The sequence below is a fragment of the Plantactinospora sp. KLBMP9567 genome, assembly GCF_033446045.1.
In the GTDB taxonomy this organism is placed as follows: Bacteria; Actinomycetota; Actinomycetes; order Mycobacteriales; family Micromonosporaceae; genus Plantactinospora.
Window position 1 is genome coordinate 1 of the sequence record NZ_JAWQRR010000049.1, and the last position, 55,594, is coordinate 55,594.

Sequence of the window (55,594 nt, forward strand, 5' to 3'; positions counted from 1 at the left end):
AGCCCGCGCGCGTTAGGGTGGGGCGGGGGGGGCCGGGCGGTCGACCGTAGCGCTCCGGTCGACCGCCGGACCGGCCAGCCGGATCGGCGGGTCCTGCGGTCATGCCGCCGGGGAGGGAGCGGCCGCCGTCGGCCCCGACTCGCCGCCCGCTGGCGCGGAAAAATGCTCAGTTCACACAGCCCCGGCTCGGCCGCCGGCCCCGGGTGGAGACGAACTGGTACGACAGCGAGGCGAAGGCCGGGTCCTTGGCGAGTTCGCGGAACCCCTCCAACTGGTTCGGGGAGAGTCCGGTGGCGAGCAGCCGGGGTTCGAGCTGGCGGGAGTTCGTCTCGTGCAGCGAGGCCCCGGTCGAGCCGCCCGGCCAGCTCTGCGAGTGGGTGATGGTGTCCACGTCGGTCAGCCCGGCCAGCACCATCTCGGTGTGTACGTCCTGCGCCCAGGCCAGGTCGGCGCCCCGGTCCTGGAGGATGCCGAGGGTCGCCTCCATCACCTGCTGGAAGAGCTTCGCCGCGTCGTCGGTCGGCGCGGCCAGCACCCGCAGCCCGGCGGTGCAGTCGAACTCCTCGACGACCAGGGCGCCGCCCGGGGCGAGCGCACCGATCAGCTCGGCGAGTACCCGTCGCCGCTCCGGCAGGTGCAGCAGGACCAGCCGGGCGTGGATGACGTCGAACGGGCCGCCCTCCGGCGCGCCGGTCCGGACGTCGTGCTGGCGTACGACGAGGTTGTGTTCCGGCTCCAGCCGGGACGGTTCGATGTCGGTCGCGATGACCAGCCCGGTGGGTCCGACGACCCGGGCCATGTGCCGGGCGATCGAACCGCCCCCGGCGCCCAGCTCCCAGCACCTCGCGCCGGGGATCAGCACCGGGGCGAGCCGCTCCGCCGTTATCGGATCGAGGAACGACTCCAGCGCCCGCATCTGCGCCTCGGCCTCCGGAGAGCGGTTGTCGAACGCGTAGCTGCTCTTGACAGGGGTGGCAGTCACGATCGGTACCTCCTTCGTGATGATCTGTGACGACAATCCGGGCACGCGTCATCGCGCGTCAGCACCGGAGGAACGTGGGGGTACCGGTGCCGACACGGAGGTCAGCGGTGCGACGAACGTCGGGATCCGACGGGTTCTCAGGGTGCGGGTGACGAAGAGGATGTGGTCGGGGCGGCCCTGGGGTCCGCCGAGGGGTCGGAATCAGACACGAGCGTGCCCGGGCCTCCCGTTGGCCCGGAGCGGGCGGAGTCGGGACCGGTCGGGACCGTGGACTCCTGGCCGGACGGGACCGGTCCGGTCCCTGCCGGCGTGGCCGCGCCCGCCACACTGAGTACCGCCTCCACCGGGGCGGGGTCGGCGCGCACGGCGGCCGTCGAGTCCGCGAAGACCAGCCGGCCGTAGTCCAGCACCGCGATCCGGTCGGCGACCTCGATCGCGTGCTGGAGCTGTTGTTCGACGAGCAGGATGCACAACCCGGCCCCGGCGAGCCGGGTCACGAGTTCCCGGACCCGGGCCGCCAGGTCCGGGGCGAGCCCCTCGCCCGGTTCGTCGAGGAGCAGCACCCGGGGCTGGGTGAGTAGGGCCCGGGCGATGGCAAGCATCTGCTGCTCCCCGCCGGAGAGCTGGTTGCCCCGGTGACCCAACCGCTCGGCCAGCCGGGGCAGCAGTTCCAGCACTCCCGGGACCGTCCAGTTCGGACCGGACCGCGACCGGCCACGGCGGCGCAGCGAGGCGGCCAGCGTCAGGTGCTCGGAGACGGTCAGCCGCGGAAACACCCGGCGCCCCTGCGGCACCAGGCCGACGCCGGCCCGGGCCACCCGGTGCGCCGGCTTGCCGGCCAGGTCCGCGCCGTCGACCGAGACGATTCCCCGGTACGGCCGCAGCAGGCCGGCGACGGCGTGCACCAGGGTGCTCTTGCCGGCGCCGTTGCGGCCGACCAGCGCCTGCACCGTACCGACCGGCACCTCGAGGTCGACGTCGTGCAGCACGGTACCGCCGTCGTAGCCGGCGCGGAGGCCCTGCACCCGCAGCATCACCGCACCGCCTCGGCGTACGCCCGCCGGACGGCGGGTGCGTGGCGGATCTCGTCCGGCTCGCCGCTGGCGACCAGCCGCCCGTCGTGCAGCACGGTGACCGTGTCCGCCAGCGCGTACACCAGGTCCAGCCGGTGCTCCACCAGCAGCACCGACACGTCCCGGGGCAGTTCCGCCAGCAGCTCGGCCAGCCGGTGCACCTCCACTCCGGAGAGTCCGGCGGCCGGCTCGTCGAGCAGCAGCAGGCGGGGACGGCCGGCCAACGCCATCGCGATCTCCAGTTGGCGCCGCTCCCCGTGCGACAGGTGTGCCGCCGTGGTCGACGCCGTGCCGGCGAGTCCGACCCGGTCGAGCAGGGCCAGGGCGGGCCCGCGCAGCCGCCGCCGGAACCGGTTCCGGGAGCGTACGTCCCAGAACCCGCCGGCCTGGTGCCAGCCGGCGACCACGACGTTCTCCAGTGCGGTCAGCGACGGCCAGACGGCCGGACGCTGGTGGATCCGGCCGATCCCGATCCGGGCCCGCCGGGCCGGGCCGAGCCGGGTGATGTCCTGGCCGGCGAAGCGGATCCGCCCGCCGTCGACCCGGGTCGCCCCGCCGATCAGGTCGAGCAGGGTGGTCTTGCCGGCGCCGTTCGGCCCGATCAGGGCATGCCGCTCGCCGTCGGCGACCCGGAGGTCCACCCGGTTCACCGCGATCAGCGAGCCGTACCGGCGGACCACCGCCTCGGCCGTGAGCAGTGGTGTCGTCGCGAGTGCCGTCATCGCGTCTCCCCGCTCGTCGGTGCGGCCCCGACGGGTTCGCCCCGGGACGGGCGGCCCTGGATTCCCGTCCCGGGGCGATCCCCCGGCCCGGTCCGGCCCCGCGAACGGGACCTGACCAGGTTGGCGAGTTCGGTCGAGAAACCGGCCACGCCACGGGGGAAGAGATAGGCGGTCAGCACGAAGAGACCGCCGAGCAGCAGCGGCGCGTACCCGGGCAGCAGGCCGGAGAGCCAGTCCCGTACCGCGATCACCAGGGCGGTACCGACGATCGCGCCGCCGATCGACGCCGCACCACCGATCACCACGCCGAGCAGCAGCAGTGCGGAGACGTCGAAGCCGAAGTCGGCCGGCGAGACGTACTGCTGTGCGGTGATCAGCAGCGAGCCGGCGACCCCCGCCACCGCCCCGGCCCCGACGAAGGTCACCGCCAGGTAGCCGGTGACCCGGTGTCCGGAGGCGCGGGTCCGCGCCTCGTCGTCCCGGCTGGCCCGCAACAGCAGCCCTGCCGGCGTACGCAACAGCATCACCATGGCCGCTATCACCACCCCGACGACGACCAGCGTGTACAGATAGCGTGCGCGGTCGCTGGCCAGCGGAGCCATGCCCCAGACGGGCTGGATCGCCGGGATTCCGGCGAGCCCGTCGGTCCCTCCGGTGACGGAGGTCCACCGACCGGCGGCGGTCACCGTCAGTTCACCGATGGCCAGGGTAATCATCAGGACGACCACGCCTCGGGCGTACACCACCAGCGGCACGGTGAGAAGGGCGAACAGCGCGCCGGCCGCCGCCCCGGTGAGCACCTGCACCACCCCGATCGACGAGACGTGCATCGCGACCAGGGCGCTGGCGTACGCACCGGCGGCGTACGGCCCGGTCTGGCCGAGCGTGGGCAGCCCGGCCAGCCCGGTCAGCAGCGCCACGCTCACCCCGACCAGCCCCAGCACCAGGGTGCGGGCGAAGAGCGAGGTGGTGTAGGCGTCCACGGACCAGGGCACCGCGACGGCGACGGCGAGCAGTCCGGCTCCCCCGGCCCGGGCCAGCCAGCGCCGGGCGGCCGGGGTCATGTCGTACCCCCTGGTCGGAGCCGCAGGAACCGACCGGGCAGCCCACGGGCCCGGACGGCGAGCACCAGAGCCATCGCCGCGAAGAGCAGGAACGGCGCGGCGGTCGGCGCCAGCGAGACGCCGAGACTCTGGATCTCGCCGACGGCGAGGGCGGCCACCAGCGTGCCCTGGACCGAGCCGAGGCCGCCGAGCACCACCACGACCAGCGAGAGCAGCAGCACGGTGTCGCCGGTGGTCGGCGCCGGACCGATGATCGGCGCGCCGAGCACCCCGGCGGCACCGGCCAGCGCGCCGGCCGCGGCGAGCACGCCGAGCCGGATCCGGGCCGGGTTCACCCCCAGACAGGCGACCATGTCGGCGTCGTCGACCGCCGCCCGAACCAGCATCCCGGCCCGGGTCTTGGTCACCGCCAGCCAGAGCAGCACCGCGATCACCGCGGCCACCCCGATGAAGACCAGCCGGTACGCCGCGTACCGGTGCCCGGCCACCTCCACCGAGCGGTCCAGCGCGGCGGGGATCCGCACCGGAAGGCTGTCCGGGCCGAACGCCGTGACCAGCAGGGCGCCCCCGGCCAGCGCCACTCCGAAGGTCAGCAGCGCCTGGGTCAGGTGGTCACGCCGGGCGACCGGCGCGAGCAGGCCCGCGAGCAGGCCTCCCGCACCGGCCGCCGCCAGCGTTCCCACGCCCAGGGCGAGCAGCAGGCTGCCCCAGCCGCCGTCCAGCAGCGCCGCGGCGAGGTACGCGCCGATCGCGTACAGCAGCCCGTGCGCCAGGTTGAGGATGTTGGCCACGCCGAAGCAGAACACCAACCCGGACGCCGCGACGAAGAGCAGCAACCCGTAGGCGACACCGTCCAGAGCCGGGATCAGGTACGGGTCGACCGGGCCGAGGACCCGCGCCGATTCGAGCATCATCCGCCCACGGTCGCCAGGTCACCGACGACGGTGTTGGAGAGTGCGCGCCCGTCCTGCCGGACCTGCCGCAGATACCACTTCTGCACCGGCGAGTGCGTCTCCTTGGAGAACTGCCAGGTGCCGCGCGGGCTGTCGATCTGGCCGAGTCCGGCGATCGCCTTGTTGATCTCCTCCGGGGTGGGGTTGTCGCCGGCCGCGCCGATCGCCTTGTCCAGCACCGCCGCCGCGTCGTAGGAGGCCATCGCGTAGGTGGTGGGCGAACCGTCGTGGTTCTCCTTCCAGGCCGCCACGAAGGAGCGGTTCTCGGCGTTGTCCAGGTCGGGCGAGTAGTTGAGTACGGAGTAGATGTTCCGGGCCGCCTCGCCCTGTGCGTTCAGCACGCCGCCCTCGGTGAGGAAGCCGGCGGCGTAGAGCGGCAGGTCCTTGATCTCCGACTGGGCGTACTGCTTCACGAAGTCGACGGCGGCGGTACCGGCGTAGAAGGTGAAGACCGCCTCGGCACCGGATGCCTTGATCTTCGCGAAGTACGGCAGGAAGTTGGTGGTCTGCGGGAACGGCGTCCAGAGGGTCTTGCCGTCCGGGTTGGCGAGCTTGCCGCCGATCTCCTTGAAGGTGTCGGTGAAGCCGCGCAGCTCGTCCCAGCCGCCCTGGTAGTTCGGGCCGATCGCGAAGACCTCGCCCTTGACGTTGTCCCGGACGTACTCGGCGATCGCCGCGCCCGGCTCGTCGGAGAGGTAGGAGGTGAACCAGGACCGGGAGACGTCCTTCAGCCCCGGGTTGCCGTTGGAGCCGACGAACGGGATCTTCGCCTCGGCGAGCACCGGGGCGACCCCGGCCACCGAGCCGCCGCCGACGATCCCGGTGAGCGCCTGCACCCGGTCCTGTTTGATCAGCTTCGTGGCGGCGGGTACGGCGGTCTGCGCGCCGTTACCCTCGTCGGCGACGATCAGGTCGACCTTGTGGCCGCCGAGCTTGCCGTCGTGCATCCGCAGGTAGAGCTCGAAGCCGTCGCGGATCTCCGTGCCGACCGCCTCGTAGGTGCCGGAGAGCGAGGCGAGCAGACCGATCTTTATCGTGCCCGGCGTGCCGCCGGCGCCGTCGCCGCTGTTGCAGGCGCTACCGGCCACGGTCAACCCGAGGGCGAGCAGCGCGCCGGTCAGGGCGCGACGCCGGCTCGTACCGGTGGGGAAAGGCATGACTTCTCCAGTCGAGGGGTGAGAAAGGTTGTGGGGAAGGTGTGGTCGTGGGGTGGTGGCCGCCGGGCTGGCGGAGCCGGCCGGAGGGTGGTGCCGGGACGACGACTTTCGCGGGAGGCCGGCCCGGGCCACCTGGCGGTGCGGCGGCACGGTGTGTCGGAACTGGCTCCGGCCATCGGGCGCCGCGCCGCCGTCAGCGTCCCTGCGCCACCGCGGCGCGGGCCGCCGGCGTCAGTACGTCTCCAATCCGGTTCGCCAGTTCCGTCATCTCGTAGGAGACCTTGCCGACGTCGCAGGTGGGCGCCGCGAGGACCAGCAGCGAGGCACCGTCGTTGAACGCCATCGAGAACATGAAGCCGCCCTCGAGCTGGGTGACGTTGGAGATCACCGCGCCCGCTTCGAAGAAGCCCGCGGCGCCCCGGAGCAGGCTGACCAGGCCGCTGCCGGTGGCCGCGAGCTGGTCGGCCCGGTCCGGTGGCAGGTTCCGGGTGGACGCCACCATCAGGCCGTCGCTGGAGATGGCGATGGCGTGGCTGACCTCCGGGGCCCGCTCGACGAAACTGTCCAGCATCCAGCCGAGATCTCGTTGGTTCACGTAGTACTCCCTGTCGCGTCGCTTGTCGCCGAGGCGTTCACCAGCTTGGGACGGCGGGCGGCCACGCCCCGGGCGTAGGCGGCCATCGCGTTGGCCACTTCGGCCGGGTCGCGGTGCTCCGAGACCGGCTGCTGTTCGGGTGGCGGGGCGACGCCGCCCGGCACGAGGTGCCGCTGCGGCTGACGGATCGGGAGCCCGGACGGGGTGGTCCCGGAGATGTCCGGGTTGGCCAGCCCGGTGGCGGCCCGCCACCCCTCGTCGCCCCGGGTCTGCCAGCCCGTCGTGGCGTAGCCACCGTTGGATCCACCGGTCCCGTTGGACGCACCGACCGGCGGGCCGACCGGTTCGGGACTGACCCCCACTGGGCTGCTCGCGCCGTTGCCCGCGCCGTTGCCCGTGGACGCCCCGACCGGAGTGCCCGACCGGTCGGTACGGAACCAGTTGTTGACCTGCTCGAAGATGACCAGCTCCTGGGTCGGGTCGTCGCCCCGGTCGGCCCGCTGGGCCGCCGGCCGGAAGACCGACCCGGACGGCAGCGCCCGCTCCGAGGTCGGCCGCCGGGCCGGGCCGTTCGGGGTGACGGTCGACGAGGAGACCGGTACGGCGGTGCCGCGTGCCCGGCCCTCCGGCATCGCCGACAGCCGGCCCGGCGCCAGCAGTTGGGTCTCCGGCGGGACGGGGCGGATCAGCGTCGCCGGCAGCGAGATCTCGGCGATGGTGCCGAGCTTGGGACCCGGCCGTAGTTCGACAGCCACCCCGAGCCGACCGGCGAGTTGGCCGACCACGACCAGACCCATCGCCCGGACCGCCGCCACGTCGGTGGCCGGCGGCCGGGCCAGCAGGTCGTTGAGCTGTGCCAGCCGTTGCAGCGAGAGCCCCACACCCTCGTCGCTGACCTGCACGATGACCCGGTCGCCGAGGCTGCGCGCGGTCACCCATGCCTCGGTCTCCGGCGGCGAGTACGCGGTCGCGTTGTCCATCAGCTCGGCGAGCAGGTGCACCACCTCGTCGACCTTGTCGGCCGCGACCGCCACGTCCGGGTCGACGACGCCGATCCGGACCCGGGTGTAGTGCTCGATCTGCGACAGCGCCGCCTGCACGACCTTCTGCATCGGTACGTCCTCGTGGCGTACCCGCCCGACGCCCACACCGCCGAGCACGAGGAGGCTGGCGTTGATCCGTCCCATCCGGGTCGCCAGGCTGTCCAGGGTGTAGAGCTGCTGTAGCCGTTCCGGGTCGGTCTCGTCCTGCTCGACCTTGTCCACCTGGGCCAGTACCGCGTCCACCAGCCGCTGCTCGCGGCGGCTGAGGTGGACGAAGATGTCCGCGGTGTTGGCCCGCATGACCGCCTGCTCGGCGGCGGTCCGCACGGCCGCCTGGTGTACGGCGGCGAACGCCTGGCCGACCTCGCCGATCTCGTCACCGCTGGACGCCTCCAGGGTGGAGGCGGACGCCCGGGCGAGGGCCTCCGGATGGATGCCGGCGCTGTCCAGGCTGCGCAGTTCGGCGACCATCGCCGGCAGTTCGGTGTACGCCACCGCGTGCGCCGCGTCCCGCAGTCGGCGCAGCCGTCGGGTGATCTGCCGGGCGACCGCCCAGGTGACCAGTACGGTCAGCAGCAGCGCGACCGCCATCGCGGCGCCCTCGGCGACGGCCCGCCAGCGTTGCTCCACCCGCGCCGCGTCCACCTCGGCCAGCACGGCGGAGTCGACCCGCTGCTGCACCTCGAACAGCCGGGCGGCCCAGCCCTGGGTGGCGCCGATCCAGGCGTTGGTCTCGACCTCCAGCGGGGCGCCGATCTCGGCCCGGGAGACCTGGTCCTGGAGGCGTTGCAGGGTGAGCGCCTCCTTGCCGCTGCCGGCCTGCTCCCACCAGACCTGCCACTGGCCGGGGGCGAGACCGAGGAAGGCCAGGCTGGATTCGGTGAAGCCGGTCCGGGCGGCGGTGATGTCCTGCTGCATCGCCGGGGTGAGCTGGCCGGCGGCGATCGCCCGTAGCACCGTCACCTGTTGCTGGCCGAGCGCCTCCGCGGTCTTCGACAGCGCGGCGGCGGCCCGGATCCCGTCGGCGACCTCGGCGGAGATCACGCCCTGGGCGATCGACTCCCGGTACGCGAGCAGGTCGGCGATGACGATCCGGTAGCTGAACGTGGTGGCGGAGACGGCCGCGTGTGCGGCGGTACGCACCTGGGTCCGCAGCGGCGACAGGTCGGCCAGCGCGTTGTCGATCCGGGCCAGTACGCTGCCCGGCCCGGCGGCCGGCTCGGGGGCGAGCGCCCGTTGCCGCTGGTAACGCGCGACGATCTCGTCGGTGGCGGCCGCCTGCCGGGCGTAGGTGTCCTGCTGCCGGGGCGTGGCGGCGGTCAGCAGGTCGGCCGCGGCCGCCCGTTCCCGCTGGAGCTGGTAGGCCAGCCGGCCGGCCTCGGCGCCCAGTTGGGCAAGTACGCCGAGGTCGCTGGCCTGCTCGGCCTGCCGGGCGCTGTCTGCCAGCGCCAGTCCGGCGAACCCGACGACCGCCACCAACGGCGCGGCCACGATGATGCGCATCCGAGAGGCGATCTTCCAGCCGCGTCGGCGTACGGGCTGGGGTCGGGCCGCGTGGGATCGGGTGGTCGAGGCCAAGACTGACTCCCACGGCTCGTCATCGAGGAGATCTGCATCTTGCAGTTAGCAAGTCCCATTGCGCCGGACCGGCGGGGCCGGGCAACAGGGTTAACCGTGGTACAAACAGCTCGTACCACTATCTGTACCCGCCGATGAACAGGCAGTTACTTCCGCAGGCAGCGATACCCGGGAGGCTGGTCGACGCGCTCGCCGACCCGCGTCTGCTGGTGCACGACAGTCAGGTGAGAGCGGTTCAGTGCCGGCGGCGCAGTGCGCCGACCCGACCTCGCCGGTGGGACTCGGCGAAGGGCCGGCGGGCCTCGCCGGGCGGCCGGCGCGACTCGGCCACCGGCTGCCGGGACTCCTCCGCCGACCGCGGGTCGTCCGGGTCGCCGGCGTCGTCGTCGTGCAACCGGTGCACCTGCGCCGCAAGGCGGTGCGCCTCCTCGGTGAGCCGGTGCACCTCCTCCGGCCGCCGGTCGGACTCCGCCGGGAAGTGCACCCGCAACATCTGGTCGATCAGGCCCCGCAGCTCGTCGATCGCGTCCACCACGGACTGTCGTTCCCCGACGGTGGACTCGACGGTGGACTCGGGGTCGGCCCCGGTCGGGTCCACCCGTCCGGCTGCGGCGCCGCGCGGCCCGCGCCGTCCGTCCGCGGCGATCTGCTCGACCGCCACCTGCGGCCAGAGCGCGGTGAGCAGACCCCCGGTCCCGAGTACGTCGTCACAACGCACCGCCAGCTCCTGGCTGCCGTACCGGCGGCCCGCCTCCACCGCCGCCACCGTCTCCCGGCTGAACCGTACGCGGTCGGCGAGGGCGCGCTGGGTCAGCCCCTTGCGGGTACGCCAGCGGCGCAGTTCGCGCTGGAACTGTCGGGTGGCCATCGACTCAGCGGTACCTGACGACGCAGCGTCCATTTGCTCACCTTCGTTGGTCAGCGATCCGATCACTCGCACCAGATCATGAGACGCGCAGCACAGATCATGACCCGGCATTTGCCGGGGCCAATTCTTACCTCCGCAGCGACGGGTGTGAAGCCTTACGCGCCACCTATCGTTGACGGTAAGTGAAAAACCTCGCACGCCGATCTACTTGACGGTACGAAAACGATCTACGAAGGAACGGACCACCACCGGTTGCCCGGATTCATCCCTTCCGCCGTGAGCGGCGAATGGCGACACTCCGCAATCATCGGTCGGAGACCGGAGACACCGGCCATCCGTCGATGTGACGATGTCGATCGATCCCTTGCGGCTCATTGACAGAGCGTGATCCGAGTCGGCCGACTCCGGCGCGCCCGGTCCGGCGTACCCGGATGCCCTGACCCGGCCCCGCCGTCAGCCGGGCCGGTATCGGCGGGCCGGGACTCGGGACGCGAATTGGCCGGTCGGCACGGGATCGGCTAGGCGGCACGGGCGGTAAGCGCGTCCGGTGGATCTTCCTGCCGTTCCCTCGGCGCACTGCCGATATCGACGACCGCGGGCAGCACCCGGTGCGCACGGAACGCGACATTGGGCTTGTAGGTACTTACGTGACCCGGCACCAGACGCAGGCCGGGAATTGCCTCCGCGAGCCGTACGAGCGCGATCCGGGCCTCGAGGCGGGCCAGTGCGGCACCGATGCAGAAATGCGGACCGTAACCGAAGGAGAGATGATCCTTGACGTCGTCCCGGTCCGGATCGAACCGATCCGGACCGGTGAACGTCGCCGGGTCGCGGTTCGCGGCGCCGATGAGCAGCAGGCACCGTTGGCCGGCCGGGATGGTGACGCCGCCGATGGTGACCGGTCGCAGGGTCACCCGCAGCCAGCCGTCGATGGCGGGACCGAACCGGAGCGCCTCTTCCAGGAAGGCCGGGACGCCGGCCGGGTCGTCGGCGATGCGTTCCCACCGTCCCGGCACGGACAGCGCCTGTTCCAGGCCGTGGGCGAGGAGTCCGGCGGTGGTCTCGTGGCCGGCGACGAGCAGGTTGAACGCCATGGAGGCGACCTCGCCGACGGTGAGGATCTCGTCGTCGCCGTCGCGGTAGCGCAGTGCCCGGGAGACGAAGTCGTCGCCGTCGAGGTCGCCGTCGGCGCGCTGGCCGACGAGGTCCTGGCAGTAGTGCCAGAAGTCGAGCAGGCCCTGGGCGAGGCGTACCTGTTCGGCGGGGTCGGGTTGGCCCCAGACGAGGGCGATCTGCCCGTCGGCCCACTGCCGGATCCGGGCCACGTCCCGATCGGGTACGCCGAGGATGTCCAGCACCACCAGCAGGGGCAGCAGGGCGGTGAACTCTCCGATCAGGTCGACGACCTCGCCCCGGCGGGCGGTGACGGCGTCGACGAGTTCGTCGACCCGGCGCCGCACGATCGGCCCGTACTGGGCGGCGACCCGGGGGCCGGTGTTGGCGAAGGTGGCCCGCAGCGCCCGCCTGGTGCGGGTGTGCACCGGAGAGTCGGCCGCGGCCGTCGTCGCTGGTACGTCGAGCCGCATCACGATCGCCAGCGCCTCGGGACACATCTCGTAGACCGGGGCCAGGGTGAGGGCGTTGCCGAAACTGTCCGCGTCCCCGAACGCCTGCCGGACGTGCTCGTGCCGGCTGATCAACCACATGCCCAGGTCCTCGGCGTAGTGCACGCTCTCCGGGCGGTCCAGCAGATCCCGCCACACCGTGGCCGGGTCGGTCAGATAGGTACCAGCGAACGGGCTGAGTTCCATGGCCGCCTCCTGGCCCACGCTCGGGCGCTGTCGTAGGGTTCCGATGGCAGGGCCCCGGCGGCAATAGTTGGCCCACCGGGAATGAGTTACCCCGTAACTCCCAACGACATCTGGAATCTCACGATGCGCTGCGGCCGACGGTAAGTCAAGGTATCGGCTTGTGCCATTGTATTGGCGCTCCGGCGCGACGACGGCCACACCCGGCCGGAGGCCGGCAAGATGCCAGATTGCAAGTTGCCACCTGCACTTTGCTGCCTGGTCACGCCCACTGGTCGACCGTCACGCCGCGTCACCGACCCCGATCCGGTCACGTCGCGCGTCGCGGTCTCCGCGTCCGGGCCTGGTAGGCTGCAACCGCCCCCAGCGGACCGGATAATTGCGGTGAAAGGGTGCCGGTTGAGCGATCGTTTGGGTAGATCATCGCCAATACTAAATGTTCTCCTGATGTGTAACCACTCACCTCGATGACCCGCCGGGTCCACGTTGGCCAGACGACGAACCTTTCTCGACCTTCCCTTGCGGTCCATCCTGACCAGCGCCGCTCCTGAGTTCGACCCGGTCGAGCCGGGCCCCTGTTCGTCGCGAGCCGACGGCAGGGGCCCGGCCGGGTCCGGGGGTTCACGCGTGTGAGGATGATCGACATGCGGGCGGTGGTGTTCGAGGAGTTCGGCGGGCGGCCGGAGCTGCGTACCGTGCCCGATCCGGTGCCGAGCCCTGCGGGCGTGGTGATCGAGGTCGGGGCGACCGGGCTGTGCCGCAGCGACTGGCACGGCTGGCAGGGGCACGATCCGGACATCCGCCTGCCGCACGTGCCGGGGCACGAGTTCGCCGGTGTGATCGCGGCGGTCGGTCCGGCGGTGCACGGCTGGCGGCCCGGCGACCGGGTCACCGCCCCGTTCGTCTGCGCCTGCGGCACCTGCCCCGCCTGCCTCGCCGGGGACCAGCAGGTCTGCGAGCGGCAGACCCAGCCCGGCTTCACCCACTGGGGCTCGTACGCCGACCTCGTCGCGGTCGAGCACGCCGACGTGAACCTGGTCCGGCTCCCCGACGAGCTGAGCTTCGCCGCTGCCGCCGCGCTCGGCTGCCGGTTCGGCACCGCGTTCCGGGCGGTGGTCGCGCAGGGCCGGGTGGCCGCCGGCGAGTGGGTGGCGGTACACGGCTGCGGCGGCGTGGGACTCTCCGCGGTGATGATCGCGGTGGCCTGCGGCGCCCGGGTGGTGGCGGTCGACGTCAGCCCGGCCGCGCTGGAGCTGGCCCGCCGGTTCGGTGCCACCGCCTGCCTGGACGCCGGCACGCTGAACCTCTTTCCACCTGAACCGCCCCCGACTTCCACCTGCGGCCACGACGGACCGCAAGGGGAGATGGAAAAAGGTTCATTGCCCGGCCCGCAGGCGGTGGCCGGGGCGGTCCGCGAACTGACCGGCGGGGGCGCGCACCTGTCGCTGGACGCGCTGGGCAGCGCGCCGACCTGTGCCGGGTCGATCGAGAGCCTGCGACGCCGGGGCCGGCACGTGCAGGTCGGGCTGCTGCCGGCCGCGAAGGGGCACCCGGCGGTGCCGATGGAGCGGGTCATCGGGTACGAGTTGGAACTGCGCGGCAGCCACGGGATGGCCGCGCACGCGTACCCGGAACTGCTGGCGCTGGTCGGCGCCGGGGTGCTCCGACCGGCGGAACTGGTCACCCAGACCATCGGGCTGGCCGAGGCACCGGCGGCGCTGGCCACCCTGGACCGGCCGGCGGTCGGCGGCATCCGGCTGATCCAACCGAATCGGGACTGAACCGCCCGACGCTACCGGCGGGTCGCTATCGACGTTCGTCAAGGCCCGTTCCGGATGCTTTCATTGGTGCCATGGCGAACCCGGTGATCTTGACGGTCGACGACGACCCGGCGGTGTCGCGCGCGGTGGCCCGGGACGTACGGCGGCGCTACGGCGACCGGTACCGGGTGGTCCGCGCCTCCTCCGGCGAGGAGGCGCTGACCGCGCTGCGCGAGATCAAACTCCGGGGCGACCAGGTCGCGGTGCTGCTGGCCGACTACCGGATGCCGCAGATGAACGGCATCGAGTTCCTCGAAGCCGCCATGGACCTCTTTCCGACCGCCCGCCGGGTGCTGCTGACCGCCTACGCGGACACCAACGCGGCGATCGACGCGATCAACGTCGTCGACCTCGACCACTACCTGCTCAAGCCCTGGCATCCGCCGGAGGAGAAGCTCTATCCGGTGCTGGACAGCCTGCTGGAGGCCTGGGCAGCGACCCCGGAAGCCGCCCCGGACGAGGTACGGGTGATCGGCCACCGCTGGTCCGCGCCGTCGTTCGAGATCCGCGACTTCCTCGCCCGCAACCTGGTGCCGTACCGCTGGCTGCTGGCCGACGAGCCGGAGGGCGGGCGGCTGCTGACCGCCGCCGGAGCCGACCCGGCCGACGTGCCGGTGGTGATCACCGTGGACGGCAGCGCGCTGGTGAAGCCGACCGAGGCCGAACTGGCGGACCGGTGCGGGCTCTCCACCACCCCGGCCGCCGACTTCTACGACCTGGTGGTGGTCGGCGGTGGCCCGGCCGGGCTCGGCGCGGCGGTCTACGGCGCCTCCGAGGGATTGCGGACGGTGCTGGTCGAGCGGCAGGCGACCGGCGGCCAGGCCGGGCAGAGCAGCCGGATCGAGAACTACCTCGGCTTCCCGGACGGAGTCTCCGGATCGCAGCTCGCCGACCGGGCCCGCCGGCAGGCGCTGAAGTTCGGCGCCGAACTACTGACCGCCCGGGACGTGATCGGGCTGGAGGCGGCCGGGGCGACCCGGCTGCTCCGGTTCAGCGACGGCTCGTCGATCGCCGCCCACACGGTGGTGCTGGCCACCGGGGTCTCCTACCGGCAGCTCTCCGCACCCGGGCTGGCCGATCTGACCGGCCGGGGCGTCTTCTACGGCTCGGCGTCGACCGAGGCGCCGAACTGCGCCGGTCAGGAGGTCTACATCGTCGGCGGTGCGAACTCGGCCGGGCAGGCGGCGGTCTACTTCGCCCGGCACGCCCGCCGGGTGCACCTGCTGGTACGCGGCCCCGACCTGCACCGCTCGATGTCGCACTACCTGATCGAGCAGATCGAACGGATCGGCAACATCGAGGTGCACCCGCACTCCGAGGTGGTCGGCGGCGAGGGCACCGACCATCTGGAGCAGCTCGTCATCTGCGACAACCGGGTCGGGCAGCAGCGCACCGTGAAAGCCTCCTGGCTCTTCGTCTTCATCGGCGCCGAGCCGCGTACCGACTGGCTGGCCGACGTGGTGGCCCGCGACGCCCGGGGATACGTACTGACCGGGCTGGATCTGAGCAGCGACGGCCGGCGGCCGGCCGGGTGGTCGCTGCCCCGCGACCCGTACCCGCTGGAGTCGAGCCTGCCCGGGGTATTCGCCGCCGGGGACGTCCGGGCCGACTCGATCAAGCGGGTCGCCTCGGCCGTCGGCGAGGGTGCGATGGTGGTCTCACTGGCCCACCAGTACCTGGCGGCGCAGTGAAGCATTGTCGAGTGGAAGACGGCTCACGAACACGGATCGGGTGACGAGATGGGCGGATCGGACGAACGGCTGGCGATCGAGGAACTGCGTACGCTCTTCCTGTTCGAGTCGCTGGACGAGGAGAAGCTCGGCTACATCCACGAGCACGGCCGGGTGCAGCGGCTGCCGGCCGGGGCCGACATCTTCGTCGAGGGCGCCGAGGCGAACTGCTTCTACGTGCTGCTCGACGGCACCGTCTCGCTGATCCGGATGGTGCAGGGCGACCGGGTCGAGATCACCCGCACCGACCAGCGCGGCGTGTACGGCGGGGCGACCCAGCCGTACCTGAACGAGCAGCGGGTGCAGACCTACCTGAACGGGATGCGGGCGATCACCGAGGTGACGCTCTTCACGTTGCCGGCCGAGGTGATCAGCACGGCGATGCGGCGCTGGTTCCCGATGGCCATGCACCTGCTGGACGGGCTCTTCATCGGCATGCGGGCCACCCAGACCGTCGTCGGCGAGCGGGAACGGCTGCTGGCCCTCGGCTCGCTGTCGGCCGGGTTGACCCACGAGCTGAACAATCCGGCCGCCGCCGCCGTCCGGGCCAGCTCGGTGCTCCGGGACCGGGTCGCCGGGATGCGGCACAAGCTGGCCATGATCGCCGACGGCCGCCTCGACGGGGAGCGGCTGCAACGCCTGGTCGAACTCCAGGAGAAGGCGGTCAAGCAGGCCGTCACCGCGCCCGCCCTCTCCCCGCTGGAGACCAGCGACGCCGAGGACGCCCTGGCCGACTGGCTGGACGAGCACGACGTCACCGGCGGCTGGGACATCGCCCCGACGCTGACCGCCGGAGGCATCGACGTGCCGTGGCTGGAGCAGGTCAGCGCCGCGGTACGCCCGGACGACCTGGAACCGGCGATCCGGTGGCTGACCTACACCGTCGAGACCGAACTGCTGCTCGGCGAGATCGACGACGCGCTGAGCCGGATCACCGGGCTGGTCGGGGCGGCGAAGCAGTACTCGCAACTGGACCGGGCCCCGCACCGGACGGTCGACGTGCACGACCTGCTCGACGCCACGCTGGCGATGTTCAGCGCCAAGGTCAAGCCCGGTGTCCAGGTGGTGAAGGAGTACGACCGCAGCCTGCCGGCGATCCCGGTCTACGCCGCCGAACTCAACCAGGTGTGGACCAACCTGGTCGACAACGCGCTCTACGCGATCGGCGAGGAGGGTGTGCTGACCGTACGCACCGGGCGGGACGACGGCTCGATCGTGGTGGAGATCGTCGACACCGGACCGGGCATCCCGGCCGACGTCCGGTCCAGGATCTTCGAGCCGTTCTTCACCACCAAGCCGATCGGGGACGGCACGGGGCTGGGGCTGGACATCTCGTACCGGATCGTGGTCAACAAGCACCACGGGGACATCCGGGTCGAGTCCGAGCCGGGGCGTACCACTTTCCGGGTCTGCCTGCCGATCTCCGGGCCCGAGCCCGGCGCGGCGGAGGCCGCGCTCTCCTGATCCGGCGGCCGGCACCGCCCCCGGTTCCGGCGGGCGGACCGCACGGTCGCGCGGGCGGGTCAGCTCGTCGAGGGGAGCCGGCGGCGGTCAGCTCGTCGAGCGGAGCCGGCGGCCGGAGCCGTCGGCGCGGATGGCCTCGACCAGGTCCTCCCGGGCCCGGGCCACCCGGGACCGGATGGTGCCGACCGGGCAGTCACAGACCTCGGCCGCCTCGGCGTAGCTCAGCCCGGCCACCTGGGTGGCGACGAACGCCTCCCGGCGGTCCGGCGGCAGGTCCGCCAGCAGCCGGGCCAGTTCCACGGCGCCCTCGAAGCCGGTGCTGCCCCGGGCCAGCTCGGCATCGGCGGCGAGTTGCCAGTCCGACAGCGATGCGACCCGGGGACGGCGCATGGCGGTCCGGACGTGGTCGACGCAGGCCCGCCGGGCGATCGAGAGCAACCACGTCTTCGCCGACGACCTGGCCGCGAAGCGGGGCAGTGCGCGCATCGCCCGCAGGTAGGTCTCCTGGGCCAGATCCTCCGCCTCGCCGGCACCCACCAGGTGGGAGACGAACCGCTGCACGTCGTGCTGGGTCGCCCGGATGAAGGCCGCTGCCGCCGAGCGGTCGCCGGCCTTGGCGGCCAGCGCAAGCCTGGTGATCTCGTCGCTCTCGACGCCGGAGGGAGGCATGCCCCAAAGCTACCGGTACCGGCGGCCACCTCGAATACCCCCGGTGGGCATCTGATCGCCGAACGGGTCGATCATGCTGGTGAACCCCGGTCGAGCAGGCTCGGCTGCAGAATGCTTACCCCCGGGGGAACCGGCGGACCGTCAGGCCCGACTATGAGTGTGTGCGGTGCGAACAGTATCGAGAAGCCCTGTCGGCCCGGCTGGACGGCGAGGAGGCTCCGGTAGAGCGGGCCGGGGTGGACCGCCACCTCGCCGGCTGCGCGGAGTGCCGGAGCTGGCTGGAGAGCGCGACGGCGCTGAACAGGCTCGCCCGGACCAGTGTCGTACCGCCGCCGATGGAGATCGACGACCGGCTCCTCGCGGCCGCTCCCGGACCGGGGCGGGCCGCCCGGCTGGCCGGTACGCTCCGGGTCGCGCTCGGGGTGGTTGGCGTCGCCCAGTTCCTGCTCGGCGCGGCCCAGATCGCCGGCATCGGCGCGACCGGGCATCCGCACGGCCTCGAGGTCGTACTCGGCGGCGGCCCCGACCACCTGTGGCACGAGTCGGCAGCCTGGAACGTCGCGCTCGGCGCCGGATTCACCTGGATCGCACTTCGCCGTACCCGGCCGCTGGGCCTGGTGCCCACGCTGACCGCGTTCGTCGCCGTGCTGACCCTGCTCTCGGTCAACGACGCGATCGCCGGCCGGGTCGACCCGAACCGGATCCTCAGTCACGGGCTGATCCTGGCCGGCTATCTGATCATTCTCGGCCTGTCCCGCCCGACGATGGAATCGGGCGAGCCGCCGTCCCGACACGGGCAGCGGACCGGGCCGGGCTGGCGGGCGACGTTCGAGGAGGAGCCGGCACCGGCACCGCCGCGCCTACGGCTGGTCCGGGCCCGGCCCGGGACGACCCAGGCCCACACCCACCACCGGGCGGCCTGACCGCACCGGGCGATGCCCGCGCCGCTCAACCGCGTGAGCTGCGTCCACCGTGTGCCGGATTCGGCGTGTGCGGACGCTTGCCCAGTTGCCGCCAGTCGGACTCGGCGACCTGGATGTCGTAGTGCTTCGCCGCCGCGAGGATGTTCGCGAACGCCTGGTCCCGCTCGGCGTCGCTGACGTCGTGCGTCTGGTCGAACCGGGCGATGGCGTTGCGCACGTGCGACGCGTCGGTGAGCGGCTCCTTGCGCTTGCCGGGAAAGGCGAACGCACTGTCCGGCAGTTCCCGCGACTGCTTGCTGCTGATCACCCCGTGCTGGTCGACGGGCTTCCAGGTGGTCTTCATGGCTTCCTCCTGACCGGGGCTTCTCCGCACCCCGGCTCTCCTACCCCTGCCCCGGACCGATAACCGGCCGATCAGTCCAGCCGCGCTCGGCACTTGGGCTGACAGAGTTTGGATTCTGTCAGTTGACAGTCCATACTTGGTGAAGCGCCGGCACCCGGCCCGCCCACCGGCCAGCCTGGAGTCGCCGCATCCCGACGCCGCCGGAACCCGGCAGCCGGCCCGCCCGAAGCAGCGACCGGCAGACACGAACAGGAGCAGAACATGGAGAACCGGACACTCGGCAGCAACGGACCCACGGTCTCCGCCCTCGGCCTCGGCACGATGGGGATGTCCGACCTCTACGGGCCCGCCGACGACGCGGAGAGCGTCGCGACGATCCACGCGGCCCTGGACGCGGGGGTCACGTTGCTGGACACCGGCGACTTCTACGGCGCCGGGCACAACGAGATGCTGCTCGGGCGCGCGCTGCGCGAGCGCGCCCGCGACCAGGTCGCGATCAGTGTCAAGTTCGGCGCGCTGCGCGACCCGGAGGGCGGCTGGAACGGCATCGACGGTCGCCCCGAGGCGGTACAGAACTTCCTCGCGTACACCCTGCGCCGGCTCGACACCGACTACGTGGACGTGTACCGGCTCTCCCGGCTCGACCCGGCGGTGCCGATCGAGGAGACCGTGGGCGCGATCGCCGAGCAGGTGTCCGCCGGCCGGGTACGCCACATCGGCCTCTCCGAGGTCGGCGCGGCGACGATCCGCCGGGCGCAGGCCGTACACCCGATCGCCGACCTGCAGATCGAGTACTCGCTGCTGTCCCGGACCGTCGAGGCGGAGATCCTGCCCACCTGTCGCGAGCTGGGCATCGGCGTGACGGCGTACGGGGTGCTGTCCCGAGGGCTGCTCAGCGGGCACTGGACCGCCGACCGCCAGCTCTCCCCCGGCGACTTCCGCTCGTTCAGCCCCCGCTTCACCGGCGACAACCTCCAGGCGAACCTGCTGTTGGTGGACGCGCTGCGCGAGGTCGCGCAGGCTCGCGGGGCGACCGTGTCGCAGGTGGCGATCGCCTGGGTGCTCAGCCGGGGCAACGACATCGTGCCGCTGGTCGGGGCCAGGCGCCGGGACCGGCTGGCCGAGTCGCTCGGTGCGCTCGACCTGAAGCTCGACGCCGACGACCTGGCCGCCATCGAGCGGGCGGTACCGGTCGACTCCGCCGCCGGCGCCCGCTACGCCGCCCCCCTGATGGAGCACCTGGACAGCGAACGGTGAAATAGTGCCCATGGCCGACTCGACGCTGACCCCGGAACGGATCCTCGAAGCGGCGGAGGAGGTCCTCCGCCGCTTCGGCCCAGCCAAGGCGACCGTGGTGGACGTCGCCCGGGCACTGGGGGTGAGCCACGGCAGCGTCTACCGGCATTTCGCCAGCAAGACGGCGTTGCGCGAGGCGGTCGCCGACCGGTGGCTGGACCGGGTGCACGCGGACCTGCCGGCGGTGACCGCCAGTACCGCGCCGGCGCCCGAGCGGCTGCGGTCCTGGCTGCACACGCTGCACGGCGCGAAGCGCGTGACGGCGCTCGACGACCCTGAACTCTTCGCCACCTACATCGTGCTGGTCGGCGAGGCCAGTACGGTGATCGCCGCATCGCTGGACGGGTTGGTCGCGCAGCTCTCCCGGATCATCGCGGACGGGGTCGCCGACGGCGACTTCGCCGTCGGCGACGTGCCGCGAGCAGCCCGGGCGGTGCTGCACGCGACCGCACGGTTCCACGATCCGACGCACAGCGCCCAGTGGGCCGACCCGGAGATCGAGCAGCAGCTCGACGCCGTCTGCGACCTGCTGCTCGACGGCCTCCGGCCGCGCTGAACCGCCGCCCGGCCCGGCGTCCTCCGCCCCGGCACCGAACCTGGTAGGCACACTGTCGAGCTGCCCCGTCCATGCGCCCAGCAAGGAGCACGGCGGGCCTCGAGCCACCAGACACCCACCACGGGCCGAACCGGGTCACCGCCGGGCGACGGCGGGACGGATGCCCGCCGAGCGACGCGCAGCGGTCCCCATTCACCCGACCAGCCGAGCGACCTCGGCTCACCTGAAACGGTGCATTGACTTTATTAGTTAACTTTCCTAATGTTTCAGCAACTCAGCAACATCGATCCCGATCCCGCTTCGCCCGGTGCCGGCGCCGAACCTCGCTGCCGCCGCGCCGGTGCCGCAGCGACCCCCACCCCCACCAGGCCGGATCGAGTCGCTGAGGCGCCTGCGACAGAAGGGAACGTCGATGTCACCCACCCTGAGCGCCGAGCGGGTCCGCCCGCCGGGACGCCGCCCCGGCATCCGGTCCAGGTTGTTCACCGGAGCACTCGCGCTCGCCACCGCCGCGACCGGCACGGCCGTCGCGCTCGCACCGCTCTCCTCCGCCGAGGCCGTCGTGCTGCCCAACAACTTCAAGAGCGTCGGCTACCTGCCGAGCTGGGCCGGCGACGTCAACGCCATCCAGTACAACAAGCTGACCCACATCAACTACGCGTTCGTACTACCGAACGCGAACGGCACACTGCGGGCCGTGGAGAACCCGAGCAAGCTCTCCTCACTGGTGTCGCGGGCGCACAGCGGCAACGTCAAGGTGTCGATCGCGATCGGCGGCTGGAACAACGGGGACGACTCGGCCTTCGAGGCGCTCGCGTCCAACGCCTCCAGCCGGACCACGTTCGTGAACAGCGTGATCAGCTTCGTGACGCAGTACAACCTGGACGGTGTCGACATGGACTGGGAGTACCCGGACCCCGGCACCTCGGCAAACAACTTCACTGCACTGATGCAGCAGCTCAGTGGGCAGCTCCGCAGCCGCGGCAAGCTGCTCACCGCGGCGGTGGTCTCCGAGGGCGGTACCGTCAACGGGGTGCAACCGGCCGTCTTCGGCTACGTCGACTGGCTGAACATCATGGCGTACGACGGCGGCAGCCCGCACGCCAACTACGACTGGTCGATCAACGCGGTGAACGGCTGGAAGTCGCGCGGCCTGCCGGCCAGCAAGGCCGTGCTCGGCGTACCGTTCTACAGCCGGCCCGGCTACTACACCTACTCCGCACTGGTCGCGATGGACCCGGCCAACGCCAACCGGGACTGCACCACGGCCGGCGGGGCGCAGCAGTGCTACAACGGCATCCCGACGGTGAAGCGCAAGACCCAGTGGGCGTTGGCCAATGCCGGCGGGATGATGAACTGGGAGTTGTCCCAGGACACCAACAACGCGACCTCGCTGGTCAGTGCGATCTATGACACGGTGATGGGCGGCGGCACCCCGCCGCCGAGCGGCCGGACCGGCCAGATCACCGGCATCGGCGGCAAGTGCGTCGACGTCGCGGCGGCCTCCACCGCGAACGGCACGGCGATCCAGCTCTACGCCTGCAACGGCAGCGACGCCCAGCGCTGGACGGTCGGCACCGACGGCACTCTGCGGGCGCTCGGCAAGTGCGCCGACATCACCGCCGCCGCGACCACCAACGGCGCGAAGGTGCAGCTCTACGACTGCAACGGCACCGGCGCGCAGGTGTGGCAGGCGCAGAGTAACGGCACCCTGCGCAACCCGGCCTCGAACAAGTGCCTGGACGCCACCGACAACAGCTCGGCCGACGGCACCCGGCTACAGATCTGGGACTGCTTCGGCGGCGCCAACCAGGTCTGGCGACTTCCGGCCTGATCCCGGCACCGCATCCGGCCCGGTCGCCACAAGCGGCCGGGCCGGATGGTGTCCAGCCGGTCCTGTCCCGCGCCGCCGCAGGTTCACCGCCAGACGCTCACCACCAGACGCTCACCGCCCGACGCTCACCGCCAGACGTTCACCGCCCGACGCTCACCGCCAGACGTTCACCGCCAGCCGGCCGGTGCTGCCCAGGTCGATCCCGCCCCGCGGCGCGACGAGTTGGGCCGGTGAGCCGGGTGCGGGCGTTATCTCCAGGTAGCTCGCGTTCGTGGCCGGCTCGGTGGACTCGGTGACGGTGTTCCGCCAGAGCACCCGGGCCCTCGCCGTCTCGCCGGGCTGCAGCACCACCGGCCGGGGTGGCACGTCGTAGCTGTCCGGGCTGCTCACCGGCGCCGACCCGTTGCCGACCGTGACATCGAGCGCCCGCCGCTCCTGGTCCAGCACCCGCACCGCCGGATAACCGTCGAGCCGGTACGGAGCCGTGCCGCAGTTGCGCAGTTCGATCCCGAGTGCCCGCAGGCCGAGCGCCGGCTCCACCTCACCGGCGGTGATCAGGAAGCCGTCGGGGCACTCGACGGCGGTCGGCGCCGGATCGGCGGTCAGGGTCGGCTCCGGTATCGGCGGCCTGCTCGGCGTGCCGCACGCGGCGAGCAGCGCGGCCGTGCCGAGCAGTGTGCCGAGCCGGCGCATCCGCCCGGGGTGGGACGGCGGGATGCCGATCGTCATGCGTTGCCTTCCTGACCCCTGAGGGGTCTCGTCGAGTGCGCCGCCCGCTCCTTTCACGGTGCGGGCAGGCTGCTGAGCAGGAACGATATCAATCCCGATATCGCGGATGGCCGGGTGCGTGCACGCGGCACCGATCAGCCGAAGGTGTAGCCGGTCAGGTACTCCGGAACGACGATCCGGCTCCTCGGCGCCGCTCTCCGGATCGCCGTGAGCATCGCCTCGAACCGCGGCCGGTCGGCCGGCGCGATCGGCGGCGGATTCCGCAACTCGGTCTCGAAGTTGTCCCAGTGCACCGGCACCACGATCTCCGGATAGTCCAGCGCCGCGAGCAGCCGGGGCAGGTACTCGTGGGTGGAGGTGCTGGCGGCCATCGCGATCATCGCGATGTCGGGCCGCAGCCCGGTCACGTTGCGTTCCACGAAGTCGCTGGCGCCCATGAAGAAGACCGCCGGACCGTCCTTGACGGTCACCTGGAAGGCGAGGGTGTCGCCCTCCGGCAGGTCGGCGACGGTGGCGGGCTTCGGCGGCCGGCTCAGTCGCACTCCGGGGATGCCGATCGAGTACGCCGCGTTCCGGCTGTGCAGCGAGGCGACCACCTCGACGGTGTAGTCGGCGAAGTCGAGCACCTCACCGCCCTTCACCAGCCCCAGTTGCCCGGACGGGATACCGGAGGCCAGGCCGAGCTGGTACGTCGTCATGGTGCCGAGCACCCGCGCCCCGGTCGTGGTCGCGATGTGCGGTACGTCGTTGAAGTGGTCCCAGTGCGAGTGGGTGACCAGTACCGTCTCGGGCCGGCCCACGTGTTCGTCGACGGCGGCGGTGGCCACGGTCAGCGGGGTGGCCAGGTCCGCCCCGCCCTCGAAGAGCCCGGTCCTGTACCGGCTCAGGTACGGGTCGACCAGTACCGTCCGGGTGCCGATGTCGATCCGCCAGCCGGCCGTACCGAACCAGCGGAACGTCGCACCGGCACCCCGCGATCTGGTACGGCCGGCCGGAGCCGGGCGTGGCGCGGCGACGGCGGCTGTCCCGAGTCCCGGCGAGGCGGTGGCGGCGAGCCCGGTCGCGGCGGCACCGACGGCGGCGGTCCGGAGCAGGCCCCGGCGGTCGAGTCGAGTTTCGGGCATGAGTTTCCCCTCCGATCGGGCCCGACCGGGTGTGTGCGCCTGAGCAGCGCCGGCACGCCCCGGTCCGGCGGTCGAGTGCGGAAACCCAATCACCGGCCGGCCCTCGCCGTCCAAGACCATCGGGGCGATCTGCCGATATCCTTTTTGATATCAGCACTGGTAGCGGCGGTACGGAGCGCCGTCGCCGGCTCGGACGGTCGTCGGAGGGACACACCGATCCGGCCCGCCCGGCCGGCCCCGGAACGGGTTGCTCGGCGATCCCTCCGGACCGGCCCGCCGCGACCGGGGTCGCACCGGCGGGATCCCGATCCCCATTCCCGGATGTTGATGTGCATGATTGCGGTTGGCTGACGCCGGACGAGGGCTCCGGCCACGGGGAAGGGACGACATGACATCCGCGAGAACAGAGCCGGGGGCCGTGCTGCGCGAGCAGGGCCTGATCCGCAATCCGGTGTTGCCGGGCTTCCACCCGGATCCCTGCATCCTGCGGGTCGGTTCCGACTACTACATCGCGACCTCGACCTTCGAGTGGTATCCAGGGGTACGCCTGCACCACTCCACCGACCTGGTGCACTGGCGGCCGCTCGGCGGCATCCTCACCGAGCGCCGGCTGCTCGACCTCGGCGGTGCCGGCGACTCGGCCGGGGTCTGGGCGCCCGACCTGAGCTATCGGGACGGTGTGTTCTATCTCGTCTTCACCGACGTGTCGAGCTTCGCCGGGGGCTACTGGGACTCGCAGAACTACCTGACCACCGCCACGGACCTGGCCGGGCCGTGGTCCGACCCGGTGGCGCTGCACGCGCGCGGCTTCGACCCGTCGATGTTCCACGACGAGGACGGCAGCAGTTGGCTGCTCTCCATGGCCGCCGACTGGCGCCCGGGGCGGAACCGGTTCGCCGGCATCCAGCTCCAGCGGTACGACCGGGCGGCCGGCCGGCTCGTCGGCGAGGAGCGAATGATCTTCGAGGGTACCGCCGCCGGGCTGACCGAGGCGCCGCGCGTCTATCGCAAGGACGGCTGGTACTACCTGGTCACCGCCGAGGGCGGCACCAGTTGGACGCATCAGGTCACCGTCGCCCGGTCACGGGCGCTGACCGGCCCTTACCAGGTGGCGCCCGGTGGACCGCTGCTCACCTCCGCCGGGCGCCCGGACCTGGAGTTGCAGAAGGCCGGGCACGGCAGCCTGGTGTGCACGCCGGACGGGCAGTGGTTCATGGCTCACCTGGTGGCCCGGCCGTACTCCCCGCTGGGCCGGTGCGTGCTCGGGCGGGAGACCGCAATCCAGTCGGTGACCTGGGACGAGGCCGGTTGGCCACGCATCGACGGTGGCGTTCCGGCCGAGACCGTTCCGGCACCGGTCGGAACGACGGCAGCAGGCCAGCGGCCGGAGGGGACCGCCGGGGACCGGTCCGAGGGGTACGTGGCGCGCGACGACTTCGACGCTCCGGTGCTGGGAGCCGACTGGTCGACCCTGCGCCGCCCGGCCACCCCCGACTGGGTACGGCTCGACGCCCGCCCGTCGCATCTGCGCGTCTACGGCGGGCAGTCCCCGGTGGGCCGGCAGCGCCCGAGCATCGTCGCCCGCCGGGTGACCGCCAAACACTGCGTGCTCGACGCCACCATGGAGTTCCGGCCGCGCACCTTCCGGCAGCTCGCCGGCATCACGGCGTACTACAACAGCGGCAACTGGCACTACCTCTACCTGAGCGTGGACGACGATGGCCGTCGGGTGCTGGACGTGCTCTCCTGCGACACCGGTCGGCTGGTCGAGCACCCCGGCTGCCGCGTCGACGCGACCGGAGCCGACCGGGTACGGCTGCGCGTGCAGCTCGACGGCCCGCTCGTCACGTTCGGCTACTCGTTCGTCTCCACATCGGAGGGAGCCGAGCCCGGCGACGAGTGGCAGGGACTCCCCGTCGCACTGGACGCGACGATCCTCTCCGACGAGTACACGTCGAGGAGCACCGGCGAGGGCGAGCCGGAGGCGTGGGGTTTCACCGGCGCCTTCGTCGGGCTCTGGGTGCAGGATCTGGGTGCCGACGGGGCGTACGCCGACTTCGACGTGGCGACGTACCGGACGGTCGAGCCTGGCTGATCCGCGCATCCGGCCCGCGCGCCGTCCGTCCACGATGGTCAGAGACCCCACAGAGGGAGCTACCGGACTTCCTATAGGATCCCACGGGACACACGGATGTGACCTTCCGGAAGAAGGATTCATGGCGGACCAGGGACGGCCGGCTTCTCCCGGCGTCGACACCTCGAAACCGAGCATCGCGCGCGCCTACGACGTGGTGCTCGGCGGTAAGGACAACTTCGCGATCGACCGCGCGGTGGTCGGCGAGATGCTGAAGATCGTGCCGCAGCTTCCGGAGGTGGCGGCCTACAACCGGCAGATCCTCAGCCGAGGGGTCCGCTATCTGGTGGAAGAGGCCGGGATCCGGCAGTTCATGGATCTGGGTTCCGGGCTGCCGACCCGGGAGAACACCCATCAGGTGGCACAGCGGTCGGCGCCCGACGCCCGGGTCGTCTACGTCGACAACGATCCGATCGTGCTGGCCCACGGCCGGGCCCTGCTGGTGGAGAACGAGAACACCACCGTGGTCACGGCCGACCTGCGGGACCCCAAGTCCGTGCTGGCCGACCCCGAGGTGCGCCGTCTCATCGACTTCTCCCAGCCGGTCGGCGTGCTGCTCGTCGGCATCCTGCACCACCTGCACGACAGCGAGGACCCGAAGGGCGTCGCCCAGGCGTACATGGACGCGGTGCCCTCCGGCAGTCACCTCTTCATGACCAGCTTCTGCGCGTCCTTCCCGGAAGCGGCCGAGCTTGAGGAGACGTACCTCAGCGTGCTCGGCACCGGCCGGTTCCGGACGCTGGAGGAGCTTCAGGGGTTCTTCGGCGATCTTGAGATGGTCGAGCCGGGTCTGGTGCCGCTGCCGGAATGGCGGCCGGAGACTCCCGTCGACCACGATCTCACGGTGGCCGAGCTGCTGATGGCCGGTGGCATCGGCCGGAAGCGCTGATCCTCGGCGGAAACGCCGGCCGGGACGGGTGACCGGCGCACCTCCGGTGCGGTCAGCGCGTCGACAGGCCCTGGACGAAGCCGCGCCACGCCGCCGACCCGAACACCAGCGCCGGTCCCTGCGGGTCCTTGCTGTCCCGTACGCCGACCACCCCGGGCAGGTTGCGGGCCACCTCCACGCAGTTGCCGCCATTGTTGCCGCTGCGAGTGCTCTTGCGCCAGACGGCGCCGGTCAGCTCCATGACGTCGCTACCTTCTTGATCAGCTCTAGTGACTGGTCCACCGGGAGCGCGTAGCCCCGGATCTGCTCCCATCTTCCGACGAGGGTAGCAATCTCGTCGGCCCCGTCGACGATTCGCGCGGCGAGCTGGTTGTCCGCGTGACCCACCCGCCGGTTGTCCGGCAGGTCGGCCAGCGTGAACGGCCCGCCGTAGCCGGGATACATGCCGACCCGGGTCGGCACCACCTGGAGCTGGGGCCGGAACGCCCGGCTGGCGGCCCCGCCGGCCGCCCGGTCGCGACATGCCGGACGCGTGCCGAGCTGAATGGGCCGTGCCCGGCACGGTGACGGCAGCGGCCGAACTCTGCTGCCTGATAGGAGTACGGACCGGCTCACCGCCCGGGGCGGCCCGACTCATGGTGTTGCGCCGGTACGCGAGCTTCCGGGGACTGCCCGATTCCTCGATTGGATCCCACCAGACTGAAGCACCTTCCACCTGAACCGACATCAACTCCGGCCATGACGGACCGCACGGGGAGGTCGAAGGGGTTCACTGGTGAACGGCTCGCACGAACGACCCACCTGCCCCGGGTCCTGCCCGGGACAGGTGGGTCGGGTCGAGACGCCGGCGGTCGCGATCGACACGGTTCGGATGAACAGTCCGGAACCGGTGCGCGGCGCCTCGCGCTGCGGTCAGCTCGCGACGCAGCTCGGCGTCAGACCGGCGCCAGTGCCGGTGCCCTGGAAGCCGAACTCCGTCGACTGGCCGGCGGCGATCCGTCCGTTGTAGCTCACGTTGGTGAACTGGACGGCACCGCTGCTGCCGCTGCGCTGGGTGTTCCAGGCGTTGGTGATCGTGGTGCCGGACGGCAGGGTGGCGTCGACCGTCCAGCCGGTGGTGCCGGCGGAGCCGGCGGTGACCCGTACCGTCGCGACGAAGCCGCCGTTCCAGGAGTTCAGCGAGACCGATGCGGTGCAGCCGGCCGGCGGGTTCGTCGGCGGGGTGCTGGGACCGCCGGTCGGCGGGGTGCTGGGGGTGGCTGTGGGGGTCGGGGTGGTGCCGCCGTCGGTGAGGCTGCCGGGCACCGCCAGCAGGGCGTTGTACCAGGTGGTGGCCATCTTGCTGTAGCCGGTCGCGTTGGGGTGCACGCCGTCGGCCAGGTCGGCGGCGGTCAGCGCGGCGTACATGTCGACCAGGTGGACCTGCCGGCCGGCGTTCGCCCGGGTCTGCACGATCTGCGGGATGGCCGCGTTGAAGCTGCGCACCTGGGCGTCGGTGCTCGCGGACCCGGCCGGGACGATGGTGGCGACGAACAGCTTCGCCTCCGGCGCGGTGGTGGTGATCCGGTCGATCAGCGCGGCCAGCCGGTTCGGGGCGTTGGGCAGGTCGCGGTTCTGGAAGATGTCGTTGGTGCCGATGTGCAGCAGGATGGTGCGCGGCTGGTAGGTGTCGAGCCAGTTGACGATGTTGGCGTCGATCTGGTCGATCCGCCAGCCGGAATGGCCCTCGTGGTCACGGTCGCCCAGGCTCGCCGGGCCGTTGGCCTGGGAACCGACGAAGTCGACGGTGTAACCACCGGCGACCACCTTCTGCCAGAGGTCGATCCGGTATCCGCCCGGCACGTTGAAGCCGTCGGTTATCGAGTCGCCGAGTGGCAGTACCGGGACCCCGGCAGCCGCCTCCACCCGATGGCCGGTGTGCAGCAGGATCGCCACGGTCGCCAGTACGGCCGCCAGCAGCGCACCGGCACACCGGCGCATGGTCGCCGACATGGGTACCCACCTCCAATGCATCCATCACCTTCGATCAGATCCATTGAATGTGCCGACGTGCGCACCCCGACGGTCGGGCGCACGCCGCAGCGGCGAACGCGCCGTCAGGTGCGCCGAACGGGCGAGCGGCGGGTCACGGCCGCTGCCGACGCCCCTGCGCCGTGTCAGCCGAGCCGGAAGTCGACCACCCGGATCGGGGACGGCGTGGTGCCGCTGGAGGCGCGCTGGTAGAGGATCGACAGCACCCCGTCGCTCTCCACCCGGGTCCGGTCCACGATCACCTCGCCGAAGGCGTTCAACCCGGCGCCGTCGAAGCGTACGGTCCAGTCGGTGTAGCCGCTGGCCCGGCTGGCGGTGACGATCCGGCCGTACGGCAGCACGACATAGGCGTTGTCGGCGGCGTCGAGCACGATCTGGGAACGGCCGGTCGCGTTCAACGGCACCGGGATCTCCGTCTTGCGCCAGGTCCCGAACGAGTCGCGGAACAGGTGGAAGGCCCGGCCGTTGGCCCGGCGTGCCGAGGCGTACGAGGTGACGCACGAGGTGAACCGGCCGGGTACGTAGCTGATGATCACGTGCGGGTTGCCGGTCGAGTCGACGTCCTGGCTCTCCTGGTTGATCAGCCCGTAGTTCGGCGGCAGCGGGTCGACCACCAGCCCCGGACTGGTGATCGACACCAGGTTGCCGGAGTTTGTGGTCCCGACGGCCGCTCCGGCATTGTTGCGCCAGGTCCGTCCCTGGTCATCGCTGTAGACGTACCCGGTGTCGTGGTTGGTCAGGCCACCGCTGTTGCAGGTGACCGCAGAGTTGCCCTCCCGCCAGGTGAACGCGGCGTGCAGCCGGCCACCCGGACCGTAGGTCAGCCCGTGCAGGTACATGTTCCGGGTGGTGCTGGTGGCGCCGTTCGCGCTGTACGAGCCGGTCGCCGACTGCCAGCGGCCGAGCCGGCGCCAGGTGGAGCCGTCGTACTCGGCGAGTTCGTTGGTGCCGTCGCCGGAGCGCCCGGTCCGGTAGCTGAACTGGAGCCGGTTGCCGGGCGCGACCCGGAACTGCGGGTACGTCATCGCGCCCAACCCGACCCCGTCCAGGCTGCGCTGCACCGCACCGAACCGGCTGGCCAGCCAGCTCCGGGAGCCCGGCGCGGAGACCAGCCCGGCCTCGGACTTGACGTAGTAGATCTCGCTGTCGTGGGTGTCCATCGCGACGTGCAGCCGGCCGTCGCCCGCCGAGATGCCGAGCGCGATGGAGTTGTGCGAGTCGTCGGTGGTCAGCCGGTGCGGCAACTGGAGGGTCTGCCACGCGCCGGACGGCAGTTGCCGGCGGGCGAGGACGGCGTTGCGGGTCGAGGTGTACCAGGCCGCGTACTGGTAGCCGGCGTGGCTGACGATGCCGTCGCCGTACGAGTTGTTGTTGACCAGTCCGTCGTAGGAGACGAAGTAGAGCGCGGTCGGGTCGAGCTGGGTGTCGCCGAGCCGGGTCACGCCCGGGGCCGCCGCGACCGCCGGCCCCGGCGGGACCACCGCCGCGACGGCGACCCCGAGGACGAGTGACGCCGCCAACGCGGCCCGGCGGGACGACGGGACGGGCATGGCTTCTCCTCGCGCCGGGCGCCACCGGGCGCTCCCAGATGAATGGATTCAACTTACATCCGCATCCATCGATCTGAAAGCCACCGGTCACGCCACCCGGCGCGAGGGTTGGCCGGCGTCAGCGGCGGCCGGCCGAGGTCTCCTCCCGGACCACGAACCGGATCGACCTGGCCTCGGTGATGCAGGCGCGCAGCGGTGCGGCCAGCTCACGGTGTCCGGGGCTGCGCTCCCACGCCTCGAAGTGGGCCAGCGACTCCCACTCGCTGGTGATCAGCCACTGCTCGGAATCGCTCGACGCCTCGCAGACCTGGTCCACCAGATGCCCCGGCACGCCTTCGGCGACCTGGTAACGGATCTGCTCGTACGCCTTCAGAAAGTCCTCGGTGCGCTCGCGCGGCACCCGGATCAGGAACAACACCCTGGCCTTCGACATCCCGGTCCTCCTCTGCAAGCTCCCCCGGCCTACACCGGACCGCGCCGGACCACCACGGCGCTGTTGAAACCGTCAAATCCGCGCGCCCCGACCAGCGCCACGTCCACCCGCCGCGATCCGGACTCCCGGACGAAGTCCAGCTCGCAACCGGGCGCCGGACGGTCCAGCCCGGCGGTCGGCGGCAGCATCCGGTGCCGGATGCCGAGCAGCGCGGTCGCCACGTCCAGCGCCGATCCGCCCTGGTGTGCCCGGCCGGTCAGCGGCTTCTGCGTGGTCACCGGCGGCGGCCGCGTCCCGAACACCGCCCGCAGCGCCTCGGCCTCGCTGCGGTCGTAGCGGGGCACGCCGAGCGCGTCCGGAAAGACGACGTCGACCTCGGCCGGCGCCACCCCGGCCCGGTCGAGGGCGAGCCGGATCGCCCGGGCGTACTGCACCGGGTCTCCGGCGGCGAGCCGGTCGGTGTGCCGGGCGTCGTGACTGGCACCCCAGCCGGCCACCTCGGCATAGCCGGGCACCCCCCGGGCCCGGGCGTGCGCCAGGTCCTCCACCACGAAGATCGCTCCGCCCTCCCCCGGTACGTAGCCGCTGGCCGCCACGTCGAACGGCCGGTACGCCAACGCCGGCTCCGGGCAGGTGCTCAGCAGTCCGCTCCGCATCTGGCAGGTCAGCGCGTACGGGCTCAGCGGGCACTCGGTGCCGCCGGCCAGCACCACCGGAGTGCCACGCCGGACCATCCGTACCGCGTGCGCCAGGCTGTCCAGCCCACCGGCCGACTCGGCGGCCAGCACCCCGCACGGGCCCTTGAACTGGTGCCGGATCGAGAGCTGACCGACGCTCGCCGCGTAGAACCAGGCGATCGACTGGTACGCCCCGACGGTCCGGGCCGGGCCGCGCCAGAGCCGTTGCAGCTCCCGCTGCCCGAAGAGGTTGCCGCCGGAGGAACTGGCCAGGGTCACCGCGTACCCGTAGGGATCGTCGGCCGTCTCCGGCAGTCCGGCGTCGGCGAGCGCGAGCCGGGCCGCCGCGAACCCCAGGTGCGTCCACCGGTCGGTCTGCACCAACTGCCGGTTGTCGGCGTAGTGCAGCGCGTCGAAGTCGGTCACCTCGCCGGCCAGCCGGCTGGGATAGCGCTCCGGGTCGAAGAGGGTGATCGGGCGGATCCGGTTCTGCCCGGCCAGCACACACTTCCAGTGCGCGTCGGCGCCGATCCCGCTCGGCGCCACCACGCCGATCCCGGTGACCACCGCCCGCCGCCGCTCCCCGCCCCCGTCCACCCGATCGGTCACCGATCCGCTCCGATCCGCCCGGCAAGTCGTCGGCCCGGCGTTGTCCGCTCCGCCGGTCACCACTGCGGCGCCATCCACCGCGCGGGTCGTCGATCCGGCGCCATCCGCCCCGCCGGTCACCGGTCCGGCCCGTCGAAGCGGGTGAAGACCATCGCCGACTGGAATCCGCCGAAGCCGCTGCCGACGGAGAGCGCCACCCGCACCGGCAGTTCCCGGGCGGTGTTCGGCGTGTAGTCCAGGTCGCACTCGGCGTCCCGGTTGGCCCAGTTCGCGGTCGGCGGCACCACGCCGTGCTCGATCGCCAGCGCGCAGGCCGCCATCTCGATCGCGCCGATCGCCCCGAGCGAGTGCCCGACCATCGACTTGATCGAGCTGATCGGCACCCGGTACGCCGCGGCACCCAGCGCACGTTTGAAGGCGGCCGTCTCGTGCCGGTCGTTCTGCCGGGTGCCCGAGCCGTGCGCGCTGACGTACGACACGTCCGCCGAATCGCACCGGGCCTGCGCCATCGCGTCGTTGATGGCCAGCGCCATCTCGACGCCGTCCGGACGCAGCCCGGTCATGTGGTAGCCGTTGCTCCGGTTGGCGTATCCGGCGGCCTCGCAGTAGACCCGCGCCCCGCGCCGTTGGGCGTGCTCCGCCTCCTCCAGGACCAGCACGGCGGCGCCCTCGGCGAGTACGAACCCGTGCCGGTCCCGGTCGAACGGCCGCGAGGCGTGCGCCGGATCGTCGTTGTCCGGCGTGGTCGCCTTGATCGCGTCGAACGAGGCGACCGTGACCGGGGAGATCGGACTGTCCGAAGCGCCGGCCAGCACCACGTCCGCCTCGCCGTCCTCGATGAGCTGCTGGCCGTAGCCGATCGCGTCGATCCCGGAGGTGCAGCCGGTGGAGACCACCTGGGCCGGACCGTGCGTACCGTGCCGGCAGGCGACGTCGGCGGCGAGGCTGCTCGGCATCAGCGCCTGGTAGAGGAACGGGCCGGCCCGGTTCGGGTCCACCAGCCAGTCCGCACCGGAGTCGCTGACCTGCACGTACTCTCGCTCCAGCAGCATGGTGCCGCCTACCGCCGAGCCGAGCACCACTCCGGTGCGCTCCCGCGTCGCGTCGGTCAGCTCCAGCCCACTGTCCGCCAGCGCCTCGATCGACGCGGCCAGCGCGAACTGGACGTACCGGTCGGCGCGCTGTCGCTCCGCGACGCCGAGGCCGGCCCGGACCGGATCGAAGTCGCACTCGGCGGCCACCTGGGAGCGGAACGGCGACGGGTCGAAGAAGCTGATCCGGCGGGTCGCCGTGCGCCCGGTGGTGATGGTCGCCCAGAACTCGTCCCGGGTCGCCCCGCCCGGCGCGACCACTCCGATCCCGGTCACCACGCTGCGGCGCCGGGTCACGGCCCGGCCTCCGGGCCGGCGGCCACCGCGCCCGCCGCCGCCCGGTCCGCGCCGTCGGGCCGTGCTACCCGTTCCGCGCCACTCGGGTGTAGCACCCGGTCCGCGCCGTCCGGCCGTACCACCCGGTCCGCGCCGTCCGGCCGTGCCGCCGGGACACCGGCCCCGGGCCGACCGGCCGCCGGGTCGGTGCTGGACGGTTCGGTGTCGACGTGTCCGAGTTCCGGGCGCGGGGCCAGCGGACCGAGCTGGAAGACCACCTCGGCGGGTTCGTCGGCCACGTTGCGCAGCCGGTGCCGGACGTTCACCGCCACGTACAGCGCCTCCCCGGTGCCGACCGGCACCGGCTCGTCGTCCAGGTCCACCACGATCGCGCCCCGAGCGACGTAGAGGAACTCCTCGCTGTACGGGTGGTAGTGCTCGGCGATCCGCTCGCCGGGGGCGAGGTTCGCCACCCCGAGGAAGCCCGAGCCGCTGCCCACAGTGCGGGGGCCGAGCAGTACCCGGATTTCGCCACCTCGGCGGCGGTCCGGGGCGATGTCGCGGGCGGCCACCAACCGGCGGCCCGGCTCACTCATCGCCGGCCCCGGCGGTCGACGCGGCCGGTGCCGGCGCGGTCGCCTCCAGCTCGGCGGCGATCCGCTCGATCCGGTCCCGGATGATGTCCAACTGGACCCGGCTGTTCGCGTTGATCCGGTCGGTCATCTGGGCGGTGGTCACCGGCGCCGTCGGACGCATCTCGAAATCCTGGGTCCAGGTCATCCGGGTGCCGCCCGGCACCTCGGCGTAGCGCCAGTGGATCCGCATGTACTCGAACGGTCCAGTCTCGACCCGGTGTGCGTGCACCTCCCGGCGCACCGGATCGGCGGTACGCTCGCTGACCCAGCTCCAGGTGACCCCGTTCTCGTCGGGATACATGGTCAACCGGAACCGTAGGGTGTCGCCGCGCCGCTCGATGATCTCCACCGACTGGTACTCGGTGAACAGCCCGGTCCAGCCCGCGACGTCGTTGGTCAGCTCCCACACGAGCGGCAACGGGGCCGCGATCAGCACATCGTTCTCGGTGTGGCCCGGCCGGCCCGCCCCGGACGCGGGAGCCGCTGCCGGCTCGTACTGGTGGGCCACCAGCTCGGCGACCTCCGCGATGCTGAGCCGCCCGGCCTCCTCGGGAAGCTGGACCCGGTAGCGGTCCGCCACCACCGCCTGCAGTTCGAGCAGCGCCAGCGAGTCCATGCCGAGTTCCTCCAGCGAGGCGCTCGGCGCGGCGGCCGCGGCGTCGGCGTCCAGCCCGCAGTGCCGGACCAGGATCGCGGTGATCTCCGCCGCCGTCACCGGCCCCGGAACCGGCTCCCGCTGGGTCGGCCCGGGTGATGTCGGTTCCTCGTGCCTCACACTCATCTGCTCCTCCTCGGATGGTTGGCGGTCGTGGGTAGGGCGCTCCGCGCGACGGCAGGGGCGGCCGAAACGGCAGCGGCGGCGGCTTCGGGAACGGCAGGGGCAGGAACGGGTGAGGCTTCAGGAACCGCAGAGGCTTCAGGAACGTTGGGGGCTTCGGGGAGGGCGGAACCGGACCGGATCGGATCGGACGGCGATTCGGCGGTGCCGAGCAGCCGGTCGACCAGACCGGTCGAGTACCTCCCCTTCCGGAAGCCCGCGTCATCGAGTACCCGGCGCAGGAACGGGATGGTGGTGCGTACGCCGGGCCCCTCGATGTCGAACTCGTGCAGCGCCCGTTCCATCCGGCCGAGCGCCAGATCCCGGTCCGGTGCCCAGACCACCACCTTGGCGAGCAGTGAGTCGTAGTACGGCCCCACCAGGTAGCCGGGGTAGCCGTGCGTGTCCACCCGGGTGAACGGTCCGCTCGGCGGGACGAACCTGCTCAACCGACCGGGGGTTGGCGCAAACCCCCGGTCGGGGTCCTCGACGTTGACCCGGCACTCCACCGCGACCCCGGAGATCCGGACGTCCTCCTGGCGGAGCCGCAGCGGCACCCCGGCCGCGATGTGCAACTGCTCGTGCACCAGGTCGACCCCGCTGATCATCTCGGTGACCGGATGTTCGACCTGGATCCGGCAGTTGACCTCGATGAACGAGAACCGTTCGGCGTCGTCGACCAAAAACTCGAAGGTCCCGGCCCCGGTGTACCCGGCGCGCAGCGCGCCGCCCAGCGCGGACTCGGCGAGTGCGTCGAGGGTACTGGCCGACAGTGCGGGCGCCGGGCCCTCCTCGACCAGCTTCTGGTGCCGCCGCTGCACCGAACAGTCCCGGGTGCCCAGGTGTACGCCGTTGCCATACCCGTCACAGAGCACCTGCACCTCGACGTGCCGGGCCTGGACGAGATACCGCTCGAGGTAGACCCGGTCGTCGCCGAAGACCGCCTGCGCGGCGATCCTGGTCCGCTCGTACGCCGCGCCGAACTCGTCGGCCGACCAGACCACCGTCATCCCGCGTCCACCGCCTCCGGCGGCACACTTGATGATCACGGGATAGCCGATCTCGTCGGCGACATCGCGCGCCCTCGCCGCCGTCTCGACGGTCGCCAGGCTGCCCGGTGGCAGCGGCAGCCCGGCCTCCCACATCAGCGCCCGGGCTCGCGCCTTGTCGCCGAGTGCGAGCATCACCTCCGGCGACGGTCCGATGAAGACGAGCCCGTTGTCGGCGCAGATCTCGGCGAAGTCGGCGTCCTCGGAGAGGAACCCGTAACCCGGGTGCACGGCCTGTGCTCCGGTCCGGCGGGCCGCCTCGACGATGGCGGCGGCGTTGCGGTAGCTCTGCCGGGCCTCCGGCGGCCCGATGCAGACCGCCTCGTCGGCCAGCCGGACGACGGCCGACTCCCGGTCCGCGACCGAGTACACCGCCACGGTGCGTACGCCCAGCTCACGGCAGGCTCGGGCCACCCGGAGCGCGATCTCGCCGCGATTGGCGATCAGGATTTTCTCGAACATCGCCGCACCGTCCTGGAAGTCACGCGGGTAGCAGGGCGATCAGTGGCTGCCCGAACTCGACCGGCTCGCCGTCCCGGACGAGCACCTCGGCGACCCGGCCGGCCTGGTCGGCGACCACCTCGTTCATCAGCTTCATCGCCTCGACGATGCAGACCACCTGACCGGGCTCCACCTTGTCCCCGACCTCGACGAACGGAGCACCGCCGGGTTCGGCGGCCCGGTAGCAGGTGCCGACCATCGGCGCGACGACGGTCCGGCGGCCGTCACCGTCGGCCACCCCATCGACGCCGCCGGTCGACGCGGTACGGGTGGCGGCGTCCGCCGGGGCGTGGCCGGGTGCGCCGGCCGGTCCCGGCGAACCGGGTACGCCGTGCCACTCGATCTCCAGCACGGTGTCGCCGCTACGCAGGTGGATCCGGCGTACGGGTCCGGCCGTCTCGGCCAGCAACCGGCCCGCCTGCCGGCGCAGTGCGGCAAGTTCCGTGCCCCGGTCGAGCGGCACGGCCGGTTCCGTCCGCCGGTCAGCGGGCACTGGCGGTTCCGCCCCCCGGTCGGCCGGCACGGACGGTTCCGTGCCCCGGTCGGACTGCGCGGTGGCGTCGCCCGGGTCCCGCGCGCCGTCCGGGGGGTCCGGGCGTACCGGCCGGCTGTCCGGGACGTCCGGCCCTGGCACGCGTCCGTCGCCGGTGCACCGCTCTCCCGCTGCCGGTCGCGCCGGTCCGGCCGGGCCCGGCTGTTCGGGGATCGCCGCGGCGGTCACTCCGGCCCCGCTTCCGACGGCAGCACGCTGGCCGCCGCACCGTACCGGCGGAAACGCCGCCGACGGCGCCGGACCAACTCTGCGGCGGGTACCTCGAGCAGCGGCGCCAGGTTCTCCAGCAACGCCCGGCGGAGCAGTCGGGCCGCGCCGGCGGGATTCCGGTGCGCACCCCCGGACGGCTCGGCGACGATCTCGTCGGCGACCCCGAGCCGCAGCAGATCGGGTGCGGTCAGCCGGAGCGCGTCGGCGGCCTGCGGCACGGCCGCCCGGTCGTGCCAGAGGATCGCGGCACAGCCCTCCGGGCTGATCACCGAGTAGACCGCGTTGCGCAGCATCAGTACCCGGTCCGCCACGGCCAACGCGAGCGCCCCGCCGCTGCCGCCCTCGCCGATGATGACCGCGACGACCGGGATCGGCAGCCCGGTCATCGCGAGGATGCTCTCGGCGATCGCGGCGGCCTGGCCCTGTTGCTCGGCCTCCACCCCCGGGTAGGCGCCCGGCGTGTCGATCAGCGTCACCACCGGTAGTCCCAGGCGGGCGGCGAGTCGCATCACCCGCATCGCCTTGCGGTAGCCGGCCGGGCTGGCCATCCCGAAGTTGCGGGCCCGCAGCTCCCTCGGCTGGTGCCCCTTCTGGTGCCCGACCACGGCGACGTACCGGTCGCCGAGCCGGGCCAGCCCGGCGACGACCGCCGCGCAGTCGACGCCGAGCCGGTCACCGTGCAGCTCGACGAACCCGTCGAAGGCGGTGGCCAGGTAGTCCAGCGTGGTCGGCCGGCCGGTGTGCCGGGCGGACCGGACGATCCGCCAGGCATCGGTCCAGTCGTCCGGGCCGGCGTCCCCGCGCCACGTCCCGGCGGCCGGGTCGGCCGCGGCGCCCGACAGGCCGTTCGGCGGCGGCAGCGCTCCGGTCGCACGGTCCGGAGTCGACGCCGTCCGGGCCGGACGGCCCGGGGCCGAGGCGGCAGCGGCGAGCAGCCAGCGCAGCCTGGCCCGCAGCGCCCGCCGCTCCACCACCATGTCGACCTGGCCGTGCCGGAGCAGGAAGTCGGTGGTCTGGAAGTCGGCCGGCAGCGTCTGCCGGATGGTCTCCCGGATCACCCGGGGACCGGCGAAACCCAGTCGGGAACCGGTCTCGGCGAGCACGATGTCGGTGCAGGTCGCGAAGGACGCGGCCACTCCGCCGTAGGTGGGATCGGTGACCAGGCTGACGGTCAGCAGTCCCGCCTCGCGCAGCGCGGCGATCGCCTGGCTGATGGTGGCCATCTGCATGAGCGCCAGCACGCCCTCCTGCATCCGGGCGCCACCGGACGCGGTGACCAGCAACAGCGGCAGGCGGTTGGTCAGGGCGTGCTCGGCGGCCCGGGTGATCAGCTCCCCGGTGACCGAGCCGAGACTGCCGCCGAGGAACCGGAAGTCCATCACGGCCAGTACCAGGCCGTACCCACCGAGCGTGGCGGTACCGCAGAGCACCGCCTCGGCCAGGCCGGTCTCCGCCCGGGCGGCGGCGAGCCGCTGCGGGTACGGCATCGAGTCGACAAATCCGATCGGGTCGACCTGGGTCGCCGGGCCGGGCAACTGCCGGAACGTGTCCCGGTCGACGAGCTGGGCTATCCGGTCGGGCGCGTCCAACCGGCGGTGGTCACCACACTCGGGGCAGACGTCGAGGTTGCGCCGTAGCCGCTTGCGGTAGAGCAGCGCCGGGCAGGAGCGGCAACGTGTCCACGGCTGCTGGTCGAGGTCGGCGGTGCCACGCCGGCGCGGGATGGTGCCGGTCGGCGTAACCCCGGTCATCGCCGTGCCCCCAGGTCGGTCGGGGCGTCCCAGCGGTAGAAGCAGCGCGCCATGGCGTCCGCCGGTACCCGCCAGTTCGCCAGGTACGGCGTGACGTGCGAGGCCAGCCGCTCGCTGACCCGGACGAACTCGGGGTGTCGGCGGGCGTTCTCCACGGCGGCGGAACCCGGACTCTCCGTCTCGATCAGGTGCACGTACAGGTCGTGCAGCCGGTAGAGCGAACGGTGCCGTACACCCACCAGTCGGGGCAGCTCAGTCCGGTCCGACTCGGCGAAGATCTGCGCGACCTGTCCTTCGGCGGCCGGCACGACCTTCGCGACGATCAGTGAGCGATCCATGACGCAGCCTCCCTGGGCGATTCCGCGATCCGGATGGGTGACACCGGCACCCGGCCGCGACAAGAGCCTCTCCCCCGGCTTCTCCCCCGACTGCGACCTCGTCCGAACGACTGGTGACCACCCTGCCCACCGGGTGTCAACGGAATGTCACCCGATCGCGTACGACTGCTCCCCGACACGGTGACGCTCTGGTGACGGCGGTCCGGCACAATGCCCGCCCGTGCCTGGGCAGAACGGCTCGGACGAAGCGCTGCGGCGACCGTCCGCGACCGCTCATGCCCAGCTCAGGGCGGTTGTGCAGGGACCGAACGGCCAGGTCGGATTGCCGACCGGCGGATTGACCGAGCGTAACGGTGATTGATAACGTTCGTCACGCTTTGCGGTGTCGGTGCCCGACCGGGCACGACGCCCCCCGAGCGGCATCGGCATACCGGAGAGCCGGGCGGGGCGGTCCGGGCAGGGCGGACTTCGGGACACGGGTTCCGGGTGCAGGAGGGTGGGCCGTGACTCCTGACGAGAGCGAGCCGCGCGACGAGGCACGCCGGGCACCGGCCCACCCGTCACCGCGCCAGTTCGGCCGGACGATCCACCTGTTCCTGCTGGACGGCTTCAACCTGCTGCACGACGGGACTCCGGTGGTCGTACCCCGTGGACTGCAACGGATCATCGCGCTGGTCGGATTGCGGCCGGGCGCGACCCGGGCACACCTGGCCGGTCTGCTGTGGCCGGACACCCCGGAGGAGCGGGCGATGTCGTCCCTGCGTACGGCGCTGTGGCGGCTGCGTCAGGAGGGCAGTTGCCCGGTGCTCACCACCGGCGACACGGTCCGGCTCGATCCGGCGGTACGGCTGGACATCGACGACCTCGTCCGGGCCGCCGAGCGGGTACGCGACGGCGGCGACCCCCGCTGGGCGGCGAGGATCCGTGGCGCCGGACGGCACGACCTGCTCCCCGGCTGGTACGACGAGTGGGTGCTGCTGGAGCGCGAGCGGCTGCGCCAGCTCCGCCTGCACATGCTGGAGGACATCGCCCGGGGTCACCTGCACGCCGGGCAGCACGGCGAGGCGTTGCAGGCCGCTCTCGAGGCGGTCCGCGCCGAACCGCTGCGAGAGACGCCGCACCGTCTGATCGTCGAGATCCACCTCGACGAGGGCAACGCGTACGAGGCGCTCCAGGCCTTCTACGTCTACCGTGACCTGCTGCTCCGCGAACTTCAGCTAGAGCCGTCCGAGACGATGTCCGCCCTGCTCAGTGACCTGCTCGCGCCCATCGCCCGGCCGAGGGGGGCCCGCCTGTCGGGTGCCCGGCCGTCGCCGGGGCGCGCGGGGGCGTACCCCGACCGGTCGGCGCTGCCGGCGATGCCGGTGCGGCGCTGATCCCCGGCCCCGCGTCACCGGCACGGCAGCCGGTCTCTCCGTCGCTGCGGCGCGGCGCCGCATCGTGGCGCGGCGGCGGGCGGCACGGCGGCGCATTCTGGCTCGGCGGCGTCACCGCCGCGTCACCGGAGGACGACGACGGCGCCGGCGGTCGGTGACGGTCGGGTGACGTCAGCGCCGGCATGGTGATCGAGCCCGATCGGACGGCCGGCAGGTTGTCCGGGCCGCACCTGGTCCGGAGGCCCTGCCGGACCCGGGTCCGGGGCGGCCAGCCCGCCCGGCGGTTCCGTTCCCTCCCCAGCCTGACGGCGAGAGCATCCACCGAAGGAGTCCAATGAATCGCGTACTGATCGTCGGCAGGATCGTCCCGGGCACCGAGGAGGAGATCGCGAAGATCCTCGCGGAGTCCGACAACACCGACCTGCACACCGTCACCGGTGTGCGGCACCGCTCGCTCTACCACCTCGACGATCTCTGCCTGCACCTGATGGAGACCGACGACTCCGCGCCGGCCCGGTTGGAGCAGGCGAACCGGCATCCGCTCTTCGTCGGCGTGCAACAGCGGCTGGGTGCGTACATCTCGCCGTACTCGCCGAACTGGCGGTCGCCGCGCGACGCGATGGCGCGGTGCTTCTACCGCTGGGACGGCCCGGACGCGACGGCCGCGGAAGGGACCTGATGCGCACCAGCCCGATGCATGTGATCGTCATCGGTGCCGGTACCGGGGGCATGTGCCTGGCGCACGGCCTCCGGCGGGCCGGCATCAGCGTCGCCGTCTACGAGCGGTACCGCGACCGTGGCGACGGCCTGCTCGGCTACCGGGTCGGGATCAACCCGACCGGCTGCCGTGCGCTGCGGGAGTGCCTGCCGCCGGAGCTGTTCACCACGTTCCTCGCCACCTGCGCCCAGCCGCCCCGGTATTTCAACGTGCTCACCGAGCAACTGCACCGCACGGCCTCCTTCGCGCTGCGCCCCGAGGCCGACCCGACCAGCATCGACCAGTCGGTCTCCCGGATGACGCTGCGCCAGGTGCTGCTGACCGGTATGGACGACGTAGTGCACTTCGGCAAGACGTTCACGCACTACGCGCAGCACGACGACGGCCGGGTCACCGCGTACTTCGCCGACGGCACCTCGGCCACCGGGGACCTGCTGGTCGCCGCCGACGGCACGCACTCCGCGGTACGCCGGCAGTACCTGCCGCACGCCGAGGTAAGGGACGCCGGGAGCATCAACATCGCGAGCAAGATCCCGCTGACCGAGCAGACCCGTGGCCTGCTCACCGAGGAGATGCACCGGGGCATCTCGCTGATCTTCGGTGCCGGCGGCGTGATGGGCGTACTGCACGTCATGGAGTTCGGGTGGGACCAGCGCGGCTCGGTCAAGCCCGGGGTCGGGGTCACCGACGCCCGGCTGATCGGGCAGTGGCCCGGGCTGCTCTTCGACAACACCCGGGACTGCATCAACCTGATCATCTGGAGCGCCGCCGACCGCTTCCCGTCCGACGTGCTGGAGTTGCGCGGCGAGCGCCTCGCCGAGGTCGCCCGGGAGCTGACCCGGAACTGGCATCCGAACCTGCGCGAACTGTTGCGGCTCAGCGACACCGGCAGCGTCATCCCGATCAAGGTCGCCACCTCGGTACCGGTGCAGCCCTGGCCGAGCAGCAATGTGACCCTGCTGGGCGACGCGATCCACACCATGACGCCGGGGCGGGGGGTGGGCGCCAACACCGCGTTGCGGGACGCCGCGCTGCTGCACCGACAACTGGTCGCGGCGGCGGCCGGCGCCAAGCCGTTGCTCGGGAGCATCGCGGACTACGAGACGGAGATGATCCGGTACGGCTTCGCCCGGGTCGCCGACTCGCTGCGGACCAACGGCACCAACGGCGACGACCCGATCTACAAGCCGGTCATCGGCCGGTTCGCGATGCTGGCCGCGCGCGGCTATTTCAGCGTGACCAGCCGGCTTCCGCCGCTGCGCCGCCGGTTCGTCGACGAGCTGTACAACTACCGGGGCGCGGAGACCTGACCGGCCGCCCGGCACCCGACCTGGGCTTAGCTGCGGTCGGACCGAAGAAGGCAAGACTCTTGACATTGGCAAAGGATTTGTTGAAATAGGCATATGGCTTCCCCGCTGACACCCCAGGCGAGCGCGGTACGCGACTTCAACCGCTTCTACACCCGGATCATCGGCGTGCTCGACGAAGGAATGGTCCACACGCCCTTCTCGCTCACCGACGGCAGGGTGATCTACGAGCTGGCCCAGCGCCCGGCCACCGAGGTGCCGACACTCCGCCGCGAACTGGGACTGGACCCCGGCTACCTGAGCCGCATCCTGTCCCGGTTCGCCGCCGACGGACTGGTGGAGCGCAGCCAGTCACCGGTCGACGCCCGCCGGCAGGTGGTCACGCTGACCGAGGCCGGGCGGGCCGCGTACGACCTGTTGAACCAGCGGACCCAGACCGAGATCGAGGGCCTGCTGACCCGGCTGCCGGCGGCGGACCGGGAACGGCTGGTCGAGGCGATGCGGACGATCCGGGGAGTGCTCGGCGAGGCGACGCCGCCCCGGGCGTACCTGCTGCGGCCGGTCCGTCCCGGCGACCTCGGCTGGGTGGTGCACCGGCACGGCGTCCGGTACGCCGAGGAGTACGGCTGGGACATCACCTGCGAGGCCTTGGCCGCCCGGATCGTCGCCGAGTACGTCGAGGGGCGCGACCCCCGCCGCGAGGAGGCCTGGATCGCCGAGCTGGACGGCGCGCCGGTGGGCTGCGTCTTCTGCGTCCGCCGGGACGACGAGGTGGCCCAGTTGCGCCTGCTGCTGGTCGAGCCGGAGGCCCGGGGGCTGGGCATCGGCACCCGTCTGGTCGACGAGTGCCTGCGTTTCGCCCGCCGGGCCGGTTACCGCGAGATCATGCTCTGGACCAACGACGTACTCGCCGACGCCCGGCGGATCTACGAGAAGGCCGGCTTCGAGCTGCGCGAACAGGCTCCACACCACAGCTTCGGCCACGACCTGGTGGAGCAGACCTGGTGGCGACGGCTCTGAGCGGTCGACCAGTTCACCGGGCGGTCGCCGCCGGCAGAGCGCCGAGTTCCTCGACCACCCCGGTCAGTCCCCGGCGCTGCTCGCGCAGAGCCGCCGGACGGCCGGCACCGCTCCCACCCACCCGGCGCGACAGCCACTCCGAGCGGGTCAGCACAGCGCGGGCGTACTGTCCCGGACGACCACCTCGGCACGGATCCGGCGCAGTCGGGGCCGTTCGGCCCGGGGCTGCATGACGAGTTCCAGGGCGGCGGTGCCGACCTCCTCCAGCGGCAGTCGCACCGTGGTGAGCGACGGCGTGACGTCCCGGAGCGTGACGATGTCGTCGAAGCCGGCCACCGCCATCCCGCCGGGCAGCGGTACCCCGTGGTCGCGCAGCGCCGAGATGGCGCCGACCGCCATCACGTCGTTGACCGCGAAGACGCAACCGGTCCGGAGGTCGCGAGCGAGCAGCTCCCGCATGGTGGCGTAACCGCCGTCCCGGGTGAAGTCGCCGTACGCCACCTGCGTCCTCGACAGCGTGACACCGCGGTCGGCGAGCCCGGCCTGGAACCCGGCGAGCCGGTCCCGGGCGGTGAGCAGGTGCCGCGGCCCGGCGAGTACGGCGAACCGCCGGTGCCCCAGCTCGACCAGCCGACGGGCGAGCAGTCTGGCCCCCTCCCGGTTCTCCAGCAGCACCGTGTCGATCGGCAGGACGCGCTGGCTGATCAGCGCGACCCGGGCGCCCGCCTCCTCCAGGATCCGCAACTGGGCGCCGAGCCGGTCCCGCAGCGCCCGGTCGGCGGTCCGGCTGCCGGCCAGGATGACGGCGCGGGGCCGCTGGCCGCGCAGGGTCGCCAGGTAGTCGAGTTCCCGCTCGGTCCGGCCGGTGGTGCTGTACATCATCACGATGCTGCCGTGCCGCTCGGCGGCGCGCATCACGCCGGCCGCGATGGACGAGAAGAACGGGTCCGCGATGTCGTGTACCAACAGCCCGACCACGTTCGTGCGGCCCCGGGCCATCGCCTGGGCGGGCGCGTTGGCGGAATAGTTCAGCGTGGCGGCGGCGGCGAGCACCCGGTCCATCAGATCCGCCCGCACCTGTCGGGTGCCGCTGCCGTTGAGCACCCGCGACGCCGTCGCCACCGACACCCCGGCCTCGTGGGCCACATCCATCAGCGTGACGGTTCTGGACGATCGCTTGATCATGGTGGCTGCCCCGCGAAGCTGGTCGGTGTGGCGTCCGGGCCGGCGACCCCGCCCGGCATCCGCACCCTACCGCCGGGCCCCGCGATCGGGTCCACAGTGGCCTCCCGGCCGGTTACCACCGCACCAGCCGGCCGGTGACGGCAGCGGACCAGCCCACTCCGTCCGCCCCGGCAGGTCGAGCGGCCGGCACAGGTCGCGGAGTGGCCGCCGAAAGTCTTTCGGGCCGTGCTGGATCTTGACGTTGCAGATGGAAGGCGGTTAGCTCGGGAAAGCGGTTACCGCACGCCACCGAAAGGCACCGTCGCTTCCATGACCTCCGCGTCCCACACCACCGCCCGGCTCAGCGTCACCCACGAACACGGCCGTCAGGTCGTCGTCAACGCGGACGGCGTGGACATCGCGACCTACGTGTACGACCCCCCGACCCCGGCCTTCGAATCACCCAAGCCCTACCTGCACCCGCTGCGTACCCTCGACGGAGCCCTGGTCTCGGCGTACCGGCCGAACGACCACCGGTGGCACAAGGGGCTCCAGATGACCATCTCGCACCTGTCCGGGCAGAACTTCTGGGGCGGCAACTCGTACGTGCACGGCGAGGGCTACCAGGTGCGGGACAACGTCGGCCGGATGCGGCACGACGCCTTCGACCTGGTCGACGCCAGCCCGACCGAGCTGACCCTGCGGGAGTCGCTGACCTGGATCACCTCGACCGACGAAGACTGGGTCGCGGAGCGGCGGGAACTGCGGATCCACGGGGTGGACCCCGGACGCGGCACCTGGATGCTCGACTTCCGTACCGAACTGCGCAACATCCGCGGCGCGGAGCTGCGGGTCGGCAGCCCGACCACGCACGGCCGGCCGAACGCCGGCTACACGGGGTTCTTCTGGCGGGGGCCGCGCGGCTGGACCGGTGGCGAGATCATCACCGCCGACGGCGGCGGCGGCCCGGAGACCATGGGCCGGCAGTCCCCGTGGTTGGCGTACACCGCCGAGCACGACGAGGTCGACGGCGGCGGCACCGTCCTCGTCTTCGCCGGCACCTCCAGCGCGGCGGTCCCGCTGAAGTGGTTCGTCCGCAACACCCCGTTCCCGGCCGTCAACCCCTCGCCCGCCTTCGACGAGGAGGTGGTGCTCGCCCCCGACGAGACCCTCCGGCTGACCCACCGGGTGGTCTTCGCCGACCGGGCCTGGCAGCGGGCCGAGATCGAGGCGTTCGCCGCGGAGCACGCTCCGTGACCGCCGACGACGGCACACCGCCACCCTTTCCCGGCGCCGTCGGCATCACCAACCTGCGGGTCTATCCCTGGCAGACCGACGACGGCCTGCACGGCGGCACGCCGCACGTGCACCTGTGCTGCACCGAGTGCTACGTCGTGGTGGGCGGCCAGGGGCGGCTACAGACCCTGACCCGGCGGGGTTTCGAGGAATCGCCGCTGGCCCCGGGCGACGTGCTCTGGTTCACCCCGGGCACCATCCATCGGGCGGTCAACGACGACGGCGCGCTCCAGGTCGTCGTGATCATGCAGAACAGCGGGCTGCCGGAGGCCGGCGACGCGGTCCTCACGCTGCCGCCCGAACAGCTCGCCGACGTGGCGACGTACCGGCGGGCGGTCTCGCTGACCGGGCCGAACGGATCCGCCCCGCCCTCGGCCGAACGGGCCCGGGCCCGCCGCGACCTCGCCATCGAGGGGTTCGCCGAACTCCGCCGCCGGTGCGCGGCCGGCGACACCGCCGCGCTCGACGACTTCTACGCGGCGGCCGCCGCCCTGGTACGCCCGCAGCTCGACGCCTGGCAGGAGCGGTGGGAGCAGGGGCCGGCGGCGGTGAGCCGGCAGACCGGAGAACAGCTCGACGCGCTGCGGGGCGGCGACCACAGCCACCTCGCCGGCGCCACCGTCACCCGGATCGTCCAACCCGAACAGACGACGCTCGGCATGTGCGGCTTCCTCTCCCCGTACGACCCGCTCCGCGCCCGGCGCGACTGAGCACCCTTGCACCACGTCGCTAAGGAGCACCTTGTGGAACCCATCCGCGTCGCCGTGGTCGGGACCGGAAACATCGCCCGGCTGCACGCCGAGGCGCTGCGGCAACTCGACGACGAGGTGCGCCTCGTCGGTGCCGTCGACACCGACGCCGGCCGGCTGTCGGCGTTCTGCGACCGGTACGACGTACCGGCCCGGCACCCCGACGTGGCCAGCCTGCTGGAGAAGGAGCGGCCCGAACTGCTGCACGTCTGCACCCCGCCCGGCTCGCACCACGAACTGGCCCTCGCAGGTCTGCGGGCCGGGGCCAACGTGCTGGTCGAGAAGCCGCCGACGCTGAACCTCGGCGAACTCGACGAGCTGGCCGAGGCGGAGCAGCGGTACGGGGCGGCGCTGGCCACCGTCTTCCAGCACCGGTTCGGCACCGGCGCGCTGCGGCTGCGCGCCCTGCTCGCCGCCGGGGTGCTGGGCCGGCCGCTGATGGCGGTCTGCCACACCACCTGGTTCCGCCCGCAGTCCTACTTCGACGTGGAGTGGCGCGGGCGCTGGGACACCGAGGGCGGCGGCCCGACGATGGGCCACGGAATCCACCAGATGGACCTGCTCTGCGCGATCCTCGGCGACTGGACCGAGGTCTCCGCCCTGGCCCGGCAGCAGGCCCGGCGCTCCGAGACCGAGGACCTGAGCATGGCGCACGTCAGCTTCGCCAACGGCGCGGTGGCCAGCGTGGTGAACAGCCTGCTGTCGATTCGCGAGGAGAGCTACCTGCGGTTCGACTTCGAGCGGGCCACGGTCGAGGTGACCCACCTGTACGGCTACGGCGACGACGACTGGCGGATCACCCCCGCACCGGAGTACGCCGAGGAGGTGCTCGCGGCCTGGCGGACCGGCGCGGCCGGGGTCCGCAGCAGTCACCAGGCGCAGTTCGCCCAGGTGGTCCGGAGCCTGCGTGCCGGTACCCCGCCGCCGGTGACCTCGGCGGATACCCGGCGGACGATGCGACTCGTCGCCGGGGTGTACGCGTCGGCGTTCACCCGCAGACCCGTCCGGCCGGACGACCTGGGTGAGCACTCGCCGTTCTACCGGCGGATGCAGGGGGACGGACCGCGATGGTGAGCAGTCCACTGGTGCCCGCCGCGGCCACACCGCCACCGGCCGTGCCCGTCCCGGCGGCCCGGCCGCCGCTGCCCGCCGCCGTACCGGACCCGGCCGGGGTCACCGGCGGTCCGGGGAACGGGTTGGCCGTCACCCACGACGTCGGCCGGTCGGTGCGGGTCGGCTGGGGCGGCGCGGAACTGTTCCACTACGTCTACACCCCGGCCGAACCCCGGGAGGAAGCGCCGCGACCCTACTTCCACCCGCTGCGGACCCTCGCCGGCAACATCGTCAGCCTGTACCGGCCGCACGACCACCTCTGGCACAAGGGGCTCTGCTTCGGCATCTCCCACTTCGGGCCGGACAACTTCTGGGGCGGATCGACCTACCTGCGCGGCCAGGGGTACCGCAAGCTCGACAACATCGGGGTGGTCGAGCACCTCGACTTCCCGGCGCTGCGCAGCGACCCCGACGCCGTACGCCTCGTACAGCGGCTGCGCTGGGTGGGCCGGGACGGCCGCCCGGTGGTCTCGGAGCGGCGTCGACTGGCGGTGGCGGTGTGGGCCAACCAGAGCGCGTGGCGGTTGCGGTTCGAGACCGCATTGCGCAACGACGGCGACGCGGTGATCACGATCGGCAGCCCGACCACCCAGGGCCGGGACAATGCCGGCTACGGCGGACTCTTCTGGCAGGGACCGCGCTCGTTCCGGGGCGGCCGGGTGGTGACCCCGACCGGAGTCGGCGCGGACGAACTGATGGGCTGGCGGGGTCCGTGGCTCGGCTTCGTCGGCCGGCACGACGGCATGGGGCCGGCCGAGACCCTGGCGTCGACGCTGGTCTTCCGGGACGATCCGGCGAATCCGGGCGCACCCACCCGGTGGTTCGTCCGCACCGAGCCGTACGGCTGTCTCGGCCCGGCCCCGTTCTTCGACCAGGAGTACCCGTTCGTGCCCGGCACCGAGCTACGGCTCCGCTACGACGTCGTGGTCGCCGACGGCGAACGGGACCCGGCCGGCTGCGCCCGGTTGGCCGAACGGGCCGGCGCGACCGAGTTGCTGACCGACCCGGCCGGGGACAGGTGATGCTTGCCGGGCGGCGGGGGAGCACGGTCGGTCAGCGTCGTGGCGTGAACCGCACGAAGGGGATCCGCCTGCCCACCTCGCGGTAGTCCGACACGCTCCCGTCGACCTCGAAGCCCATTATCTTGCAGAGCCTTCGGGCGGCCGCAGGGTGACGCGGCGCGTACCGGGCCATGATCTCCGCGCCCGCGTCGGCGGGAATCGGCACGGCGGTCACCTCGAGCGTCCGGTTGCCGACCTGGATGGTGGCCTCCGGGGTCTTCACGACGTTGCGGTACCAGTCCGCGCGCTTGCCGAAACCGGAGGCTGCCACATAACCGTGCTCGTCGTGTTCGAGGACCTCGACAACCGCCTGCCGGTGGATGCCGGAAAGCCGGCCGACGTGGCTGAGCACTCGCACACGGCGGTCCTGCCGATCCGTCCCGACCTGGATCCTCCGGGACACCGCACGGATTCGCCAGCGGTCCTGCCGTCGCCGGGCAGGACTGCGCGAAGCGGTCGGACTGACCGGCCCGGACCTGCCGCCAGGCTGGCCCTCGCCGACCGGGGCGGCTCGCCGGCGGCGCCGGTCGTCAGGGAGTGACGCGCCCGTCGGCGGACCCGTGGGGGTCCGCTCGGCTTGTCACCGCCCTCGTGGCCCGGTGCTCTCCGTTCGAGGAGCCGCACCGGCACCCTCGGCGAGGATCGCCGGTGCGCGCATGGTGTTGGTCGGATCGGCTGCCGTGGCCATCGCCCGCTCGGCCGCCGCGGCCGTGCTGCCGGGCGGCACGACGAGCAGGTCGAGCTGGTCTCCACGGTCGGTGGTGGCGATCAACAGTGCGGCATCCAGCGAGCTGAACCAGCCCACCCGGACGACGTCGTCGCCGGCCGCGAGTCGGCGGAACCGCACGTCCCACGCGCTGCTGTTGAGTACCACGTTCCGGATCCGTCCGTAGCGGCCGGAGAGAGCCAGCACAAGTCCGGGGAGTTCAGCCACCGGATCCCAGGACCGGGGCCACCAACCGCCGTCCAGGACCGCCCCGCGGGTTCGGGCGGGGGGAAGCGACAGTCGGGGTGACGAGGGCGGTGCCGACGGAACCCTCGTCTCGCGTTGAGCTGCGGTAAGCATCATCAGCCATCCTTCTCGGTCCAGGGGTGAGGTTGCGCGGCGCTCGGCCGGCGGCTGCCGTTTTCGTCGGCGAGCCGGCCCGCCGGGCCGATGCGCTCCGACGGTCCGCTACCAGGCGGTCGATCAGTATCGGCGGGCTCGGGACGGCCTCACCTTGGCAACCGGATGCCGGCGCTGCCCGGCGGTTCCTCGGGCGGGCACGCCCGGGTTAGCCGACGGTGGCGGAATCCTGGGCCTCGAACCGAGGCCCAGGATCCCGTACCGTCCGACCCGGGCGGCTGGCGTGCTGAGCCCGGGCCGGTGCTGTGGGGGCCGCCGGATGCTCGGCGGTCGTGATGGCGCGAACCGCCGGGCCGGGGCGGGTGGCGAGAAAGGCTTCCGCGGACGGCCGGCCAGGGGGCTCAGAGGGCCGCTTCGGTGCCGTTCGACCGCGCCGGGCTGCCGAACCTTGTCATCGCTGGACCCTCATCTCGGCGGTGGTGCACGGAGTCCGTAAACCCGTAGCGCCGGGGTCCAGGGGAACAACCTCAGCCTAGCCCCGAACCAGATTCCCCGTACGCCCTCAATGTCGGAATTCGTCGTCGGCCGGAGAACGGGTCGGCCAATGCCACCTCCCCTGCGATCGGCGGGTACGCGCCCGGGCGCCGGGGTGTGGCGGTGCCGCGCGCCCCGGCCACCGGATCCGCCGACCGTCGCTCCGGCCGGCTCGGTACGGCACACCGTCGCCCCCGGAGGATCCACGCCGCCCGTCGACGCTCCGGCACGGCGTACTGTTTGAGGTTGGCCCGCCAACGCGCTCACCTGAACGCGACGGAACGTCGGCGGTCAGCACAGGCCGGATCAGGCTCGATGGCAGACCTGCGGCTGCCATCGGCGACGGACCGGACAAGATCCGTCCCATGGTCTACCGCAGCTGACCGAAATCGCGTGCGAGGAGAGGGACGAGTGGAAATCGACAAGCTGAAGATCATGGAATGGTTGCGCGGTCGCGGTCAGAATGTCAGGGCCGACTGGATCGACCGGGAGCTACCGGACCGGGTCGACACCGTCCGTCACGCGGGCCTGCTCGCGACGCTCGGCCTCGATCCCGCCGACCTGGCGGACCGGCCGGCGCCGTGAAATCGCGTCCGGCCGGTCGTTCCGCCCGACCGGCCGACGCTGTTGACTGGGACGGGACGGACGGCTGGTACAGGAAGGCGGCAAGGTGCGGGTCATCGGGGTGGGCTTCGGGCGTACCGGCACCAGGTCGACGAAGGAGGCGCTCGAACTGCTCGGCTTCGGCCCGTGCCACCACATGGCCGAGCTGTTCGAACACCCGCGGACCATCGATGACTGGCTGCAGGCGGCCCGGGGTGAGCCGGTCGACTGGTCCAGGCTGCTGGACGGCTACCACAGCACCGTGGACTGGCCGAGCGTCTACTTCTGGCGGGAGCTGATCGAGGTCTATCCCGAGGCCCGGGTGCTGTTGACCGTACGCGACCCGGAGCGCTGGTACGACAGCGTGCGCAGCACCATCTACCGGTCCCGGACCATGGACCCGGAGTCCGCGCCGCCGGGGCTGCGCCAGGCGTTCGAGGCCCATCCGGAGCTGTTGGACCAGCCGAAGCTGACGGAGGCGCTGATCTGGCAGGGCACCTTCGGTGGCCGGTTCGACGACCGGGAGCACGCCCTGAAGGTCTACGCGGACCACGTCGCGGAGGTGCGCGCGACCGTACCGGCCGAACGGCTCGGAGAGTTCGACGTGGTGCAGGGCTGGGAGCCGCTCTGCGGGTTCCTCGGCGTCGACGTGCCGGCGGAGCCGTTCCCACTGCTCAACACCACGGCCTCGTTCCGGGAGCGGCTCGCGGACCCGGCGGGGCTGCGCGTCGAGCCCTGACCGGCTAACCGACCGGGTGACGGGGCTCGGCCAGCAGTTCGTCGACCTCGGCACTGGTCGGCATCGCGGCGGAGCAGGCGAACCGGGACGCCACGAGCGCGCCGGCCGCGTTGGCGAACCGGACGGTCCGGTCCAGCGGCCAGCCGGCGAGCAACCCGTGGCAGAGCGCGCCGCCGAAGGCGTCCCCGGCGCCGAGCCCGTTCACCACCTCGATCGGCACCGGCGGCACCTCGACCAACTCGTCGGCGGTCCGGGCGAGCACTCCGGCCCGGCCCTGCCGCACCACCGCCAGCCGTACGCCCCGGGCGAGCAGCGCCTCGGCCGCCGCGTGCGGCTCGCGCTCCCCCACGGCGGTGGCGCACTCGTCGAGGTTGCCGACCGCAACGGTGGCGTACCGCAGCGCCGACTCGTACGCCGCCCGGGCATCCTCCCTGGAGGACCAGAATCCCGGCCGGTAGTCCAGGTCGAGGACGGTGTTCGGGGCACGCCCCCGGGCGCCGAGGGCGGCGAAGTGCGCGTCCCGGCTCGGCAGCTCGGAGAGCCCGGTGCCGCTGAACCAGAAGACCCCGGCCGCCCGGATCGCGGGCAGGTCCAGTTCCTCGGGGCGGATCTCCAGGTCCGGCGCCTTGGGGTAGCGGTAGAAGTAGCTCGGGAAGTCGTCGGGCGGACAGATCTCGCAGAAGGTGACCGGAGTCGGCAGCCCGGCAACGGCGCTCACCCAGCGGTCGTCCACGCCGAAGTCGCGCAGCGCGCGGTGCACGTAGTCGCCGAACGGGTCGGCGCCGGTCCGGGTGACCATGGCGACCCGCCGGCCGTGCCGGGCCGCCGCCACCGCGACGTTGGTGGCGCTGCCACCGAGAAACTTTTTGAACGTCTCGACGTCGGGCAGCCGGGCGTTGGTCTGGAGTGGATAGATGTCCACCCCCACCTGCCCCATACTGATCACCTCGAACGAGGTCACCGAATCATGTAACCCCGCTGCGTCCCGGACGGTCAATATCTGTCGGACCCGCAACGACGGCCGGGCGTGGCGGCCGCCCGTCGGGCCGCGCTCCGGCGGCGGAGCACGACCCGTCCGGACTCAGCGGTCCATCAGCACGAAAACGCCCCAGCCCAGATATTCCCGCTGGTATCTGACGTGCCGGGCGGCAGCGGTGTCGAGTTCCGCGCGCAGTTCGGCGTGGAGCTCGACACCGGGGTTCTCGTCGAGCCAGCGCCGGAGGTTGAGCCACTGTGCCGCGGCGTAGCGGTCCCAGCTGTCCTGGTCGGCGACAACCATCTCCACCACGTCGGCGCATCTCGCCGGAGCCGCAGGCGAGGTCGAGCAGCCGGGCGGCGGGCGGGAGCCGCAGCACCTCGCCCAGGGTGGCGAGCTTGGTGCTGTCGAACGGGTCGTGGATGCGCTGGCCGCTCTCCCGGATGGTGAAGCTACGCGGTAGGTCCACTCCTGATATTCCTTTCGTGCGAAGAGGTGATGAGGATTCGTGCGGTCGTCCCGGAGTTGCCGCTCGGGGCGGGCAGGACCCTCATGAAATGCACCTCTTCGCACGTCGGGGCACGGACGCGGCAGACGCTAGGTCGGCCGCCGTACGCTGTCCAGCGGTTTTCGGCTCACCTGGCGAAGATCTGGGACTCGTCCCGGAACGCCTTGAACTCCAGGGCGTTGCCCGCCGGGTCGCGGAAGAACATCGTCCACTGCTCCCCCGGCTCGCCCGCGAACCGCAGGTACGGCTCGATCACGAACTCGCCGCCGCCGGCCCGGATCCGGTCCGCCAGGGCGTGGAAGTCGTCGGTCGAGAGGATGAGCCCGAAGTGCGGCACCGGTACGTCGTGCCCGTCCACCGGGTTGCGTCCCGCATCGGCCTGCCGGGCCGCCGGTACGACGTGGGTCACCACCTGGTGGCCGTAGAAATCCCAGTCGACCCAGGCGTCCGCCGAACGTCCCTCGGCGAGGCCGAGCACGCCGCCGTAGAAGGCGCGGGCCCGGGCCAGGTCGTCGACCGGGATCGCCAGGTGGAAGCCGGGACGGGTGGCCACGGTCATCGGATTCCTTCCGTGGATACTCCGGCTTTCAGGCCGGAGAGGAAACGGCACCCTTGCGGAGCGGAGCTGGGCGGGGATAGCCGATCCGCCGCCAGGGCGGATAGGCGTCTACCCGCGCGCGTCACCGCAGGGCTTACCGGCTGGTGCGTTGACGTGTGAGCGTGTCCAGGACCGTGAAGCGGGCGTTCAAGTACCGCTTCTACCCGACCGTGGCGCAGGCAGCGGAACTGTCGCGTACGTTCGGATGCGTCCGGAAGGTCTACAACCTGGCCCTGCGGGCCCGTACCGAGGCGTGGGTCCTGCGGCGGGAACGGATCACCTACAACGCGACCAGCGCGATGCTCACCAGGTGGAAGAAGACCGAGGAACTGGCGTTCCTCAACGAGGTGTCGTCCGTGCCATTGCAGCAGGCCCTGCGGCACTTGCAAGGCGCGTTCGTCAACTTCTTCGCCAAACGCGCCCGGTACCCGAGCTTCAAGTCCAAGAAGAAGTCGCGGAAGTCGGCGGAGTACACCACCAGCGCGTTCCGCTGCCGCAACGGCCGGCTGACCCTGGCCAAGATGGCCGAGCCGCTGGACATCGTGTGGTCGCGGCCGTTGCCCGAGGGCGCGTCGCCGTCCACCGTGACGGTGTCGCAGGACGCGGCGGGACGCTGGTTCGTGTCCCTGCTCTGCGACGATGTGATCGAATCGCCCCCGGCCGCGAACACGGCCGTCGGGGTGGACGCCGGGCTGGACAGCCTGCTCACGTTGAGTACCGGGGAGAAGGTCACCAACCCGCGCCACGAACGCGGCGACCGGTCCGCCCTGGCCCGCGCCCAGCGCCAACTCGCCCGGAAGGAGAAGGGGTCGGTGAACCGGGCCAAGGCCCGGTTGAGGGTGGCCCGGATCCACGCGCGGATCACCGACCGGCGTCGGGACCACCTGCACA

The 55,594-nt window shown here is 72.2% G+C and carries 53 protein-coding genes and 1 pseudogene (1 of these 54 cut by a window edge); 20 read left to right on the forward strand and 34 right to left on the reverse strand.

Annotated features, from left to right (window positions below):
* Positions 1-166 precede the first annotated feature (166 nt).
* The 10 genes from R6Y94_RS36400 to R6Y94_RS36445 all read right to left on the reverse strand — a co-directional run bounded on the left by R6Y94_RS36400 (position 167) and on the right by R6Y94_RS36445 (position 11,846).
* On the reverse strand, positions 167-982 hold the full coding sequence (locus R6Y94_RS36400; protein WP_318396386.1) for a class I SAM-dependent methyltransferase: 816 nt from the start codon (positions 980-982) through the stop codon (positions 167-169).
* A 137-nt stretch (positions 983-1,119) separates the two neighbouring features.
* Positions 1,120-2,016 (reverse strand): ABC transporter ATP-binding protein, encoded by an 897-nt coding sequence (locus R6Y94_RS36405; RefSeq protein WP_318396387.1) that lies wholly within the window; start codon positions 2,014-2,016, stop codon positions 1,120-1,122.
* Positions 2,016-2,777, reverse strand: a complete 762-nt coding sequence (locus R6Y94_RS36410; RefSeq protein ID WP_318396388.1) for an ABC transporter ATP-binding protein — start codon at positions 2,775-2,777, stop codon at positions 2,016-2,018. Before R6Y94_RS36410 ends, R6Y94_RS36405 begins: the two co-directional genes overlap by 1 nt.
* Positions 2,774-3,841 carry a branched-chain amino acid ABC transporter permease gene (locus tag R6Y94_RS36415; protein ID WP_318396389.1) on the reverse strand — a complete coding sequence of 356 codons (1,068 nt, stop codon included), beginning with the start codon at positions 3,839-3,841 and terminating at the stop codon, positions 2,774-2,776. The genes R6Y94_RS36410 and R6Y94_RS36415 overlap by 4 nt, the downstream gene beginning before the upstream one ends.
* Positions 3,838-4,755 (reverse strand): branched-chain amino acid ABC transporter permease, encoded by a 918-nt coding sequence (locus R6Y94_RS36420; protein WP_318396390.1) that lies wholly within the window; start codon positions 4,753-4,755, stop codon positions 3,838-3,840. The genes R6Y94_RS36415 and R6Y94_RS36420 overlap by 4 nt, the downstream gene beginning before the upstream one ends.
* Positions 4,752-5,951: an ABC transporter substrate-binding protein gene (locus R6Y94_RS36425; RefSeq protein ID WP_318396391.1), complete on the reverse strand. Its 1,200-nt coding sequence runs from the start codon at positions 5,949-5,951 to the stop codon at positions 4,752-4,754. The genes R6Y94_RS36420 and R6Y94_RS36425 overlap by 4 nt, the downstream gene beginning before the upstream one ends.
* Before the next feature lie 193 nt (positions 5,952-6,144).
* A complete protein-coding gene (locus R6Y94_RS36430; RefSeq protein ID WP_318396450.1) occupies positions 6,145-6,522 on the reverse strand; it encodes a roadblock/LC7 domain-containing protein in 378 nt (125 codons plus the stop codon).
* A gap of 20 nt (positions 6,523-6,542) precedes the next feature.
* On the reverse strand, positions 6,543-9,092 hold the full coding sequence (locus tag R6Y94_RS36435; protein WP_318396392.1) for a nitrate- and nitrite sensing domain-containing protein: 2,550 nt from the start codon (positions 9,090-9,092) through the stop codon (positions 6,543-6,545).
* A 310-nt stretch (positions 9,093-9,402) separates the two neighbouring features.
* Positions 9,403-10,035 (reverse strand): helix-turn-helix transcriptional regulator, encoded by a 633-nt coding sequence (locus R6Y94_RS36440; RefSeq protein ID WP_318396393.1) that lies wholly within the window; start codon positions 10,033-10,035, stop codon positions 9,403-9,405.
* 518 nt (positions 10,036-10,553) lie between these two features.
* Entirely contained in the window at positions 10,554-11,846 is a 1,293-nt protein-coding gene (locus R6Y94_RS36445; RefSeq protein WP_318396394.1) for a cytochrome P450, read from the reverse strand.
* A 632-nt stretch (positions 11,847-12,478) separates the two neighbouring features.
* On the opposite strand from R6Y94_RS36445, the gene R6Y94_RS36450 reads away from it, so the two are divergent.
* The 3 genes from R6Y94_RS36450 to R6Y94_RS36460 all read left to right on the forward strand — a co-directional run bounded on the left by R6Y94_RS36450 (position 12,479) and on the right by R6Y94_RS36460 (position 16,857).
* Positions 12,479-13,624, forward strand: coding sequence for a zinc-dependent alcohol dehydrogenase family protein (locus R6Y94_RS36450; protein WP_318396451.1), 1,146 nt, complete (start codon positions 12,479-12,481; stop codon positions 13,622-13,624).
* Positions 13,625-13,695: 71 nt separating this feature from the next.
* Entirely contained in the window at positions 13,696-15,354 is a 1,659-nt protein-coding gene (locus R6Y94_RS36455; RefSeq protein ID WP_318396395.1) for an FAD-dependent oxidoreductase, read from the forward strand.
* A gap of 48 nt (positions 15,355-15,402) precedes the next feature.
* Positions 15,403-16,857 (forward strand): ATP-binding protein, encoded by a 1,455-nt coding sequence (locus tag R6Y94_RS36460; protein WP_318396396.1) that lies wholly within the window; start codon positions 15,403-15,405, stop codon positions 16,855-16,857.
* Between the two features lie 87 nt (positions 16,858-16,944).
* Here the strand turns inward: R6Y94_RS36460 and R6Y94_RS36465 are convergent, their stop codons facing one another.
* Positions 16,945-17,526: a sigma-70 family RNA polymerase sigma factor gene (locus R6Y94_RS36465; RefSeq protein WP_318396397.1), complete on the reverse strand. Its 582-nt coding sequence runs from the start codon at positions 17,524-17,526 to the stop codon at positions 16,945-16,947.
* A 161-nt stretch (positions 17,527-17,687) separates the two neighbouring features.
* Between R6Y94_RS36465 and R6Y94_RS36470 the strand changes: the two genes are divergently transcribed.
* Positions 17,688-18,449 (forward strand): zf-HC2 domain-containing protein, encoded by a 762-nt coding sequence (locus R6Y94_RS36470; RefSeq protein ID WP_318396398.1) that lies wholly within the window; start codon positions 17,688-17,690, stop codon positions 18,447-18,449.
* Positions 18,450-18,474: 25 nt separating this feature from the next.
* Here R6Y94_RS36470 and R6Y94_RS36475 read toward each other — a convergent pair whose 3' ends face one another.
* Positions 18,475-18,792: a DUF6582 domain-containing protein gene (locus R6Y94_RS36475; RefSeq protein WP_318396399.1), complete on the reverse strand. Its 318-nt coding sequence runs from the start codon at positions 18,790-18,792 to the stop codon at positions 18,475-18,477.
* A gap of 261 nt (positions 18,793-19,053) precedes the next feature.
* Between R6Y94_RS36475 and R6Y94_RS36480 the strand changes: the two genes are divergently transcribed.
* From R6Y94_RS36480 to R6Y94_RS36490, 3 genes are all read left to right on the forward strand, one after another.
* Positions 19,054-20,049: an aldo/keto reductase gene (locus tag R6Y94_RS36480; protein ID WP_318396400.1), complete on the forward strand. Its 996-nt coding sequence runs from the start codon at positions 19,054-19,056 to the stop codon at positions 20,047-20,049.
* A gap of 10 nt (positions 20,050-20,059) precedes the next feature.
* Positions 20,060-20,644: a TetR family transcriptional regulator gene (locus tag R6Y94_RS36485; protein ID WP_318396401.1), complete on the forward strand. Its 585-nt coding sequence runs from the start codon at positions 20,060-20,062 to the stop codon at positions 20,642-20,644.
* A 412-nt stretch (positions 20,645-21,056) separates the two neighbouring features.
* On the forward strand, positions 21,057-22,478 hold the full coding sequence (locus tag R6Y94_RS36490) for a glycosyl hydrolase family 18 protein (protein WP_318396402.1): 1,422 nt from the start codon (positions 21,057-21,059) through the stop codon (positions 22,476-22,478).
* 153 nt (positions 22,479-22,631) lie between these two features.
* On the opposite strand, the gene R6Y94_RS36495 is transcribed toward R6Y94_RS36490, so the two are convergent.
* On the reverse strand, positions 22,632-23,207 hold the full coding sequence (locus tag R6Y94_RS36495) for a DUF4232 domain-containing protein (RefSeq protein ID WP_318396403.1): 576 nt from the start codon (positions 23,205-23,207) through the stop codon (positions 22,632-22,634).
* 134 nt (positions 23,208-23,341) lie between these two features.
* Positions 23,342-24,331 carry an MBL fold metallo-hydrolase gene (locus R6Y94_RS36500; protein WP_318396404.1) on the reverse strand — a complete coding sequence of 330 codons (990 nt, stop codon included), beginning with the start codon at positions 24,329-24,331 and terminating at the stop codon, positions 23,342-23,344.
* A gap of 388 nt (positions 24,332-24,719) precedes the next feature.
* On the opposite strand from R6Y94_RS36500, the gene R6Y94_RS36505 reads away from it, so the two are divergent.
* Positions 24,720-26,426 (forward strand): glycoside hydrolase family 43 protein, encoded by a 1,707-nt coding sequence (locus R6Y94_RS36505; RefSeq protein ID WP_318396405.1) that lies wholly within the window; start codon positions 24,720-24,722, stop codon positions 26,424-26,426.
* Positions 26,427-26,547: 121 nt separating this feature from the next.
* Complete coding sequence (locus R6Y94_RS36510; RefSeq protein ID WP_318396406.1) at positions 26,548-27,354, forward strand: SAM-dependent methyltransferase; 807 nt, start codon at positions 26,548-26,550, stop codon at positions 27,352-27,354.
* 52 nt (positions 27,355-27,406) lie between these two features.
* Here R6Y94_RS36510 and R6Y94_RS36515 read toward each other — a convergent pair whose 3' ends face one another.
* The 13 genes and pseudogenes from R6Y94_RS36515 to R6Y94_RS36575 all read right to left on the reverse strand — a co-directional run bounded on the left by R6Y94_RS36515 (position 27,407) and on the right by R6Y94_RS36575 (position 39,875).
* Positions 27,407-27,595, reverse strand: coding sequence for a DUF397 domain-containing protein (locus R6Y94_RS36515; RefSeq protein WP_318396407.1), 189 nt, complete (start codon positions 27,593-27,595; stop codon positions 27,407-27,409).
* A complete protein-coding gene (locus tag R6Y94_RS36520; protein ID WP_318396408.1) occupies positions 27,586-27,969 on the reverse strand; it encodes a Scr1 family TA system antitoxin-like transcriptional regulator in 384 nt (127 codons plus the stop codon). The genes R6Y94_RS36515 and R6Y94_RS36520 overlap by 10 nt, the downstream gene beginning before the upstream one ends.
* A 297-nt stretch (positions 27,970-28,266) precedes the next feature.
* Positions 28,267-29,346: a GDSL-type esterase/lipase family protein gene (locus tag R6Y94_RS36525; protein WP_318396409.1), complete on the reverse strand. Its 1,080-nt coding sequence runs from the start codon at positions 29,344-29,346 to the stop codon at positions 28,267-28,269.
* 164 nt (positions 29,347-29,510) lie between these two features.
* Positions 29,511-30,935 (reverse strand): BNR repeat-containing protein, encoded by a 1,425-nt coding sequence (locus R6Y94_RS36530; RefSeq protein ID WP_318396410.1) that lies wholly within the window; start codon positions 30,933-30,935, stop codon positions 29,511-29,513.
* A gap of 118 nt (positions 30,936-31,053) precedes the next feature.
* Entirely contained in the window at positions 31,054-31,368 is a 315-nt protein-coding gene (locus tag R6Y94_RS36535) for an antibiotic biosynthesis monooxygenase family protein (RefSeq protein ID WP_318396411.1), read from the reverse strand.
* Positions 31,369-31,397: 29 nt separating this feature from the next.
* Positions 31,398-32,654: a beta-ketoacyl synthase N-terminal-like domain-containing protein gene (locus tag R6Y94_RS36540; RefSeq protein WP_318396412.1), complete on the reverse strand. Its 1,257-nt coding sequence runs from the start codon at positions 32,652-32,654 to the stop codon at positions 31,398-31,400.
* Positions 32,655-32,770: 116 nt separating this feature from the next.
* Positions 32,771-34,042, reverse strand: a complete 1,272-nt coding sequence (locus R6Y94_RS36545) for a beta-ketoacyl-[acyl-carrier-protein] synthase family protein (RefSeq protein ID WP_318396413.1) — start codon at positions 34,040-34,042, stop codon at positions 32,771-32,773.
* Between the two features lie 197 nt (positions 34,043-34,239).
* Positions 34,240-34,617, reverse strand: a pseudogene (locus R6Y94_RS36550) (cupin domain-containing protein); the annotation flags it as partial.
* Positions 34,610-35,437 carry an SRPBCC family protein gene (locus tag R6Y94_RS36555; RefSeq protein WP_318396414.1) on the reverse strand — a complete coding sequence of 276 codons (828 nt, stop codon included), beginning with the start codon at positions 35,435-35,437 and terminating at the stop codon, positions 34,610-34,612. The gene R6Y94_RS36555 and the pseudogene R6Y94_RS36550, both read right to left, overlap by 8 nt.
* On the reverse strand, positions 35,434-36,984 hold the full coding sequence (locus R6Y94_RS36560; protein ID WP_318396415.1) for an acetyl-CoA carboxylase biotin carboxylase subunit: 1,551 nt from the start codon (positions 36,982-36,984) through the stop codon (positions 35,434-35,436). The genes R6Y94_RS36555 and R6Y94_RS36560 overlap by 4 nt, the downstream gene beginning before the upstream one ends.
* A gap of 19 nt (positions 36,985-37,003) precedes the next feature.
* Complete coding sequence (gene accB / locus R6Y94_RS36565) at positions 37,004-37,546, reverse strand: acetyl-CoA carboxylase biotin carboxyl carrier protein (RefSeq protein WP_412102765.1); 543 nt, start codon at positions 37,544-37,546, stop codon at positions 37,004-37,006.
* Between the two features lie 194 nt (positions 37,547-37,740).
* Positions 37,741-39,537, reverse strand: coding sequence for an acetyl-CoA carboxylase carboxyltransferase subunit alpha (locus R6Y94_RS36570; protein ID WP_318396417.1), 1,797 nt, complete (start codon positions 39,535-39,537; stop codon positions 37,741-37,743).
* Positions 39,534-39,875 carry a TcmI family type II polyketide cyclase gene (locus R6Y94_RS36575; protein WP_318396418.1) on the reverse strand — a complete coding sequence of 114 codons (342 nt, stop codon included), beginning with the start codon at positions 39,873-39,875 and terminating at the stop codon, positions 39,534-39,536. The genes R6Y94_RS36570 and R6Y94_RS36575 overlap by 4 nt, the downstream gene beginning before the upstream one ends.
* A 584-nt stretch (positions 39,876-40,459) precedes the next feature.
* Here R6Y94_RS36575 and R6Y94_RS36580 point away from each other — a divergent pair.
* The 4 genes from R6Y94_RS36580 to R6Y94_RS36595 all read left to right on the forward strand — a co-directional run bounded on the left by R6Y94_RS36580 (position 40,460) and on the right by R6Y94_RS36595 (position 44,296).
* Positions 40,460-41,251, forward strand: a complete 792-nt coding sequence (locus R6Y94_RS36580; RefSeq protein ID WP_318396452.1) for an AfsR/SARP family transcriptional regulator — start codon at positions 40,460-40,462, stop codon at positions 41,249-41,251.
* 334 nt (positions 41,252-41,585) lie between these two features.
* The gene (locus tag R6Y94_RS36585; RefSeq protein ID WP_318396419.1) at positions 41,586-41,930 is read left to right on the forward strand and encodes a TcmI family type II polyketide cyclase; all 345 of its coding nucleotides are present in this window, start codon (positions 41,586-41,588) and stop codon (positions 41,928-41,930) included.
* The gene (locus R6Y94_RS36590; protein ID WP_318396420.1) at positions 41,930-43,279 is read left to right on the forward strand and encodes an NAD(P)/FAD-dependent oxidoreductase; all 1,350 of its coding nucleotides are present in this window, start codon (positions 41,930-41,932) and stop codon (positions 43,277-43,279) included. The genes R6Y94_RS36585 and R6Y94_RS36590 overlap by 1 nt, the downstream gene beginning before the upstream one ends.
* Positions 43,280-43,372: 93 nt before the next feature.
* Positions 43,373-44,296, forward strand: coding sequence for a helix-turn-helix domain-containing GNAT family N-acetyltransferase (locus tag R6Y94_RS36595; RefSeq protein WP_318396421.1), 924 nt, complete (start codon positions 43,373-43,375; stop codon positions 44,294-44,296).
* A 13-nt stretch (positions 44,297-44,309) separates the two neighbouring features.
* Here R6Y94_RS36595 and R6Y94_RS36600 read toward each other — a convergent pair whose 3' ends face one another.
* Positions 44,310-44,450, reverse strand: coding sequence for a hypothetical protein (locus R6Y94_RS36600; protein ID WP_318396422.1), 141 nt, complete (start codon positions 44,448-44,450; stop codon positions 44,310-44,312).
* The gene (locus R6Y94_RS36605) at positions 44,444-45,448 is read right to left on the reverse strand and encodes a LacI family DNA-binding transcriptional regulator (protein ID WP_318396423.1); all 1,005 of its coding nucleotides are present in this window, start codon (positions 45,446-45,448) and stop codon (positions 44,444-44,446) included. Before R6Y94_RS36605 ends, R6Y94_RS36600 begins: the two co-directional genes overlap by 7 nt.
* Before the next feature lie 342 nt (positions 45,449-45,790).
* Between R6Y94_RS36605 and R6Y94_RS36610 the strand changes: the two genes are divergently transcribed.
* Genes R6Y94_RS36610 through R6Y94_RS36625 form a run of 4 tightly spaced genes read left to right on the forward strand, consistent with a single transcriptional unit; the run spans position 45,791 to position 49,640 of the window.
* On the forward strand, positions 45,791-46,717 hold the full coding sequence (locus tag R6Y94_RS36610) for a PmoA family protein (protein ID WP_318396424.1): 927 nt from the start codon (positions 45,791-45,793) through the stop codon (positions 46,715-46,717).
* A complete protein-coding gene (locus R6Y94_RS36615; protein WP_318396425.1) occupies positions 46,714-47,466 on the forward strand; it encodes a cupin domain-containing protein in 753 nt (250 codons plus the stop codon). Before R6Y94_RS36610 ends, R6Y94_RS36615 begins: the two co-directional genes overlap by 4 nt.
* Positions 47,467-47,499: 33 nt before the next feature.
* Positions 47,500-48,579, forward strand: coding sequence for a Gfo/Idh/MocA family oxidoreductase (locus R6Y94_RS36620; RefSeq protein WP_318396426.1), 1,080 nt, complete (start codon positions 47,500-47,502; stop codon positions 48,577-48,579).
* On the forward strand, positions 48,573-49,640 hold the full coding sequence (locus R6Y94_RS36625) for a PmoA family protein (protein ID WP_318396427.1): 1,068 nt from the start codon (positions 48,573-48,575) through the stop codon (positions 49,638-49,640). The genes R6Y94_RS36620 and R6Y94_RS36625 overlap by 7 nt, the downstream gene beginning before the upstream one ends.
* A gap of 31 nt (positions 49,641-49,671) precedes the next feature.
* Here the strand turns inward: R6Y94_RS36625 and R6Y94_RS36630 are convergent, their stop codons facing one another.
* Both R6Y94_RS36630 and R6Y94_RS36635 read right to left on the reverse strand, forming a co-directional pair.
* Positions 49,672-50,082, reverse strand: coding sequence for a nitroreductase family deazaflavin-dependent oxidoreductase (locus R6Y94_RS36630; protein WP_318396428.1), 411 nt, complete (start codon positions 50,080-50,082; stop codon positions 49,672-49,674).
* A gap of 177 nt (positions 50,083-50,259) precedes the next feature.
* A complete protein-coding gene (locus R6Y94_RS36635) occupies positions 50,260-50,748 on the reverse strand; it encodes a DUF5994 family protein (RefSeq protein ID WP_318396429.1) in 489 nt (162 codons plus the stop codon).
* 942 nt (positions 50,749-51,690) lie between these two features.
* Between R6Y94_RS36635 and R6Y94_RS36640 the strand changes: the two genes are divergently transcribed.
* Positions 51,691-51,864, forward strand: a complete 174-nt coding sequence (locus tag R6Y94_RS36640) for a hypothetical protein (RefSeq protein ID WP_318396430.1) — start codon at positions 51,691-51,693, stop codon at positions 51,862-51,864.
* 85 nt (positions 51,865-51,949) lie between these two features.
* Positions 51,950-52,621: a sulfotransferase family protein gene (locus R6Y94_RS36645; RefSeq protein ID WP_318396431.1), complete on the forward strand. Its 672-nt coding sequence runs from the start codon at positions 51,950-51,952 to the stop codon at positions 52,619-52,621.
* 4 nt (positions 52,622-52,625) lie between these two features.
* On the opposite strand, the gene iolC is transcribed toward R6Y94_RS36645, so the two are convergent.
* From iolC to R6Y94_RS36660, 3 genes are all read right to left on the reverse strand, one after another.
* Entirely contained in the window at positions 52,626-53,582 is a 957-nt protein-coding gene (gene iolC / locus R6Y94_RS36650) for a 5-dehydro-2-deoxygluconokinase (protein WP_318396432.1), read from the reverse strand.
* A 120-nt stretch (positions 53,583-53,702) separates the two neighbouring features.
* Positions 53,703-53,900 (reverse strand): hypothetical protein, encoded by a 198-nt coding sequence (locus R6Y94_RS36655; RefSeq protein ID WP_318396453.1) that lies wholly within the window; start codon positions 53,898-53,900, stop codon positions 53,703-53,705.
* 332 nt (positions 53,901-54,232) lie between these two features.
* Positions 54,233-54,664: a VOC family protein gene (locus tag R6Y94_RS36660; protein ID WP_318396433.1), complete on the reverse strand. Its 432-nt coding sequence runs from the start codon at positions 54,662-54,664 to the stop codon at positions 54,233-54,235.
* 161 nt (positions 54,665-54,825) lie between these two features.
* On the opposite strand from R6Y94_RS36660, the gene R6Y94_RS36665 reads away from it, so the two are divergent.
* Positions 54,826-55,594 carry the 5' portion of an RNA-guided endonuclease TnpB family protein gene (locus tag R6Y94_RS36665; protein ID WP_318396434.1) on the forward strand. It continues 440 nt past the right edge of the window, so only the first 769 of its 1,209 coding nucleotides appear in the window; the start codon lies at positions 54,826-54,828; the stop codon falls past the right edge of the window.

What these genes read in the sequence shown, in the direction of transcription:
- R6Y94_RS36405 (WP_318396387.1), bottom strand. Translation starts at nt 2,016, where the DNA reads ATGCTGCGGGTGCAGGGCCTCCGCGCCGGCTACGACGGCGGTACCGTG.
- R6Y94_RS36410 (WP_318396388.1), bottom strand. Translation starts at nt 2,777, where the DNA reads ATGACGGCACTCGCGACGACACCACTGCTCACGGCCGAGGCGGTGGTC.
- R6Y94_RS36415 (WP_318396389.1), bottom strand. Translation starts at nt 3,841, where the DNA reads ATGACCCCGGCCGCCCGGCGCTGGCTGGCCCGGGCCGGGGGAGCCGGA.
- R6Y94_RS36420 (WP_318396390.1), bottom strand. Translation starts at nt 4,755, where the DNA reads ATGATGCTCGAATCGGCGCGGGTCCTCGGCCCGGTCGACCCGTACCTG.
- R6Y94_RS36425 (WP_318396391.1), bottom strand. Translation starts at nt 5,951, where the DNA reads ATGCCTTTCCCCACCGGTACGAGCCGGCGTCGCGCCCTGACCGGCGCG.
- R6Y94_RS36430 (WP_318396450.1), bottom strand. Translation starts at nt 6,522, where the DNA reads ATGCTGGACAGTTTCGTCGAGCGGGCCCCGGAGGTCAGCCACGCCATC.
- R6Y94_RS36435 (WP_318396392.1), bottom strand. Translation starts at nt 9,092, where the DNA reads ATGCGCATCATCGTGGCCGCGCCGTTGGTGGCGGTCGTCGGGTTCGCC.
- R6Y94_RS36440 (WP_318396393.1), bottom strand. Translation starts at nt 10,035, where the DNA reads ATGGCCACCCGACAGTTCCAGCGCGAACTGCGCCGCTGGCGTACCCGC.
- R6Y94_RS36445 (WP_318396394.1), bottom strand. Translation starts at nt 11,846, where the DNA reads ATGGAACTCAGCCCGTTCGCTGGTACCTATCTGACCGACCCGGCCACG.
- R6Y94_RS36450 (WP_318396451.1), top strand. Translation starts at nt 12,479, where the DNA reads ATGATCGACATGCGGGCGGTGGTGTTCGAGGAGTTCGGCGGGCGGCCG.
- R6Y94_RS36455 (WP_318396395.1), top strand. Translation starts at nt 13,696, where the DNA reads ATGGCGAACCCGGTGATCTTGACGGTCGACGACGACCCGGCGGTGTCG.
- R6Y94_RS36460 (WP_318396396.1), top strand. Translation starts at nt 15,403, where the DNA reads ATGGGCGGATCGGACGAACGGCTGGCGATCGAGGAACTGCGTACGCTC.
- R6Y94_RS36465 (WP_318396397.1), bottom strand. Translation starts at nt 17,526, where the DNA reads ATGCCTCCCTCCGGCGTCGAGAGCGACGAGATCACCAGGCTTGCGCTG.
- R6Y94_RS36475 (WP_318396399.1), bottom strand. Translation starts at nt 18,792, where the DNA reads ATGAAGACCACCTGGAAGCCCGTCGACCAGCACGGGGTGATCAGCAGC.
- R6Y94_RS36480 (WP_318396400.1), top strand. Translation starts at nt 19,054, where the DNA reads ATGGAGAACCGGACACTCGGCAGCAACGGACCCACGGTCTCCGCCCTC.
- R6Y94_RS36485 (WP_318396401.1), top strand. Translation starts at nt 20,060, where the DNA reads ATGGCCGACTCGACGCTGACCCCGGAACGGATCCTCGAAGCGGCGGAG.
- R6Y94_RS36490 (WP_318396402.1), top strand. Translation starts at nt 21,057, where the DNA reads ATGTCACCCACCCTGAGCGCCGAGCGGGTCCGCCCGCCGGGACGCCGC.
- R6Y94_RS36495 (WP_318396403.1), bottom strand. Translation starts at nt 23,207, where the DNA reads ATGACGATCGGCATCCCGCCGTCCCACCCCGGGCGGATGCGCCGGCTC.
- R6Y94_RS36500 (WP_318396404.1), bottom strand. Translation starts at nt 24,331, where the DNA reads ATGCCCGAAACTCGACTCGACCGCCGGGGCCTGCTCCGGACCGCCGCC.
- R6Y94_RS36505 (WP_318396405.1), top strand. Translation starts at nt 24,720, where the DNA reads ATGACATCCGCGAGAACAGAGCCGGGGGCCGTGCTGCGCGAGCAGGGC.
- R6Y94_RS36510 (WP_318396406.1), top strand. Translation starts at nt 26,548, where the DNA reads ATGGCGGACCAGGGACGGCCGGCTTCTCCCGGCGTCGACACCTCGAAA.
- R6Y94_RS36515 (WP_318396407.1), bottom strand. Translation starts at nt 27,595, where the DNA reads ATGGAGCTGACCGGCGCCGTCTGGCGCAAGAGCACTCGCAGCGGCAAC.
- R6Y94_RS36525 (WP_318396409.1), bottom strand. Translation starts at nt 29,346, where the DNA reads ATGTCGGCGACCATGCGCCGGTGTGCCGGTGCGCTGCTGGCGGCCGTA.
- R6Y94_RS36530 (WP_318396410.1), bottom strand. Translation starts at nt 30,935, where the DNA reads ATGCCCGTCCCGTCGTCCCGCCGGGCCGCGTTGGCGGCGTCACTCGTC.
- R6Y94_RS36535 (WP_318396411.1), bottom strand. Translation starts at nt 31,368, where the DNA reads ATGTCGAAGGCCAGGGTGTTGTTCCTGATCCGGGTGCCGCGCGAGCGC.
- R6Y94_RS36555 (WP_318396414.1), bottom strand. Translation starts at nt 35,437, where the DNA reads ATGAGTGTGAGGCACGAGGAACCGACATCACCCGGGCCGACCCAGCGG.
- R6Y94_RS36560 (WP_318396415.1), bottom strand. Translation starts at nt 36,984, where the DNA reads ATGTTCGAGAAAATCCTGATCGCCAATCGCGGCGAGATCGCGCTCCGG.
- R6Y94_RS36570 (WP_318396417.1), bottom strand. Translation starts at nt 39,537, where the DNA reads ATGACCGGGGTTACGCCGACCGGCACCATCCCGCGCCGGCGTGGCACC.
- R6Y94_RS36575 (WP_318396418.1), bottom strand. Translation starts at nt 39,875, where the DNA reads ATGGATCGCTCACTGATCGTCGCGAAGGTCGTGCCGGCCGCCGAAGGA.
- R6Y94_RS36585 (WP_318396419.1), top strand. Translation starts at nt 41,586, where the DNA reads ATGAATCGCGTACTGATCGTCGGCAGGATCGTCCCGGGCACCGAGGAG.
- R6Y94_RS36590 (WP_318396420.1), top strand. Translation starts at nt 41,930, where the DNA reads ATGCGCACCAGCCCGATGCATGTGATCGTCATCGGTGCCGGTACCGGG.
- R6Y94_RS36595 (WP_318396421.1), top strand. Translation starts at nt 43,373, where the DNA reads ATGGCTTCCCCGCTGACACCCCAGGCGAGCGCGGTACGCGACTTCAAC.
- R6Y94_RS36605 (WP_318396423.1), bottom strand. Translation starts at nt 45,448, where the DNA reads ATGGATGTGGCCCACGAGGCCGGGGTGTCGGTGGCGACGGCGTCGCGG.
- R6Y94_RS36610 (WP_318396424.1), top strand. Translation starts at nt 45,791, where the DNA reads ATGACCTCCGCGTCCCACACCACCGCCCGGCTCAGCGTCACCCACGAA.
- R6Y94_RS36625 (WP_318396427.1), top strand. Translation starts at nt 48,573, where the DNA reads ATGGTGAGCAGTCCACTGGTGCCCGCCGCGGCCACACCGCCACCGGCC.
- R6Y94_RS36635 (WP_318396429.1), bottom strand. Translation starts at nt 50,748, where the DNA reads ATGATGCTTACCGCAGCTCAACGCGAGACGAGGGTTCCGTCGGCACCG.
- R6Y94_RS36655 (WP_318396453.1), bottom strand. Translation starts at nt 53,900, where the DNA reads ATGGTTGTCGCCGACCAGGACAGCTGGGACCGCTACGCCGCGGCACAG.
- R6Y94_RS36660 (WP_318396433.1), bottom strand. Translation starts at nt 54,664, where the DNA reads ATGACCGTGGCCACCCGTCCCGGCTTCCACCTGGCGATCCCGGTCGAC.